27 protein-coding genes are annotated in these 51,622 nt (G+C 59.5%); 22 read left to right on the top strand and 5 right to left on the bottom strand.

Features of this window, described 5'->3' with window-relative positions; all coding sequences use genetic code 11:
* The first annotated feature begins 388 nt into the window (after positions 1-388).
* The 4 genes from JNN07_06620 (at position 389) to JNN07_06605 (ending at position 6,259) form a co-directional block, all read left to right on the top strand.
* On the top strand, positions 389-2,734 hold the full coding sequence (locus tag JNN07_06620; GenBank protein ID MBL9167398.1) for a VCBS repeat-containing protein: 2,346 nt from the start codon (positions 389-391) through the stop codon (positions 2,732-2,734).
* Positions 2,735-2,850: 116 nt separating this feature from the next.
* Positions 2,851-4,434: a sulfatase gene (locus tag JNN07_06615; protein MBL9167397.1), complete on the top strand. Its 1,584-nt coding sequence runs from the start codon at positions 2,851-2,853 to the stop codon at positions 4,432-4,434.
* A gap of 41 nt (positions 4,435-4,475) precedes the next feature.
* Positions 4,476-5,363 (top strand): homocysteine S-methyltransferase family protein, encoded by an 888-nt coding sequence (locus JNN07_06610; protein MBL9167396.1) that lies wholly within the window; start codon positions 4,476-4,478, stop codon positions 5,361-5,363.
* A 674-nt stretch (positions 5,364-6,037) separates the two neighbouring features.
* A complete protein-coding gene (locus tag JNN07_06605; GenBank protein ID MBL9167395.1) occupies positions 6,038-6,259 on the top strand; it encodes a hypothetical protein in 222 nt (73 codons plus the stop codon).
* Positions 6,260-6,428: 169 nt separating this feature from the next.
* Here JNN07_06605 and JNN07_06600 read toward each other — a convergent pair whose 3' ends face one another.
* The gene (locus JNN07_06600; protein ID MBL9167394.1) at positions 6,429-6,518 is read right to left on the bottom strand and encodes a sigma 54-interacting transcriptional regulator; all 90 of its coding nucleotides are present in this window, start codon (positions 6,516-6,518) and stop codon (positions 6,429-6,431) included.
* 282 nt (positions 6,519-6,800) lie between these two features.
* On the opposite strand from JNN07_06600, the gene JNN07_06595 reads away from it, so the two are divergent.
* From JNN07_06595 to JNN07_06570, 6 genes are all read left to right on the top strand, one after another.
* The gene (locus JNN07_06595) at positions 6,801-8,963 is read left to right on the top strand and encodes a penicillin acylase family protein (protein ID MBL9167393.1); all 2,163 of its coding nucleotides are present in this window, start codon (positions 6,801-6,803) and stop codon (positions 8,961-8,963) included.
* A gap of 232 nt (positions 8,964-9,195) precedes the next feature.
* Positions 9,196-10,683: a hypothetical protein gene (locus JNN07_06590; GenBank protein MBL9167392.1), complete on the top strand. Its 1,488-nt coding sequence runs from the start codon at positions 9,196-9,198 to the stop codon at positions 10,681-10,683.
* Between the two features lie 43 nt (positions 10,684-10,726).
* Positions 10,727-11,965: a M48 family metalloprotease gene (locus JNN07_06585; protein ID MBL9167391.1), complete on the top strand. Its 1,239-nt coding sequence runs from the start codon at positions 10,727-10,729 to the stop codon at positions 11,963-11,965.
* The gene (locus JNN07_06580; protein MBL9167390.1) at positions 11,962-17,499 is read left to right on the top strand and encodes a WGR domain-containing protein; all 5,538 of its coding nucleotides are present in this window, start codon (positions 11,962-11,964) and stop codon (positions 17,497-17,499) included. Before JNN07_06585 ends, JNN07_06580 begins: the two co-directional genes overlap by 4 nt.
* A gap of 205 nt (positions 17,500-17,704) precedes the next feature.
* Positions 17,705-18,928 (top strand): beta-galactosidase, encoded by a 1,224-nt coding sequence (locus JNN07_06575; protein ID MBL9167389.1) that lies wholly within the window; start codon positions 17,705-17,707, stop codon positions 18,926-18,928.
* Between the two features lie 185 nt (positions 18,929-19,113).
* Positions 19,114-19,740 carry a hypothetical protein gene (locus JNN07_06570; protein ID MBL9167388.1) on the top strand — a complete coding sequence of 209 codons (627 nt, stop codon included), beginning with the start codon at positions 19,114-19,116 and terminating at the stop codon, positions 19,738-19,740.
* A gap of 99 nt (positions 19,741-19,839) precedes the next feature.
* Here JNN07_06570 and JNN07_06565 read toward each other — a convergent pair whose 3' ends face one another.
* Together JNN07_06565 and JNN07_06560 are read right to left on the bottom strand one after the other, a co-directional pair.
* Positions 19,840-21,090: a hypothetical protein gene (locus tag JNN07_06565; protein MBL9167387.1), complete on the bottom strand. Its 1,251-nt coding sequence runs from the start codon at positions 21,088-21,090 to the stop codon at positions 19,840-19,842.
* A 273-nt stretch (positions 21,091-21,363) separates the two neighbouring features.
* Positions 21,364-21,603 (bottom strand): hypothetical protein, encoded by a 240-nt coding sequence (locus tag JNN07_06560; GenBank protein MBL9167386.1) that lies wholly within the window; start codon positions 21,601-21,603, stop codon positions 21,364-21,366.
* Positions 21,604-22,072: 469 nt separating this feature from the next.
* Between JNN07_06560 and JNN07_06555 the strand changes: the two genes are divergently transcribed.
* The 10 genes from JNN07_06555 to JNN07_06510 all read left to right on the top strand — a co-directional run bounded on the left by JNN07_06555 (position 22,073) and on the right by JNN07_06510 (position 44,963).
* On the top strand, positions 22,073-22,282 hold the full coding sequence (locus JNN07_06555) for a helix-turn-helix transcriptional regulator (GenBank protein MBL9167385.1): 210 nt from the start codon (positions 22,073-22,075) through the stop codon (positions 22,280-22,282).
* A complete protein-coding gene (locus JNN07_06550; protein MBL9167384.1) occupies positions 22,279-22,587 on the top strand; it encodes a HipA N-terminal domain-containing protein in 309 nt (102 codons plus the stop codon). The genes JNN07_06555 and JNN07_06550 overlap by 4 nt, the downstream gene beginning before the upstream one ends.
* A complete protein-coding gene (locus JNN07_06545) occupies positions 22,584-23,513 on the top strand; it encodes a HipA domain-containing protein (GenBank protein MBL9167383.1) in 930 nt (309 codons plus the stop codon). The genes JNN07_06550 and JNN07_06545 overlap by 4 nt, the downstream gene beginning before the upstream one ends.
* A 258-nt stretch (positions 23,514-23,771) precedes the next feature.
* Positions 23,772-26,234, top strand: a complete 2,463-nt coding sequence (locus JNN07_06540; protein ID MBL9167382.1) for a glycogen/starch/alpha-glucan phosphorylase — start codon at positions 23,772-23,774, stop codon at positions 26,232-26,234.
* 241 nt (positions 26,235-26,475) lie between these two features.
* On the top strand, positions 26,476-27,210 hold the full coding sequence (locus tag JNN07_06535; protein ID MBL9167381.1) for a sigma-70 family RNA polymerase sigma factor: 735 nt from the start codon (positions 26,476-26,478) through the stop codon (positions 27,208-27,210).
* Positions 27,211-27,325: 115 nt separating this feature from the next.
* Positions 27,326-30,490: a protein kinase gene (locus tag JNN07_06530; protein ID MBL9167380.1), complete on the top strand. Its 3,165-nt coding sequence runs from the start codon at positions 27,326-27,328 to the stop codon at positions 30,488-30,490.
* A 380-nt stretch (positions 30,491-30,870) separates the two neighbouring features.
* On the top strand, positions 30,871-31,875 hold the full coding sequence (locus JNN07_06525) for a peptidyl-prolyl cis-trans isomerase (GenBank protein MBL9167379.1): 1,005 nt from the start codon (positions 30,871-30,873) through the stop codon (positions 31,873-31,875).
* Between the two features lie 18 nt (positions 31,876-31,893).
* Positions 31,894-33,705 (top strand): hypothetical protein, encoded by a 1,812-nt coding sequence (locus JNN07_06520; GenBank protein ID MBL9167378.1) that lies wholly within the window; start codon positions 31,894-31,896, stop codon positions 33,703-33,705.
* Between the two features lie 18 nt (positions 33,706-33,723).
* The gene (locus JNN07_06515; protein MBL9167377.1) at positions 33,724-44,073 is read left to right on the top strand and encodes a proprotein convertase P-domain-containing protein; all 10,350 of its coding nucleotides are present in this window, start codon (positions 33,724-33,726) and stop codon (positions 44,071-44,073) included.
* Between the two features lie 47 nt (positions 44,074-44,120).
* Positions 44,121-44,963 (top strand): hypothetical protein, encoded by an 843-nt coding sequence (locus JNN07_06510; GenBank protein MBL9167376.1) that lies wholly within the window; start codon positions 44,121-44,123, stop codon positions 44,961-44,963.
* A 252-nt stretch (positions 44,964-45,215) separates the two neighbouring features.
* On the opposite strand, the gene JNN07_06505 is transcribed toward JNN07_06510, so the two are convergent.
* Positions 45,216-45,359 (bottom strand): hypothetical protein, encoded by a 144-nt coding sequence (locus tag JNN07_06505; GenBank protein MBL9167375.1) that lies wholly within the window; start codon positions 45,357-45,359, stop codon positions 45,216-45,218.
* A gap of 214 nt (positions 45,360-45,573) precedes the next feature.
* Here JNN07_06505 and JNN07_06500 point away from each other — a divergent pair, with 214 nt between their 5' ends.
* On the top strand, positions 45,574-49,134 hold the full coding sequence (locus JNN07_06500; GenBank protein ID MBL9167374.1) for a hypothetical protein: 3,561 nt from the start codon (positions 45,574-45,576) through the stop codon (positions 49,132-49,134).
* A 331-nt stretch (positions 49,135-49,465) separates the two neighbouring features.
* Complete coding sequence (locus tag JNN07_06495; GenBank protein MBL9167373.1) at positions 49,466-49,672, top strand: hypothetical protein; 207 nt, start codon at positions 49,466-49,468, stop codon at positions 49,670-49,672.
* Positions 49,673-49,770: 98 nt separating this feature from the next.
* Here JNN07_06495 and JNN07_06490 read toward each other — a convergent pair whose 3' ends face one another.
* A complete protein-coding gene (locus JNN07_06490) occupies positions 49,771-51,222 on the bottom strand; it encodes a hypothetical protein (GenBank protein ID MBL9167372.1) in 1,452 nt (483 codons plus the stop codon).
* Positions 51,223-51,622: the final 400 nt, after the last annotated feature.

Here is a 51,622-nt window from a genome sequence, read left to right as displayed (position 1 = left end):
CGTTGTTCGTCGCTTACGTATTTCGCTCAATACGCTCGCTCCTCACGCCTCGGTTTTCGCAAAAACCTACTACGCAACCGCATGCCGCCCTACTGCATGGATTGGGCTTTAGGAGGTGCGGTGCTCAGAGTCACGACCGTGCCGCCTCCGCTTGAAAGCGGAACTGCGTACGGGGGAGCATTATCCAAACGAATTCTTTCGATCAACAGGCACGCACGGTCAATCTTCTTCGTCATGAACACCGTGACGTGCTGATTTGCCTAGCAGTGAAACAAAGGTGCGGACCGAAACGCCGACGGAACGATGGATGCAACCTAACAAAAAATGAGCTTTCCAGACTTGGAATTACCAAGACAATTTCGGCATGCCAACTAGGTGCGGGAATCAGATGGGGACCACAAATGGTTTTTCTGCCAGCCATGCTGGCGGTTATGCACGGGCAGGGAGGGTGCGGCCGCTGAGTCTATGGATGGTGGCGATCGGGGTTTTATGGATCGTCCTCGATGGTCATGAGACTGCGACCGCCAGCACGGTGCAGGGCCGGGTGGTGGATGTGAACGGGGTGGGGGTGTCGGGAGTGACGATCGAGATCGTGCAGGTGGGGGGCGAGTTGCCGCCTTGGAATGTCGTTACGGGGGAGGACGGCCGCTATCAGATGGATGATGCGCTGATCTTTGGGAACTTGGACATAACCGCTTCCAAGAGGGGGTTCGTGTTCTTGCCGCGGGTCAAGAGTGTCTTTGATCCAGGGAATAGCGTCGTGACCGCGGATTTCGGCGGTTTTACCGAATCTCCGGTCGAATCGTTGGATCCTCAGTTTGATCGATTGGGAATCGTGCTGAATGGAACCGTGAATCCGATCGGCTTGGCGACGGGGGCATTCTTTGAGTATGGAAGCGCCAATGGATTGGTTCAAAGAACCGAAACCATCCTGCTTGGCGGTGGAGCAGATCAACCCATCAGTGTGCGGCTGTCGTCATTCGTGAGTAACGGACAGGGGGATCGGTTTTTCGCAAGATTGGTCGCCACGAACCTGCTGGGACGGAGCCAGAGCAGCATTCGCGAGGTGTCGTTACCGACCTTCCTGCCGCGCTTCACAGCGCGTGCGACGGATGCTTTGGTCGGACCGAACGTGCTCGTCGGAGACGCGAACGGCGCAGGTTCGATGGACTTCTTTCTCTTCGACCAGGACTCCTCCGACGGGCGGCCTCTCTGGCGTTCTTCGGACTTGTTTTCCTGGAATGCGCAATTGTTCTGTCTCGGATGTGGCGTGAGCTCTTTTATCGATGGACAGGTCATGGGGGCCGCATGGACGGACGTCAACTATGACAACCGTCCGGATATGCTAGTGGCGGCAAGCCCAACGGGCCGAGTCTTGCAAAACACGGATGGGGGACTCGTTCCGACGGGTCGCTTCGAGGTGGGATTTCAGAACGGATCCACCATGCGGGTATTGGATCTCAATGCCGATGGTCTGCAGGACTGGGTTATGTCGGGGACTGAGATCATCACCTCGATCCAAGCTGCTGATGGTTCGTTCAAAACCGATACACTGGCTCGACTGCCCGGAGAGGTAAGCCATTTAGTCGCGGGAGACGTTGATGCTGATGGCTGGCCTGATCTCGTGGCGGCCTTAAATTTTTCAACGGAGAGCCCAGCCCTCGTCTTACTTCGCGGTTCAAAAACAAATGGGTTCAATTTCGATCCTGTTTCGGGCGCGCTCTTGCCGGCCAATGAAGAGTTCGACGCGGAAATGGGATTGGCTTTAGCCGATCTCGATGGCGACGGAGCCTTGGACATTGTTTCCGCAACCCGGGATCGGGACGGAGCTGTGGTTTTCCAGATCCTGTGGAACGATGGGACGGGGCAGTTCAACGATCGCCATTTCCGAAAAGTGCAGAACGACCGCATTTTCGGTTTCACCCGACCTGAGGTGGTCACTGGTGATTTCGACAATGACGGGTTGGAAGAAGTGTTGCTCTCGGGTAACCCGGCCTATCGCGTGAGCGCACGAGGCCGACAGGTGAAGGTGGAGGTGGAGCGTGAGTTGAGTCCCGACGTCGGGCAGATGGAGCGGATGGATGCCGATGCGGATGGGAGATTGGATCTACTGCTGGTGTCCTCGCGGTCGGGTCAATCGGCCGAGGCGACCGTCATGCGCAATCATGAAGTGGCGACGAACCAGCCACCCAAAGCTCCGACCGGACTACGGATGGAACGCAGCGCAGACCATCTCGTGTTGAGATGGGAGGTAGGACAGGGGGACGACCACACTCCGCCAGGCACCCTCACCTGGAATGTGAGGGTGGGCACCACGGCTGGTGGGACGGAGGTGCTGTCGCCCCTTTCGGATCTCCCGACTGGCCGTCGGAAGATATTGGAGTCCGGCAATGCGGGCATCAACCGGTTCTTGAACCTGAAGTTGGGTGCTGGAGTGAGACGGTTTTATTGGGCGGTGCAGGCAGTGGACGCTGGGTATCTGGGTGGGGAATGGTCGGCCGAGCGCGAGGAAATCCTGGATCAAAACTTCAGGCTTATTGAGGTGGTGCTCGAAGCCGATGGCTCCGTGAGAGTGGTCGGGGCAGGGGCTGGGGGTTTAGGAGCTGTGCTGAATGTATCCGAAGATCTGGTGACTTGGACGCCCCTGTTGCCTTTCGTGAGAGTGGGAGATCGATTCGAAGCCCGCGATACTCGAGCGAGGGCAGCAGGGGGCCGATTCTATCAGGCGCGATAGCGTGAAAATCGCGTCTCGAGACCTGAGCCCCGATCGGGATCCGATTCGGGTGGGCAGCAGGATGGAACTTTCCATGCTCCGTTGCCTCGTGTAACAAGGGTGGAAACGCCTAACCCATGAAACGCCTGTTCATCGTTCTCGCGCTCCTCGCCTGTGCCTCCGCGCCCGCGGCGGACAAGCCTAACATCATTTTCATCTTCTCAGACGATCACGCGCAGCACGCCATCTCCGCGTACGGGTCGAAGGTCAACCACACGCCTCACATCGACCGGCTCGCGAAAGAAGGCGCGCGTTTCACACGATCCTTCTGCATCAATTCCATTTGCACACCCAGCCGCGCCACCCTGCTCACCGGGCAGTACTCGCACGTCAACGGCGTGCCCGTCTTCAACCGCTTCGATGGCGGGCGCGATCACGTCGCGAAACATCTTCAAAAGGGCGGCTATCACACCGGCATGATCGGCAAGTGGCATCTTGGCAGCGACCCCACTGGCTTCGACCGGTGGCTGGTGCTGCCCGGCCAGGGCGCTTACTGGAACCCCGTCTTCCTGGCGCCGGGACGCAAGCTCACCCTCGAAGGCCACTGCACGGACATCACCACGGAGTTGGGTCTGGAATTCATCAGGACCCGACCCCAGGACAAGCCATTCTTCCTCATGCTCCATCAAAAGGCGCCCCATCGCGCGTGGCAGCCAACCCAGCGCCATATTGAGATGTTCAAGGATAGGGCCATTCCCGAGCCGGCGACCCTCTTCGATGACTACGCCACGCGCCCGACCGCGCTGCTCACCAACGAGCAGACCATCGCGCGCGACCTCACACGCCGCGACCTCAAGCTCACCCCGCCCGCCGACTTAAAAGACTCAGATCTGAACAAGTGGCTGGATACGAGTCCCACCGAGCTGGAAATCGACGGCAAGACGCTGACCGGACGCGAACTGGTGCAGTGGAAGTACCAGAAGTACATGCGCGACTACCTCGGCTGCGTGCAGGGCGTGGATGACAGCGTGGGCCAGGTGCTCGATTACCTCGACACGACCGGTCTGGCGAGGAACACCATCGTCATCTACTCCTCCGACAACGGCTGGTTCCTCGGCGATCTCGGTCTCTACGACAAGCGTTTCATGTATGAGCCGGGCCTCAATGTCCCGCTCTTGGCCCGCGGTCCGGGCATCAAGGTCGGGGCCACCCCGGCGCAATTCGTTTCCAACCTCGACCTTGCGCCCACGTTTCTCGACCTCGCCGGGCTGCCCGTGCCGGAGTTCATGCAAGGCCGCTCGCTTGCGCCGCTGCTCCGCGGCGAAGCGCCGAAGGACTGGCGCACGTCGGTTTACTACCGCTATTACCATTCGCCGGGCCACCACAACACCGTCGCCCACCTCGGCGTCCGCACGGCCACGCACAAGCTCATCCACTACTGGAAGCCGGATGTGTACGAGCTGTTCGACCTCACGAAAGACCCCACCGAGCAGCGGAATCTCCTCCACTCCGCTTCCGACGCAACGCGCCCGGAAGTCGCCGCCCAGTTTGCCGAGTTGAAAGCCGAGATCGTCCGCCTGCAAAAACAGTTCAACGACGACGGACGCTACGCCGACCCCGCGACGTGGCCTAAAGGACCCGTGGACGGCCCCTTTGACGATAAACCGTCCAGCGGGAGAAAGACCGTTGCCGAAGCCATCGCTCTCTCCGTCTCTGAGTGAAACGATTGGGTTCCTTCTGATGCTGAATTGGAGAATGAAGAATGGTGAATAGTGGACTACTCTTGCTTGATGGGGCAACTGGCACGGAGCTGAACCGGCGCGGGGTGGACACCGACCTGCCAATGTGGTCGGCGAATGCGCTCACCACGGATGCCGGTGTGGATGTGTTGCGCCAGATCCATCTGGACTATCTGAACGCGGGCGCGGATATCCTGACCGCCAACACCTTTCGAACGCATCGCCGCGCACTGATTGGCCAAGGGCACGCCGCGCGCGAACTGACCAGGCGAGCTGTGGCGACCGCCCAGGAAGCTGTCGTTCAATCGGGTCTGCCTGCACAAGTGGCGGGGTCGGTGGCTCCGCTGGAAGATTGTTATCGTCCCGACCTGGTTCCGCCTGATGACGAATGCTGCGCCGAGCATTCCGAGCGCATCCGTGATCTCGTGGATGCGGGCGTTGATCTCCTGTTGATCGAGACGATGAATTCGATTCGGGAGGCCGTCATCGCGGCCCAAGTGGCGACGATGACTGGCCGGCCGACCTTCGTCAGTTTTGTGTGCGACCGCGACGGTCGAATCCTGTCTGGCGAGTCGCTGGCGGCTGCCGCTGGCCTGTTGTTACCGCTGGGGGTGAAGGCCCTGGGCGTCAACTGCGGTGCGGCTCACACGCTGGCCAAGCCGCTGGCCGAGTTGCGGGCGGCCTGTGGCCCTGATTTTCCGCTGATCGCCTATGGCAACATTGGCTATGCCGACGAGGCGCAAGGCTGGATCAACACGGATGCCGTCAACCCGGATAGTTACTGGCAATGTGCTCAGACGTGGCCGGCGCAAATTGTGGGCGGGTGTTGTGGCACCACACCGGAGCATATTCGCCAGCTAAGGGAGCGAGCGAAAATAACTTCGGCTTTTGGCGGGAGCGCTGCGTCTTAAATCGCGACGCTGGGACGCAAGGTCGTGGAGAGTGGACACCTCCGAAAGGCGGACGTGAATCCAGGCGATGAACCTGGCCGGGCTCCGCTGTTGCGGAGGACTCCTGACGTTCCGCCGTCGCCGAGGCTATGGTGGGACGAGCGTCCCCTACAGTCCGAAGTGTAGGAGCCGAGGTTGACGAGGCTTGGCTCATGGAGGGTAGCTGGCTGTGATCGGGCTGATCTGCACGATCCGTCGGTTCTCACTGATTGATTGCTCCTCCGCGTTTTCCGCGCCTCCGCGAGAAAAGATCCCTCCCCTGACTCCATAGGACTGCCGGAATCTCTCGCGGAGGCGCGGAGAGCGCGGAGAGGAAAGAGTTCATGGAGAGACCGGGGGTTCAAGAGCCCGCTGACGGCCATGTCCACCCGACCCGGCGTCGCTACTTCCGGACGATCCTCCACTGACCGGGTCGACGCCGAGCAGGGAGAAGGAAGGACGTGATTTCATCTTAATGATTATGGATTTGTGCGTCATGGTGGAAGGTAGGACGTTTAAAACTTATCCCCGTTCTCCTCCCTACAGAAAGACTCACGAACCCAAGGTGCAGAATATTTCAACTTTTTTCCTGAGCTGACGAAAACACTATTGGCGTCGTGCTGATTTCGCAGGCGTGGCAATCCCGAGATGCAATCATGAACCGTTACTTAGTCTTTACCTATTACGTTGGCCGCTCCTGTGGGGGTATGAAGGATTTGTTGGATTCATTTCCTTCGGTGGCTGAGGCACTGGAAAACCTGCTTCCAGAACCAACCCGGTATTTCCAGATCGTGGACAGGAACACTCTAAAGATCGTCAAAGAAGGTCTGACGGCCTTCAAAGACTGCGATCCGAAGTATTTCTCGATGGAAGGATGAATCCTCGGAACCGCCTCTCTTGTAGGTGAGCATCTGGCGGCCTGCGGCCCTGATTTTCCGCTTATTGGCTATGGCAACATCGGCTATGCCGACGAGGCGCGAGGCTGGCTCTACACCGAGGCCGTCAACCCGGATAGTTACTGGTAGGAGCCTTGCGTCATAACTTTGATCAACGCTCGATCTCTGCGCGGGCGATGAGTTCCTTGCCCTTGCCACTCTCGCCCGTGACAAGCACAGCGGCGTCCGTCGGCGCGACGATTCATCCGTATCCGACGTACGCTGAAAGCATCCCAACAGCAACACTTTTCTGAGCAGTTCCGGGAGGCCTAAAACGACACCGGGAGTGGCTTTGTTGGACACCCTCAAAATGATGGCTTGTGCTGTAACCTTTACGCCGTAGCATTCCGGAATTCAGCACGTAACCCACGCCCGAAGAGGAGAAAGGACGAGCATGGCATTTGGGACCGCACTGAGAATATTGGGAGTTGCAGCTTTTTTGGGGCTAAACGCCAAAGCGGCTCACGCAGACAAACCCCGGACTTTGGATTCCAACGCCGTTCAAATCGCGCGCTCCGTTACCATTTACCGCGATACTTATGGTGTTCCCCACGTTTTCGGACCCACCGATGCAAGCTGCGTCTTCGGTTACGCCTATGCGCAGGCTGAAGACAATTTCTGGCAGGTGGAGGACAACTATATTCGATCCATTGGACGTTCCTCGGAGGTGTACGGAGACCGAACGTTGGCAGATGATCTTTTAAACCACGCCCTGGAAATTCCAAAACTCTCGCAGCGGGAGTATGAGCAGGCCACTCCGCGTGTGCGTGAAATCTGCCAGGCTGTGGCTGAGGGTTTCAACTACTACCTTTCCCGAAACGCGACTGTTAAACCGCGGTTGCTCCAGCGATTCGAGCCGTGGCATGTGTTGGCCCTTTATCGGTTCACCGTTTACCAGCTTTGGGCTTTTGAGCTGACGGGTGTGAAAGCGGCGGAGATTCTAACCGCTGTCTCGGAACTCGCCACAGATGGCAAGACGATCAAGAGGGCTTCCTCGAAGTCCGAGAAGATCGACCCCAAAGAGCGCCAGGACCATCCGGAGCCGGTCATTGGATCGAATATGTGGACCGTCGGCCCGACCCGGAGCGTTTCTGCGCACGCAATGTTGTTCATCAATCCTCACCCACACTTTTTCGGGCCAAATCAGTATCACGAAGGACACCTACACAGCGACGAGGGATGGAATTTAAGCGGCGCGTCAACCTTCGGGGTCGCTTTTCCGGTCCTGGGTCACAACGACGCCATAGGCTGGAGCCATACGGTCAACTATCCGGACATCTCCGACCTTTACACCGAATCTTTCGATGATCCGAACGATGCGCTTGCCTACAGTTACGGTGACTCCCATCGCCGGGCTACGCAATGGACGAACTCGATACGCATTATGACCGCAAAGGGGGAGGAAACTAGAACGTTCCGATTCCGCAAGACCCATCACGGGCCGATCGTGGCGGAGCGCGAAGGCAAGCCCGTGGCTCTCAGAATGGCTCGGCTCGCGGGTGGCGGAATATTGGATCAATGGTATTCGATGGGCAAAGCACGAACACTGGAGGGCTTCAAGGCTGCGATGTCCCGCGTATCGATCCCCATGTTCAATACCATGTATGCAGACCGTGCAGGCAATATCTTTTACGTCTGTAACGCGGCTACGCCTCGGCGTTCGATCAAGTTCGACTGGACGAAACCGGTGGACGGCAGCGATCCCGCAACCGAATGGCAAGGATTTCATGCCTTTCAAGACCTGCCCCAAATGCTCAATCCGAAGACTGGATTCATGCAGAATTGCAATTCGACTCCAATGACAACGACTTCAGAAGGAAACCTCCTGAAAGAAAATTTTCCGTCCTACATGACCGCAGACGAACGGGACAATCGGCGCGCGACGATTTCCAGGAGAATTCTTACATCCCGCGCGAAGTTTTCGTTTGAGGAATGGGCAAAGGCGGCGTGGGATACCCAGGTGCTTGAAGCCGAAACTCGTGTTCCTGAAATCGTCGCCGAATGGGCGATACTCCATCAAACGGACCCCGCTCGAGCCGGAAAGATCAAAGAAATGATCGATGATTTCGGGAAATGGGACAAGGTCAGTTCGATAGAGTCCACTCAAATGACGCTTTTCGCTCCTTTGGTGGAGAAGATGTGGGAAACAAAACCCGCCAACGCGGACGATCGATGGCCGAACATTCGAGTGCTTGAAGGAATCAAGGAAGAGCTGGAGCGAGATTGGGGCACCTGGCGCGTCGCTTGGGGCGATATGAACCGCCTTCAACGTATTCAATCGGAACTTGAGCCTTTCGACGATGCCAAACCAAGCCTCCCTATCGCGGGAGCACCGGGCTTTTTGGGCATCGTCAATAATTTCTACACCAGACCTGAGAAAGGACAAAAGCGACGCTACGGATTTGGTGGCGCGTATTATGTGAGCATCGTGGAATTTGGACCGACCGTTCGGGCTAAATCCGTCGTGGCTTTCGGTCAGAGCGGAAATCCTGCCTCACCGCATTTCTTAGACCAAGCGAAGCTTTACGCAAGGGGCGAGTTCAAACCAGCCTGGTTTACCTTGGCTGACATCAAAGCCAACGCCGAAAGCTTTTATCATCCAGGACAACCCATCAACAGTCGACGAAATCGCCCTTTCACCAAGTAAGTGCTTAGTTGGGGGGGGGAAATGTATCGGACCGGAAGCCGCAGACGTTCGAGCGTGTAAAGTGGTGTGGTAGGCTGACTTGAGTGTCCGAGGTTTCGTGGGTTCTCCCTTCACCATCATTCTGGATGGCACTTCGGAGCCCGTTGAAATGCTTACTCCAGCCCCTTTGACAAAGTCCTTGACGGTATCTTGGTGACGACGTCGGTAGGCCTGTTAGTATTGTAGAAAGCTTATGAAATGTTTGGCTTCCCGACTCATCGTCGGCATCTGGACAACACTGTTGGGGTTGAGTCCGCTTCAGGCGCATACATTCAACCTTCTGCATAGCTTTGATGCTCCTGGTGGAGGACGCAACCCGCAGGCTGGATTGGTGGCTGCGGGTAATACCCTCTACGGTGCCTCGGACTCTGGTGGTTCTGGGCGCAGGGGGACTTTCTTCAAACTCAACAAGGATGGCACCGGGTTCTCCACACTGCATGAGTTTGCGCCGCTCATCAACGAAACCAATTCCGACGGTGCCTATCCCGACAGTACCCCGATTCTTGTTGGCAACACCCTCTACGGCACTGCCTACGACGGCGGCCTCCATGGCTTCGGAACGGTCTTCAAACTGAGCACCGATGGCAGTGGTTTTTCGGTGCTGCATCACTTCGGACCGATGGTGCCCAACCCATCCGGTAATTCCACCAATGCGGAAGGAGCGAATCCGGAGTCGGGTCTCGTCGTTGGTGGCGACTTCGTTTACGGCACAGCCGAGAACGGGGGGACTTCAGGTCTCGGCGTGGTGTTTCGAGTTGGAGTCAACGGCGGCGGCTTCACGAATCTGCACAGTTTTACGTCAGGCGAAGGCGATACCCCTGAGCCGTTGGTTTTGGCGGGGAATCAACTGTATGGCACTGCTGCGGGCCTGAAGTCTGGCCGAGGCTCTGTGTTCAGACTGAATACCGATGGCAGCGGATTCACGATCCTGCACACCTTCGTAGCAACCAACTATGTTCCGCCTTCGGAAGGACCTGGATTCGAACCGGCTTATAAAAACGTCGATGGCGTTTTGCCTGCCAGCCTTCTGGTTCATGGAACGACGCTGTACGGAACAACCTACTGGGGCGGCGCCAACGGAAATGGCACCGTCTTCCGGCTAGAAAGTGATGGCTCCAACTTTGCGGTGCTTCACAACTTCGGTGCAACGAGGACAAATCCCAGCGGGGTCTACACCAACAGTGGCGGGGCGCATCCCATCCAATTCTCCGGCCTGACACTGTGGGGCAAGACTCTATTCGGCACCACTTTCCTGGGAGGCGAATCCGGAAACGGTACTGTCTTCGCCCTACTCACCAACGGAACCGGATTCACCGTCTTGCATCACTTCAGCGCCACCAGTGGTCCAAATTCGAGTAACAGTGACGGAGTCAACCCGTACGCGGGTCTCCTGCTTTCCGATGACACGCTGTTCGGCACCGCTCGCGCCGGCGGAACATCCGGCAATGGCACGGTCTTCAGAATCACCATACTACCGCAACTTTCCATCGCTCACTCTGGCGACAATACGATTCTAACCTGGCCGCAAAGCGCCATCGGTTTCGCACTTCAGTCAGCGACCAACCTGAATCCCCCCGTCAATTGGGGTGTCGTTACTCCGGCTCCGATTATTGTGAATGGGTTCAACACCGTGATCAATCCCTCCACCTCGGAACAACGGTTCTACCGGTTGAGTCAGTAATCGCGACGATCAGCGGTCCGGATCCGTTGCGGGTTCTGATGCTTTGACCTGGTTGGCGGGTTTCGATTTAATCGGCCGCGTGGACGAACCGGAGCACATTCTGGATCCGTTGCCCTATCATGTCGAATTGAGGGACTACCTCAAATCGCAGGAGCGCGAGCTCTGGAATTGGTTTGCGTCGGCACGGGCGCAGGCCGATTACACCGAGAACCTGCGCTTGGAGTTGCTCAAGTCCACGTATCGGCTCGATGCCGAAAGTCATCCGGAACTCTACCAAGGAGTTGAAGTTGCCAAGTCTAGGTTGAAACTCGACATTCCGGTTACAGTTTATCAGGCGCAGAACAGCCCCCAGCCCAACGCGGCACTCTATTTCATGCCGGGTGAGGGTCATGTCGTGTTCTCCGGGCCTTTGCTAGGTCTCTTGAATGCCGAGGAAATCAAATCGGTGGTCGGGCATGAACTGGCGCACTACTGCCTCTGGCAATGGGAACATGGCGACCTGCACATCGCGGATCGCTTGATTCAGGCGGTGGCTTGCGACCCGCGCGCGGCGGAAACTCACGAAGAGACGGCGCGGCGATTCCAACTGTACACCGAAATCTTTGCGGATCGCGGATCGCTGTGCGTGACCGGTGACATCCATCCGGTCATCGCCGGATTGGTCAAAGTCCAGACTGGACTCTCGCAAATCAGCGCTCCCGCTTACTTGAAGCAGGCAGACGAGATCTTTTCGCGAGACAACGCCACCACGGAGGGTTTGTCGCATCCGGAAGCATTCATCCGGGCTCGCGCGTTGTCACTGTGGCAGGCGCAAGGGCAAGAAGCGCATCCGCATTTGTGCCAGATGATCGAGGGCACGGAGACGCTCGACCGCCTTGATCTGCTGGGTCAGATGCGGATGGCGAAACGCACCCGTCGGGTGCTGGAGTGGTTTCTGCAGCCGAAGTGGTTTCAAACACCGGCCGTGATGGGTCATGCGAAACTGTTTTTCGACGATCTCCAACCCGCGAAGGCAAAGGACAACTCTGCGCTTGATGAGTTCAAGTCGACCGATACCAAGACACGAGAGTATCTCAGCTACGTGCTGCTCGATTTCGTGACTGCGGATCCAGACCTCGATGAAATGCCACTCGCGGCAGCCTTGGAGTTGAGCCGGCGGCTGGAATTCGATGCGCACTTCGAAAAGCTCGCCGCCAAGGAACTGAAACTCAAGGTGCGCGACGTCCGCAAGCTCAAGGACCAGGCCGCTGAGATGCTGTCAAAGGCGGAGGCGTCCGAATGAGCGACCCCACGCCACTGCCGTTTTTGAAGCTTCTGGAAGCGGGCGTCGCGCGAGGCGGTTTTGAAACCGACGATGTGTTGGCGGCGATTCTCCCGCTGATGAAACAGGTGCTGGCCGCCCACGAGGCGGGCCTGGTCGCACCACTCAACGGCATCCAGGAAGTGACCCTCACCGAGGGCGGACAGTTGCTGTTCGCGTCGGGCAAGGCCACTCCGCCGGAAAGGAACACCAGCAAGGTGGAGTCCTTGCAGTTGTCCGTCAGCAGCGCGGTCGAGGTGGTGGGCGAATCCCGGCGCGTCGCCGACGTAGACCGGTCCACGCTAACCGTTTCCGACCTCAGCGTGGACGCTAGCGCTGCGGGAATCACGAAGCCCGTCTTTTTGCCAGATTATCGCGGCTGGGAACAAGCTGTCGGCCATCACGATGAGCTGACCGACATTTTCTCGCTGGGGTTGCTGCTCGCGAGCCTTGCCTGCGGTTTGGATTTCACCGATGCGGGCGAGCTGGAACTGTTCTCCGTCCATCGCACCAATCTCTTCAGCCTGAATCCCCGGCTCAACCCAGTGCTGGCCTCGACCATCGTCCACATGACGGAGTTGAACCGGCACAAACGTGCGCAGGACTTGGGACAGATGATCGCGCGGCTCGAGAATTACCGCGAGCAGACGGTGGACTTTGATACCAATGTTTTCACCAAGAAGGAGTTCAAGGAGTCACCGATCGCCGGTAAGCGGCGGTTGATCCAGTCCCACCTGCGCGACCGGCTCTTTGAAATCTCGCGGCGCAATCGACTCATCTATTTCAAGCCAACCCTCCAGACGCTGAATCTCACCATCGCCTCCGTGCCGGTGTTGCTGGACTACCGCACCATCAAGTTGGAGCAACTGTTCGTGTGGCATCGGGAGATGGCCGAGACGGTAACCGAAGGTGCGCCGATGTCGCTGGGCAAGTATCTGCGGTTCGAGGATGCACCCTACATACCTGGCGTGCTCGATAAAATCATTGGCGAGGCCCGCCGAGATCGGGCGGAGTATGGCTTTGCGCAGCTTCGGCTCGTCCTGTGTTTCCTGCGCTGGAACAACCTCAAAGAGGAAAAGCACGAGCGCATCCACTCCCCGCTGCTGTTGCTGCCCGTCGAGGTGGCCAAAAAGAAAGGCGTGCGCGACAATTACGTTCTCGATCCGACAACCAGCGAGGCTGAAGTCAATCCGGCGCTGCGCCACCATCTCAAAGAACTCTACAACTTGAGCCTGCCCGAGTTTGTGGATTTGAAGGAGTCGTCGCTCGATCAATTCTACGATGCGCTGAAGGCGCAGATTCAGGCCAGCGAGCCGGGCGTGGCGCTCAACAAGATTGACCGACCACAGATTGAACTCATCCACGAAAAAGCCCGCCAGCGCGTGGACCAGTATCGGCGACGTCAGAAACTCCAGGCGCGCAAGGCGCGCGTCGCCCGGAAAGCTGATTACAGTTACGACCGTGACAACCTCAGGCCGCTCGGCTTGCAGCTCTTTCTGGAGAAAGTTCGTCCCACGCCGATGCCGCTCCGTGAGGTTGCTGGCGCACCGCCGCAATCAAGGCTGCCCCATATGGTTGATCCGAGCGCCCCAGCGGACGAGGGCAAGGTGCTGGAGACCGAGCGCGAGATGTTCGCGTTGCGCGACGGCGACAATCAGAACCCGTATTCCTGGGATTACGATCTGTGCAGCCTGACGCTGGGCAACTTCAATTACCGGAAGATGACGCTGGTGCGCGACTACGCGAAGCTCATCGAAACAGACATGGCCAGCGAGGCATTCGACCGGGTGTTCTCGCTCAAGCCAAGACCGCCGGAGGAAGCGGATGGCCCGGCCCTCGATCTGGCCGAGCAGCATCTCATCATTTCTTGCGACGCCACCCAGGCGTCGGCGATTGCGCGGGCGCGCACGGGCGCGAGCTATATCATCCAGGGTCCGCCCGGAACGGGGAAGTCGCAGACCATCACCAATCTCATCGCCGACTATGTCGCACGCGGCAAACGTGTGCTGTTCGTGTGCGAGAAGCGCGCGGCGATTGATGTGGTGTTCCATCGGTTGCGGCAGCAGGGCCTGGACGAGCTTTGCTGTCTGATCCACGATTCGCAGACCGATAAGAAGGCCTTCATCCACAATCTCAAGCAGACCTACGAGAAATTCCTGAGTCAGGTCGATTTGGATCCGGAAGCGGAATCGTTGCGTGCCAAGACGCTGAAGGCGATGGAACAGGATCTTGTCACCCTCCGGCGTTTCTCAGACGTCATGCGACGGGCGGGCACCCACACCGGCATCGCGGTTCGCTCGTTGCTGCTTCGGTTGGTCGAGTTGCGGGGGCGGGCCACCGAACTGCCGCCGGAAGTTGAAGAGTTGCTGCCCGAGTATCCGCTCTGGCAGTTGCACGGCGACGTCATCAGCCGGTTGCAGTCCGCCCTGAGCGATCTGGGCGAGGAGCTTTGTTTCGCCAAGCATCCGCTGCGCTGGCTTGGCAAAGGGGTGTTGCAGGCGGACCGCCCGCTGGAGGCGTTGGCGAAGCAGCTGGATCAGGCAAAAGATCTGTTGGATGTGATCGAGAACGCGCTCGAATTGTCGGGTCTACCCGGGGAGTTGTGGGACACGTTTGCCGAGATTCGAACCATCCTCGAGTTTGCGGTTCGCGTGCGCTTACTGGCGGAGCGCAAGCTGATCGGCGTGCTCACGCATGGACCGGCGGAGGATTCTTTCAGCGCCTTGGCCGCTGACCTCGACGCGAAGGCGAAGGCACTGGAAAAGGCGCAGGCGAAAACGGCCGGCTGGCGTGAGCCATTGTCTCCCGACGACACCGATAGCGCTCTCGCGCAGGCGCAGGCGTTCGAGAAATCAGTCTTCCGTTTCCTTCAACCCTCCTTCTATCGGCTCAAGAAGACGCTCCAGGCTCGTTACGACTTTTCGCAGCACGCTGTTTCGCCAGCGTGGAGCAAGATTTTGGGCGACCTGTCGGCCCGGCACAGTGCCCAGGCCGATTGGCAGGGCGCCCATCAGCAGGCCGCGGCCGAATGGCGGGTTCAGGACGTGGAAGCCTTCCGAGCACAGGTGGCCGAGCTGAAGAAGGATCCGCAGCTCGATCACCCCTCCATCAAGGCGCTATTGAAGCTGCTTGGAGCTTCAGAGGACCCGGCCACACTTGTTGCCAATCTCACCGGCATCCATGACCACTTTACGAGCTTGGCTGAAACCCTGGCTGCTGTCCTGGCGGAATACGAGCAGTTCGAATTCCGTGAACTGGCCGATGTTCTTGGAAAAGTGCGTGAGCAAACCGGAACGCTGGCCGAGTTGTGTCCCATTTTGGCCGAGGTCGCCGATTTGCCCGAGGCCGTGACCCACGCGTTGCGTCACGCGCCCATTTCGTTGACTGAGTTCGAGGCGGCCGTCGGGCACAAGAGCGTCAACCGCGTGTATCGCGAGGACCGGACGGTGAGCCGATTCGATGGTCGCACACTGGTGCGCAACATGGAGCGGTTGGAGCAACGGTATCGTGAATGGCTGGGCCTGAACGCCCGCTGTCTCCGCAGCGGCGTGCGGCAGACATTTCTGGAGCACGTGAAGGTTTCGTCCTTGCCCGCCGCGCAGCTGAGCCAGGAACAGAAGGCCTTCAAGAAGTCCTACGCGGCGGGCCGGCGCGATTTGGAGCACGAGTTCGGCAAGTCGATGCGCTACAAGTCCATTCGCGACCTCGCAGCGGGTGACACAGGGCAGGTTATCCAGGATTTAAAGCCCATCTGGCTGATGAGCCCGCTCAGCGTCTCGGACACCTTGCCGCTCGATCCGGAATTGTTCGATGTGGTCATCTTTGATGAAGCGAGCCAGATCCCGATGGAGGAGGCGATCCCCGCAGTTTACCGCTCGCATCAAACGATTGTGGTTGGTGACGAGATGCAATTGCCGCCGACCACCTTCTTTGCCAGCGCCCGGACCGAGGATGAGACCGTCGTTGTGGAGGAAGAGGGTGAGCGAATCGAAGTGGATCTGGATTCGGACAGCTTTCTGACCCAGTCCGCACAGAATCTGCCGTCCACGTTGCTGGCCTGGCACTATCGCAGCCGTTACGAATCGCTCATCAGCTTTTCCAACGCGGCGTTCTACAGCGGCAACCTCTACACCATCCCAGATCGTCAGCTCGCCATTGTCGGGCGGCCCGAGTTGATCGTGACCGCCGTGGAACAAGGCAGCACCAACGTCGACGCCTTGCTCGCCCGCAGCATCAGTTTCCACTGGATGGAGAACGGTGTTTACGAAGAACGCCGGAATCCAAACGAGGCCGCCTATATCGCGCAGATGGTTCGCAGTATCCTGCAACGCGACACCAAGCTCAGCATCGGTCTGGTGGCCTTTTCGGAAGCCCAGCAGGCTGAGCTGGAAAGCGCCCTCAGTCGGTTGGCGGAGGAGGACACGGCATTCGCCGCGCTCCTGGAGATCGAGACTGTGCGGGAGGAGAACGACGTCTTCTGCGGCCTGTTTGTGAAGAATCTGGAGAATGTCCAGGGCGATGAACGCGACATCATCATCATGAGCGTCTGTTACGGGCACGATGCGAACGGCCGCATGCTGATGAACTTCGGCCCGATCAATCAGCGCGGTGGCGAGAAGCGGTTGAATGTCATCTTCTCCCGCGCCAAGCATCACATGGCGATTGTGAGTTCCATTCGCCATCACGCCATCACGAACGACTACAACGACGGCGCGAACAGCCTGAAGAACTTTCTGCAGTACGCCGAGGCGGTTTCGAAGGGGGATGAGGCCACCGCGAGGCGGGTGTTGGAAAACTTGAATCCACTCAGCCGCAAAGCGCTCGCGCCGTTGAACAAAGGTGACGCGGTGGTGGAGCAGCTGGCAGCGGCGCTTCGCCAACGGGGTCATGCGGTGGACCTGAACATCGGGCAGTCGAAGTTTCGCTGTGATCTCGCCGTGCGCGGCAGCGTCGACAGCATGTATCATCTCGGAATTCTGGTGGACACGGACGGGCACTACGCGAACCCCAATCTGCTCGACCGCTACCTGATGCAGCCAGGCATTCTCAAGGCCTTCGGCTGGCGCTTTGCCTGGGTGCTGACCAAGGACTGGTATCACGCTCCCGAGGATGTATTGGCCCGGTTGGAGAAGCTCCTGCGGGGGCTAGAAGCGGCCGCCGAGGTGGAGCCGGAAGATGAGGAGATGGTTGACACGGGGCCAACGTCTGAGGCGGACAGCAGTCCGGCACCGTCCGCACCCGCACCCGAGGCAGCACCGGTGGCTCAGCCACCCAGCCTGCCGACTGTGCCGGCCCTGGGTAACCCGGTCCGGCACTTTGAATTTGTCGGTGGCTCATCACACAAATTCTGGGAGATTGCCGTCGCGGACCATCGCATAACCGTTCGCTTTGGAAGAATCGGGACGACCGGCCAGTCGCAAACGAAAACGTTTGCCGATCCGGAAAGGGCACAGCGCGAAGCGGACAAACTGATTGCCGAGAAAGTGAAGAAGGGCTACGCGGAACAACGCACCTGAAGCGGGGCGAAGGAAGGTTTTTTGGCGACGGAGGTATTCGGGCTCCTATTTATTGGGTTGCATCTGCTGTCGTGTGGCGTTGAACTCGTGAACATCGTCCTGTCCGTCTTCGTCCACCACTCTGAACCTGTACAAATCGCGACGAAAAATCATGATTCACTATCTCTTCCCCGGTTGGACTCCTGTCGTTTCATCCGCTCGCCCTATGCTCCGGTGGCTTTGGCTGGACGCCGTTCTGACGCTCGGCGCGGTGCTCTTGAGCTGCCCTTGGGTTGCGGTGGCGGCGGAGCCTCGGTTCGTTCAGGACCGTTTTGGCATTGGCTTTTGGGTTGCCCCCAGGACGGATGAGGATCTCGAGGGACGGTACGCGGAGATCGCCGAAGCGAACTTCACGTTCGTGATTGGACTGTGTGGCGATCGGAATCCCCCACCCGCCGAAGAGCAGTTGAGGCTCTGCCAGAAGTATGGGCTTAAGGCGTTGATCCAGCTCGGTGCGCCGCCGTATGAGCAATTGCCGGATGGACCAGCCTGTTGGGGTTACTCGGTTATGGATGAACCGAATGCGAGCCAGTTTGCCGCGTTGCGCAAGACGGTGGATGCGCTGCGTGCCGCGCGTCCCGAGAAGCTCGCTTACATGAATCTGTTCCCCAACTACGCGTCGCCTCAGCAGCTGGGCACCCCGACCTACGATGAACACATCGCTAGGTTCATGAACGAGGTGAACCCCGATGTGTTGAGCATGGACCACTATCCGATCTTCAAGCCGGATGCGGATGGACGCGAGAATTACTGTCGCAACTTGGAGGTGATGCGACGCGAATCGTTGAAGGGCGGGATTCCGTTCTGGAATTTCTTCAACACGATGCCGTATGGCCCGCACACCGATCCCACCGAGGCCCAGCTGAGGTGGCAGATCTTCACTTCGCTTGCCTATGGCGCGAAGGGCGTGATGTACTTTTGCTATTGGACGCCGCGCGGAGACGAGTTTCCAAAAGGTGGCGCGATTCTCACGGCGGACGGTCGGCGAACACGGCATTACGATGAAGCGAAGCGCATCAATGCCGGGCTGAAGAATTTAGGACCGACGCTGATGAAGCTGTTCAGCACGGGGGTGCATCGCATCCAACCCAAAGGGGCCGCTCCCGATTCGCTCAAGGGAACACCCCTTCGTCAGATCAGCGATGGGGATTATCTCGTAGGCGTCTATCGGCACGCGGATGGCCGTCGGGCGGTCTTGATCAACAACTATCACTTCGCCTACAGCGCATGGCCGACAGTGGAGTTCGACGTGGATGTGAACAAAGTCGTCGAAGTGAACCCGAAGACCGGTCGGGAAGAATCTATCCGAGATGACAGTCCGGACATGCCCGGCCTCCAGATCTCCCTCGACGCCGGTGAAGGGCGGCTCTACCTGCTGCCCGCGCGGTGAGGGGGCCTCGGGGGAAACATTCACGAGCAACAATCTCATGGTGCTATTCTGCCGACGTCGGGATCTCACTGAGATCCCTTGCGGGTCGGCCCATGAGAGGCGAATGAAAGAATTCGTCTGAGCTGAAAGTCCGGGAGCAAACTTATAGACTGGACGAAGCCGTTTGATTTTCCAATGGTGCGGATATGCCACTACCTCCCCTTGACGATCTATTCGGACCGAGCCGCGACGTGATCTGGCGGAAACTGGCGAGCGAACTCAACGCGGAGTATGTGGAGGGCGATTTTTGGACCCGAGGCAAGATCGAGGCCTCCCATGCTGGTTGGTTCATCACTCTGGATGAACACGGCAAGTATCACCGCACTCGTATGCGTGCGCCCTATTGGAATTGCGACCGCTTTCGTTTCACCGTCTATCGCAAGGGAGTGTTCAGCGAGTTCGGCAAGTGCCTCGGGATGCAGGACGTGTTGGTGGGTTATCCGGAATTCGACCAGGAATTCATCATTCAAGGCACCGACGATACGAGGCTGCGACAGATTTTTGCCAATCAGCGAATTCGGGATATGATCGCCGCACAGCCTCGGATCCATTTTGGGACCAAAGACGCCCACGGTTTTTTCACCCGGAATTCTGCAGCTGAAACACCGACAGCAACTCTCGATGTGCTTGAGTTTATGGTTGAGGACCGTCCTTCCATCCAAACCATCGAGCAGTTTCGATTTTTGTTCGATCTCTTCGCCGAAACACTTGATGAGCTTTGCCGGCGGGGAACCGCCAGGAAGGCGTCAATCGACCAACTGGGTGCGCCCTGATCTAAATCGTGAATTGCTAGAGCGCCGCTGCCCACCATCAAGTCGCTCGTGAAGTGATACGAAGCGCACTGGGTGCGCAAAGAGTCTTCGAAGTGGCGCTTAGTAATGCTCCAACGACACCTTCTGCAGTTCTTGCCAGTCCAGTGCCCCGGGGTTGATGGGGGTGTCGGTTCCCAGGAAGAGATTCGGGTGCTGCTGGCTGTTATAGACGTGTTTGTAGCCGTCCTCGACTTTGACCTGCTGCCCCGTGGTGGGATTCACGTATTTGGACTCACCGCGGATGGTATCGACGCGGATGCGCTGCTCGCGATCCATGTTGTCCATGCGCTGGTTGAAGCGCGCGGTGTTGGCTTCGCCGAATTGCCGGATGGCATCCATTCGTTGCTGGTGGCCGCGGGTCATGGCCTCGGTGTTGGCGCGAATCTGCGCCATGGTGGCCTCGTGTTGCTGCCGGCTGGCATCTTGGTTCGCCTGGTAGCCGCGCGCTTGCGCCTCCTGCTCGATCTTCACCCAGGCAGGATTCTGCACGATGGAGTCCTGCGCGATGCGCGTGTGGGCATGGATGGCTTCGAGATCGCCTGTGCTCGTCTGGGTAATCGACGCGACGACGCTCCAGCTATGGTAGGTATCGGTGCCCATCTGCCGTGAGGAATGCCAAATACGGGCCTCGATGCGCGCCCGATTGCCATTGGGCAGCTTACCATCAAGGGAGCCACGAGTTTGGACCTGTCCATTCTCGCCGCGAGTCTGCGGTGCGGTTTTCTCATTTCCGAGGTCCTGCAAGGTCATGCCGCTCTGCGCCAGAGTGGGGAGAAAAACTTCTCGGAGATATTGAACGGGAGGCATCGGCGCAAGTTCATTGGGCGAAGCCTGTTCAGGCAAGCCGAAGGATCTTTTTTGGGCGCGCAAGTTGGCGGTCATCGGGCCTTCCGAGTAAAGGTATTGTGTGGAGGGGAAGTAGACGATCTGGGAACGGCCATCCGGCGCACTCAAGGTGATGCCGATCTGCGGCAATCCTACTGCGCCTTCCCATTTGCGATGGAACTCCTGTTTCGCCACCCAATCACTCGGGACCTTCAAGGCGAAGGCCACCATGCGCTCGCGGTCGGGGTCGAGAATGCCGAGCAACCGGTAAGGGCTGGTGCGAGCTGGAGCCGGGGGTGGAGCTTTGGCGGCGGAGGTAGGGGGGGGTGCTTTGACCGTCCGGGGCTCGCTGGCCACTTCTCCCGGCCCAGGACTTGCGGCGGCCGGCTGTCCATCGCTCAACGGACGAATTTCCGCCGTGGACGACTCGCTGCATGCCACTAAGGCCAATGCGGGCACTAATGCAAAAAGAGACAGGAAGCGCATTCCATAATATTTAGAGGTCGATCTTCGCAGGACAAGCTTTTCTTTGGTGACGTCCAGCCGTCGGCGGTGAGACTTTTTGCAATCCGCCATCGTGATTGCCCTCAGAGTCGCCGTTGCCCTGGGCCGACGATAAAGGCACTCAAGGTGGTCAAAAGATCAACGGCACTTACCGTTTTACCGATGTGTTGGTCCGCCGCGGCGGCGAATGGAAGGCCGCATCGACCCAGTCCACTCAGATTTCACCGTGACTAGCCGCGACGCCCTGGCCGGTCCCTAATTGCCGGAAAGCCAAGCGGAGAGAATCAGGGCCAGGTGAGCGAGTGCCACGAGCGGGAAGGTTCGCTTCCGTGGTTCATCCCAGAAGCGAGTCGCCGAAGTGCTGGCGAGCGACCGCCTGGTCGCCGCCCCAACACCGGTGCTTGTGTCAACGCGGTCCTGTGCCCCGCTGGCGCGACGGTTGTTGCATCCACCGAGTGTCTCAACCGCCATCCAGGTTAAGGAGAGAGAAGTCATTAATGTTTTCATTCACTCTCTTCCTCCGCCATTCGCGGTCGGACCTTACAGGGTTTTTGTAAGGTTTTTCAGAGAAGAGCGAACCGCCGCCCAGGCCGACGGCCTTCGCCATGACGGTTGTCGAACGGCGAGTGCCGCCAACAAACCAACGCCAGAACCCACCTTGTGCGTGGCTAAGCGGTGCCTAGTTCTGAGCATTACCCACAAGTTCGGAGGGCTTCCTCCCTATCCCAACGGGATTCTAACATTTGGTCGAAGAACTTGTGGATAATGCTTAGGCCTAGTTACCGCCAAAGCGGTAATAAGTAGCCAAAAAGCGTTGTTCCAACTCAGATCTCTCCATCAACTAGCGAAAATAACCGCTCAAGCGGTAAATAGGGGTTGAAATTATATCTCGAGAAGCCAAATTGATCACGTATAGAGAATATTACCGGCATTGCGGTATATGGAACCTGATTTGAGGAAGATAGTGCGTGACCATCGCAAGCTGAGTGGCCTCAGCCAGGCGGAGCTGGCCAAGCTCGCGGGCGTCGGAAAAACCGTTATCTTCGACATTGAACACGGGAAGGAATCCGTGCGATTCGACACCTTGAAGAAGGTGCTTGTGGCCTTGAATATCACGCTCGTCCTCCAAAGTCCGGTGCTGGAACGACAGCAAGACCAAGCCAACTCCACATGAGGAAGGCCGAAGTTTATCAGCAAGGAACGCTCGCTGGCGTTCTCGAGGAGCTTGAGCAGCACCATTACCGCCTCACCTATGTTCCAGGCTATCGTGGCGAGCGGATCTCTCTCGCACTGCCGGTCCGCGAAGCTCCTTTTGAGTTTGATCACTTTCCGGCCGTTTTTGAAGGGCTGCTCCCGGAGGGACTGGTGCTCGAGGCAATGCTCCGGCAGTACAAAATCGACAGGAAGGATCTCTTTAAGCAATTGATAACCGTGGGCGAAGATGTCGTGGGCTCGCTGACGATCAAGGAAGTGCCATGAACCGTTGCCCGATCACCTACGAGCTTTTGCCCGATGGCTCAACCTACTCGCGGGCAGGTTTGCGGTTGCTGAATCGGAATCTGGCGTCCTTAGCGCCCCTCGAATTCACCGCGGAGCAGCAACGGCAGGAGGCGATTCATCGTGCCGGCAAAATGTCGATCCAGGGTTTGCAGCTGAAGCTCAGCGTCGTTCTGCGAATCACCGAAGGACGATTCGAAGTGGTGAATCGGGGGGGGCGATACATCCTGAAACCTCAAAGCCTGGACTTCCGCGAACTGCCGGAAAACGAGGATGTCACCATGCGGATGGCGGCCGTGGTGGGCATTAAGGTGCCGGTCCATGGTTTGGTGAGTTCGGTCGATGGTTCCTTCACCTATTTTATCAAACGCTTCGACCGCGAGGGCCGCGATCGTTTGCCGGTTGAAGATTTTGCACAGCTCAGCGGGGCGAGCCGTGAGACCAAGTATGAGTCCTCCATGGAGAAAGTCGCCGGGGTTATCGATCAGTATTGCACATTTCCAGCGCTTGAGCGGGTGAAATTGTTCGAGCGTACTCTGTTCAGTTTTCTGGTCGGGAACGAAGATATGCACCTCAAGAACTTTTCATTGCTGAGTCGCAACGGGAAGGTGGAGCTTGCTCCGGCCTACGATTTCCTAAATACGACGATCGCTCTCGGAGCAGCCAAGGAAGAACTGGCGCTTCCGGTGAGAGGAAAAAAATCGAGGCTCACTCACCACGATGTCTTTGACTACTTCGCTCGCGAACGGCTCCAAATCAACGAAAAAGTGTTGAGCGATGTCGTATCCCGATTCGCCAAGGCAATACCCTCCTGGCGGGAACTGGTGAACGAGAGCTTTCTATCAGCAGGCATGAAAGAGAACTATGCCGCGCTTTTGACCGAACGGGGACAGCGGATGCAGCTGTGAGATCGAACGGGGTTCCCCTAGGAGCTTCATTTGTCGGACCGATGTCGGCTGAATCCCTTGGGTGGGGCGGCAGCGAAGTCGAAATCTGAGCAACCTGGTCAAATCGCCGCAGGGCCCTCGTCGGCCGGTTGTGGATTTTCGATGTAATCTTGCCTTGGCAGCAACAATGCTGCTTCTCTTGGCTCCGTGAGCGCAAGCGAGCCCTAGGCATTGCTCGCCGCATGGGTCCATCAACTCTAAGCCAACACAACGAACCGCATGTCTGAAACTGCCACCTTCAAGTCCGGCGTGGACAAATCGGCGAACGGCCTCAAGTCCCTCATCCAGTCGCATCTGAAATTCGGTCTCGCCCGGGATGCGGGAACCGCGAGCAGGCGGGAGTGGTGGTTGTCGGCCTCCAAAGCCGTGCACCACATCATCCTGGAGCGGATGATCGCGACGCAGGCGGTGCATCATGGGAAGAACGTCAAGCGATTGTATTACTTCTCGCTGGAGTTCCTGATGGGACGCCTGTTCTCGAACAGTCTCCACAGCGCCGGTGTTTTCGAGGAAATGGAGCACGCGCTGCATGAACTGGGTCTCGAGACCGACGTCCTGCGCCGTGAAGAATATGACATGGGCCTGGGCAATGGCGGCCTAGGCCGTCTTGCCGCGTGCTTCCTCGATTCGCTGGCCACACTGGATCTCCCGGCCATCGGTTACGGCATCCACTACCAGTATGGGCTGTTCAAGCAGGAGTTTCGCAATGGACATCAGGTCGAGCTGCCGGACGCCTGGCAGCATTTCGGCACTCCTTGGGAAATTGTGCGCCCGGAACACTCGGTGGAGATCCCGATCTATGGCGAAGTCGAGAATGTGTTCGACGATCGTGGGAACTACCTACCCCGGTGGAGGAACGTGAAGAAGATCGTGGGTGTGCCCTATGACATTCCGATTCCGGGCTTTGGCACGAACACGGTCAACTTCCTGCGTCTTTGGGAATCGAAAGCACCCGAGGAGTTCGATTTCGAGGCGTTCAACCGCGGCGGTTACGAGGAGGCCGTGCGCGAGAAGAACATGGGGGAGACCGTTTCCAAAGTCCTTTACCCCAACGACAAAACCGAAAACGGCAAGGAGCTGCGACTGGTGCAGCAGTATTTCTTTGTTGCTTGCTCGCTACGCGACATCTTCCGCCGGTTCCGGAAAGGCAATGAAGACTATGACGACTTTCCGGAGAAGGTGGCCATCCAGCTGAACGACACGCACCCCGCGGTGGCGATTGTCGAGTTGATGAGGATTTTCCACGACGACTACAAGATGCCCTGGGAGAAGGCCTGGGGTCTGGTCACGCGCACCTTCGCCTACACGAACCACACCCTGCTGCCCGAGGCGCTGGAAAAGTGGAGCGTGGGGCTTTTCCACAAGGTGCTGCCGCGCCACCTGCAGATCATCTTCGAGATCAACAAACGATTTCTGGACGAGGTGGAGTCCAAGTGGCCTGGTGACGTGAACCGGAAGCGCGTGCTTTCGATCATTGAGGAAGGCCATCACCAGATGGTGCGGATGGCGCACTTGTCGGTGGTGGGCTGCCATTCGGTAAACGGGGTGGCCGCGCTGCACACCAAGCTGATCAAGAGCGATCTGTTTCCGGAGTTCGATGCCATGTATCCGGGTAAGTTCAACAACAAGACGAACGGCATCACGCCCCGTCGTTGGCTGCTCGCGTGCAACCCGCGGTTGAGCGAACTGATCACCCGCAAGATCGGTCACGGGTGGGAACGCAATCTGGACCAGTTGCGGGGGCTCGAGAAATTTGCGGACGACGCGGAGTTTCAGCGCGAGTTCATGGCCATCAAGCACGCCAACAAGGTCGACCTGGCGCGGATCATCAAGCGGGAGTGCGGCGTGGAGGTGAATCCTTCGGCCCTCTTCGACGTGCAGATCAAGCGACTTCACGAATACAAGCGCCAGCATCTCAATCTGCTCCACATTCTCGCCCTCTACCGTCGCATGTTGCAGAATCCGGAGCAGGAGGTGATTCCGCGCGTCTTCATCTTCGCGGCCAAGGCCGCCCCCGGTTACGACATGGCGAAGTGCATTATCAAGGCGATCAATGCGGTCGGAGCCAAAATCAACGCCGATCCTCGGATCAACGGCATGCTGAAGGTCGTGTTTCTGCCGAACTACCGCGTTTCCCTCGCGCAGCGCATTGTTCCCGCGGCCGATCTCTCGGAGCAGATTTCGACGGCGGGCAAAGAAGCTTCCGGCACCGGCAACATGAAACTCTCGCTGAATGGTGCCCTCACCATCGGGACGCTCGACGGCGCCAATGTCGAGATTGCCGAAGAGGTGGGCGACGAGAACATTTTCATTTTCGGACTGCGGGTGGAGGAGGTCGCCGCCCTGTGGAAGAAAGGCTACAAGCCGCAGGAGTACCTCGACGCGAACGAAGAGCTTCGAGCGGTGGTGGATTGGGTTGGGTCGAACTATTTCACTCCGGACGAACCCGGCTGCCTGAACATGCTCCGCGACAGCCTCGTTCACCATGATCCGTTTTTGTGCTTGCCCGACTTTGAGTCCTACAGCGAGAGCCACAAGAAAATCGAGGCTGTCTTCCGCGACCCGGCTCGCTGGGCAAGGATGGCGATTCTGAACACCGCCCGGATGGGAAAATTCTCGAGCGACCGGACCATCTCAGAATACGCCCGGGACATCTGGAAGCTGGATCCGGTGAGGGTGTAGGGGGCTACCGGAATTGGGTGAACCACGGATTGCGCGGATGACATGGATCCATGAGGGGTTGCCACCGATGAGGGCCTCTCAGCGTCGATTATCGATTAACACGGAGCGCTTCTCGCCGCGGCTCCCTCCACCCTTCCAACCAATGGGCATTCATGGGCTCAACGGAGTTTCGCCCTACCTCGTCACGCGTCAGTTGCATCTCGACCTCGCGCCCCCAAAATGGTAATGCTCGTGCGTGTTGTTGAGTTCTCAAAATCAGCCATCGCCTGACCAAAATCCTGTCTTCCAGACGACGCATTGGTCGGTGGTTTTGCAAGCGGCGGGCGGCGGCGATTCGACTGCAGCCTTGGAGCATCTGTGTCGTGTCTATTGGTATCCGCTCTACGCCTACGTGCGCCGACAGGGCCACGACCCGCATGACGCACAGGATCTAACCCAGGGATTCTTTGAGCTGTTCCTGGCCAAGCATTATCTCAAGGACGTGGACCGTGAGAAAGGGCGCTTCCGCTCCTTCCTGCTCGCGTCGATCAAGCACTTTCTCGCCAATGAATGGAAGAAATCAAACCGCCAGAAACGCGGCGGCTTGATGCGCGCGATCTCGTTCGATGCAATGGCCGCCGAGGAGCGTTATCGCCACGAGCCTGCCGAGGCATCCTCCGCCGAATTGGGTTTTGACCGGCGCTGGGCGAAGGCGATTCTCGACACGGTCCTGCGGAGGCTACGCGAGGAATTCGCCCAGGCCGGGAAGGGGGATCGCTTCGACGAGTTGAGCGCGCTGTTGTTTCGAGAGCCCCCGCCTGGAGAATACACCCGTCTTGCCGCGTTGTGGAAGGTGACGGAGAGCGGCGTACGTTCGAGCGTGCAAAGGATCCGACAACGTTATGCTGCACTCTTTCGCGAGGAGATCGCCAGCACGGTGAATGATCCGCGCGATGTCGATGGCGAAATTGCTCATCTGGTGGCCGTGTTGGAATAATCCTGAGGAAGAAAGTGAGACAGTGCGGGGGGAATGTTTCTGTAAGCGTTGGCGGATGACACCGCCGGGCCATGACCGGCGCTTCAACGCTAGGAGCGGCCTGGGCGTAGACTGAATGGAAAACGAACGAAAATGTAGCGATTGTGGTGGGACACTGGCGACGGCAGACGTCCAGCCCGTCTGTCCTGCATGCATCTTTCGGCGTCTTTCCAACACCAGCTCCACGGTTTATCCTGCCCAGAGTGCGGATACCACGCCTCGGAGCGGCACCGTTCCAGAGGGTGATTCGGATACTGATTTCTACGCCGAGTACGAGCTGCTGGGGGAGATTGGCCGCGGTGGTATGGGCGTGATCTACAAGGCGCACCAGCCGGGGCTCAACCGGACGGTGGCGGTGAAGGCCATTCACGCGGCGGGACTGGTGGGAGACGTGGCGCGACGGCGGTTCCAGGCGGAGGTGCAGATGGCGGGTCGTCTGAACCACCCCAATATCGTACCTGTGTACGACGTGGGTGTGATGGACGGCTGCCCGTGCTTTAGCATGGAATATTTTCCAGGTGGTAGCCTCGCTGACCGGTTGGGCCGGTCAGTTCTGCGGATCGAGGATGGCGTGGCTTTGCTCACCAAGGTGGCGCGCGCGGTATACTTCGCACACCAACATGGAGTGCTTCATCGCGATCTCAAACCCGCCAACATTCTGTTCGATTCGGTGGGTGAACCTCACGTGGCTGACTTCGGTCTCGCCAAGGAGCTCGGCTCCGGTAGCGATCTCACCCGCAGCGGCGCGGTTCTCGGATCACCCAGCTACATGTCGCCTGAGCAGGCGGCGGGCAGGTCGGCGTCGCTATCGGTGGCTACGGATATCTACAGCCTTGGCGGAATTTTGTACGAACTTCTGACAGGTCGTCCGCCGTTTCTCGGGGCGACGCCATTGGAGACGCTGCGGCTGGTCGTGGAGGAGGAGCCTCAACGACCCAGCATGGTTGCTGGCCCCGGTGATCGCGATCTCGAAACGATCTGCCTCAAGTGTCTGGAGAAGGAGCCCTCGCGCCGGTACGCGACCGCCGGCGATTTGGCTGCGGATCTGGAACGCTGGCTTCGCCATGAGCCGATCCACGCCCGGCCGGTCAGCAGTGGGGAAAGGTTTTTCAAGTGGGCGCGGCGACATCCCGCGCTGGCCGGTGTCAGCGCGCTATTGCTCGTTGTCCTTCTTGCAGGAATGAGCGGTGTCACCTGGCAGTGGCGGAAGGCCGAAGAGGCACGTCGGAGCGAAACGCAACAGTTGCGCCGAGCTGAGGCGGCGCTAGCACGCTCGGCGATCGCGCTCGCGGAGTCCTCGCTGCGCGAAGGCAATGGCCCGGCCACTCAAGCTGCGCTCGACACGGTGCCCGTTGAGCTTCGCGATGCGACCTGGGCTTACTTGCTCGGTGAATCGGACACATCGCGATTTCTCCAGCCTATGGGCGATGGGAAGATGGACGATCTCGTGCCACACCCGACCAGGCCCTCGGTGTTCGCGACGTCCTGTCGCGGAGGGGGAATCGTGATCTTCGACGTGAGGGATGGGACGCGGTTGCTTGAGTTTGCTCCAGGATTCGAGCAGATCGCCACGAATGCCGCATTGCGGCTCGCTTTCTCGAGGGCCGGCGATCGCTTGGCCATCGGCCGCACCGGCCCTGGCGGCATCGTGGTTCACGACGCGGCGGATGGTAGAAAGCTGGTCGAGTGGAAGGCTCCACGCTCGGGGCGGCTGGAATTCAGCCCTGATGGCACCATGCTCTTGCAGACCAGCGCGGACCGTCGGCGCCTGGAAATGTGGGATTCCATCGACGGGACTCATCGCTGGGAACACAAGGACTCGTATCAGGCGGCGCGTTTCCTAGGCGACGGACAGCGCTTGGCGAGTTACTGCTGGGTGGAGGGGCTTCGTCTGGTGCAGTCCGTGGATGGATCCAATGTGATGAGACTGCCCGGTGACTATTTTCAGGAGTTTGCGCCGCAGCAAGGCGGCAACCTGTTGGTGGCGGTGAACCCCATGGGCTTTGTGCGTGGCTTTGAATTGGCGGACGGGCGACTACGCTTCGAGATTCAGCCGCACGAGAGTGACATTCGCCGTGTGGCCTTCCTTCCCGGAGGCGAACGGTTTATCACGGCGGCGACGCTTCCAGACGGACGTCAGGCTTTGCAATGCTGGGATGCCGGCACCGGGCGAGCGTGCCAGAACTTGAACGGTGGCAGTGGCGAGATCCGAAACTTCTCCCTGCATCCTCTCTCCGGCGAAGTCATCGTCGGCGGGCGCGACCTCCGGGTGTGGGATACGGCGAGTGTGCTGCCGCTGCGAGTCATTCGGGGCAACAACGCTCACCCCAGCGCGGTATTCTGGGGTTCGAACGACGATCTGTTTGCTCCCTCGACCCATGGTTTCATGGGTGCCGAACTTCAATCCATCTCTGGCACCGAACCCACGGTTCGGTGGACTCCCCCAGACAACGATTACGGGCAACCCAGCGTCAGTGCGGATGGTCGCCGTGTGGCGATCGGCAGGTATAATTCGTCAGCAATAATCAAGGTGCTGGAAAGGGCGGGGCAAGAGCTCAAGCCTATCGCGTCATTGAGGCCCAAGGGTCTTATCGCGCATGTTCGGATTGCCCCCGGAGGAGATCGCGTGGCGGTGCTGCGATCGGATTTCACAGGGCTCGAAATTCTGAATGTCGTCCGTGGCAAACCCGCAGTGGCGCTGGAAGTGGCGGACATCAGGCGCTTCACCGATGTCGTCTGGCTCAATTCCGGGGACCATCTCGCCGGACTGGTCACCACCCACGCGCCCCGCAGATCTCCTGGTTCGGTCGAGCAGATTGTCCTGTGGGACATGGCCACGGGAGGAATCGTGCGCCGCCTGACCAACGCCAGTATCACGAGCGTGGCCTGCCCGGCGCCGGACGGACGCCGCTTCGTGGAGGCGGGTGCGGATCGTAACGTTCGCCTCCGTGACGGCACGACGCTTGAAGTGGTGCGTGAGTTTCGCGTCCACAATGCCCCCCTCACCGCGTTGGCGTGGCACCCCACCCGGCCGATCCTCGCCACGGCCTCTGAAGATCTGGGTATCCGCCTGTGGAATCTCGACGATGGCACGCGCCTCGAAGAGCTTCGAGGTCCGCTCTCACCGCCGAGCGTGCTCTCCTTCAGCCCGGACGGGACCCGCCTGGCCACCGCATCCCGAGACCGGGTAGCCCGCATCTGGGAACCGCGTTCGCTGGCTAAAGCGATCGTCCGAAAGTAAGCCACTGCCGATGAGCCAACATCCGGGAATGGACTCACCACGGATTTCACGGATGACACGGATTAAGAAAGTGTTGCGGCAATCTTGAGCACGAGTTCGCACTCCTTCTCAGAGTGATATGGGTCGTCCTTCCAGGTCGTTGCAGATCCGTGTCATCCCTGAAATCCGTGGTTTCCATCCTCCTTCCTAGGTTCAAGAAGAGTCGTGATTTCGCCAGCTATTCCGTTGGTTTTCTGTGGGATGCACGTTTTGCTCCGAAGCTGCCAAGAAAAGTTCAACTTTCGTGAGACAAGGCCAAGGAAACGTTTCTGTAAGAGTTCGAACAAGCTTTCAGTCCGATGAAAACCGAACCCAACAGATTCCACCAGACGTGCCGGCGAATGGCTATCCTCGTTGTGTCGATCCCGCTTTTGAAGGCTCGTTCGATTTTCTTTCCCTCCTTGTTTATCGCCGTCGGGATCGCATTGATCGGCTGTGGCGGGGAAAAGCCGGCCGCTCAGCTATCGGTCTCGCCCGAGGTGGTCGCCAAGGTCGGGGAACTCACCATTGCCGCTGAGGATCTCTCAGAAGCTCTCGCCAAACGCGCCAAGTCGCTCGGCGGGGAAGCAGGGCCGACGCTGCGTCAACAGGTCCTGGATGAACTGATTCGCGAGAAGGTTCTCCTGAACAAAGCCAGGGCGGCGGCCGTGGACCGTGATCCGGAACTCGTCCGGCGTTGGGAACGGATGGTCGTGGCGAAATACGAGACTGCGCACAAGCCCGACGTCGAGAAACAACCGGCTCCGACAACGGCCGAGGTGGAGGAGTTTTATCGGGAGAACGCCGCTGAGTATCAGCGCCCGGAGCGAATCCGGGTGGCGTTGATTCAGGTCAAGGGCTCTGCGAAGGCCACGGTGGAGAAACGCGCTGAGCTGCGCGCTCGTGCGGAAAAGGTTCGGCGCCTCGCTCAGGAGCCGAACGCGAACTTTTCTGAAGTCACGCGATTGCATTCCGAGGATCGTGCGACGCGATACTCTGGAGGCGAGGTGGGCTGGCTGGAGCGCGGGCAGACGCCGCCGTCTTGGCCGAAGGAGCTGGTGGACGCGGCGTTCAGCTTGGAAACAGCTGGCGTCATCGCCCCACTGGTCGAAGCGGGCGGAGGTTTCTATGTCCTCAAACTGATCGAGCGTCAGGCAGGAGGCCTTCGTCCCCTGGCCGAGGTGCGCGAACAGCTTGTTCACCAACTCAAGGAGCGGCAGCGACTCGCGAACGCGGAACGATTCTACGCCGAGCAGCGTGTTGGCGTAACCGTGGAGATTAATCAGTCCGCTCTCCAGGCTGTTCCGCTTCCTGCATCCGTCGTGGCCAAAGCCCCGACAGCACCACCTTCTCTCCCTTCGAATTGATTCTCCGTGTTACGTACCATGAAACCATCAACGCTACTGAACCACTGCCGGATTGCGGTGGCCGCCCTCGGCCTGCTGCTGGCCATGTTGCCCGCGCACGCCGCGTTCACCATGAACCAGACTTTTAATCTGCGCGCCGGCTGGAACGCCATCTGGCTCGAAGTCGAACCCGCGAACGAGGACATCAACGTCGTCTTCCAAGGCGTCCCGGTGGAGAGCGTCTGGACGTTCGCCTCGGTCGTTTCCGCCGTGGATTTCATCCAGGACCCGTCGGAGACAGTCTGGAATCGTGACCGTTGGCTGGTGCATCTGCCGACCAATCGAGTCGCGTCGCTGAACAACAATCTCTTCAAGATACTCGGCAATCGCGCCTACCTCGTGAAGGTCAGCGCGCCAGCCACGCTCACTGTTGCCGGCGAGCCGAAGCTGCGATTCCCGAAGTGGGCACCGGACGCCTACAACTTCCGCGGATTCCCGGTGGATCCCAACGCGCCGCCGACCTTCGCCAACTTCTTCCGATTCTCGCCCGCCCATTACAACAACACGCAACAGCAGCTACAGAAAATCTATCAGCTCAACAGCGCGGGGGAGTGGACTTTGGTGAACCAGTTCGATCGCATGAAACATGGGGAGGCCTACTGGGTGTACACGGCGGGGGTTTCGGATTTTAACGGGCCGCTCGGGGTTTCCCTAGAGTCCGGCAACGGCCTTCAATTCAGCTCTGCCGTTACGGACTCGACGCTGCACCTGCAGAACGTCGGCAGCATCGTCCGAACCGTCACGGTCTCGGACATCGGTCCGGGCGGTTCGCTGTCGTATCAACTCAATACCACCCCGCCGAGTTGGGCCCCGCTACCGCGGCCGTTGACGCAGATACTGGGTGCGAACAGCTCCTACAACCTGCTGCTGGCGGCAAACTTCTCAAGCACCAGCGCCACGCTCTACGAAACGATCGTTCGCGTGACTGATGGTCAGGGAACGATGTTCAATATTCCCGTGGACATCGGCCGCACGCCGCTAGGGGTCACCGGAACTCCCGCGCAACGCGAAGCCGCCGGGCGCGCGGGATTGTGGGTCGGGACCGCGACGATCAATGGAGTCAGCGAAGTTCACGCCGGATCGCTGGTGACAAACATCGCCACGAATGCCGTCACTGGCGCCATCACTCGCGAGGTCACGCGACAAGGCGCGGGCAACAATCCGACCCCAACGCGTTCGGAATTCAGCTTGCGCTTGCTGCTGCACGTGGATACGAACGGCACCGTGCGCCTGCTCAAGGACGTGGTGCAAATGTGGCAGGAAGCGACCTACGATTTCGACCAGCTTGGCCGACGCGTGCAGCAAACGCCGGGGCGTTACGTGCTGCTGACGGATGAGCGGCTTATTCCGCAGTACAAGGGCGCAGTGCTGCGTGATGGCGAGATGGTGGGCCGACGCCTGAGCACGGCGGACTTCCCGTTCACGAGCACACCGGCCAACAACTTCCTGCCGCTGACCGGCACGTTCGCCGTCAACAACACCGTGGCCGGCTCCTACACCCTGGGTGCGAACGACGCGGTGAATCCGTTCAAGCACAAGTATCATCCGGACCACGACAACCTCGACGCCACGTTCACGAGCTTCCGGGGCGAGGCGTATGAGTTCTCACGTTCGTTCCAGATGACCTTCACACCGACCAACACCGTCGGCGTGACTCCATCCGACTACGGCTACACCAGCCTGAGCGGGACCTACGTCGAGACGCTGCGTGGTCTTCATCGGACCGACATCGTGGCCAGCGGGCCGTTTCAACTGCGTCGCGTGATCAGCACGCCGGTGCTCAATCAATAATTTTTCAAGTGGACGTTTATGAATTCCATCCGAAACACTGCTAGTTTCCCTCGGACAACGGTTCGCCACGGAATTGTCGCCGGACTTCTTTTGTTGGCCGCAACGCTGCAGACCTTCGCGCAACAGGTGTTTCCGACCTTTTCCGGACGCGTCGTCAGCGGCCCCGATGATACCGGCCTGGCGGGCGTGAGGGTATCGTGGACGCTCAGTCCAAACAATGGTGGAGCCAGTGGCGGGGGCGGAGTCACTACGACCGACGCCAACGGCAATTACTCCGGAACATTCAGCGCTGCGACAGCTGGCTCAGGCTTCGAGTGGCGGTTCACTTTCACCAAGGCTAACCACACCATTAATGGTTTCGATCGTCGGGTGATCGGTTTCAGCGGCAATTCCGTGATGCCGGACCCCTCAGTTCGCTACGGCCCGCTTACGGGACAGGTCAGGTCAGGCACCTTCGGTGTGCCCGGAGTGATGATTTTTCCCGGGGACTTCCCGACTGTAACCAGTACGCCGAGGCCCCCTACCGGCAACATTCCTGACAATTCAGGCGCCGGCATCGAATTCACCCAAAACAGAGATGAACCCGGCTTCATCACCGGCATTGCCGTCACGCCCACCATCAGCCATCCGCGCGCTGGCGACCTGGAGATCACTTTGATTCACCCCGACGGCACTACCGTCGATCTCCGCAAGGCCAACTCGGATGCCTTCGCCTACAACAACCCGACCTACAGCGAATTTGTCAGTTCTTTTGAATCGCCGGCCAAATTGTTCGGCAAATCCGTAAGCGGCGCGTGGAAGCTGCGCGTTAGGGATTTGGTAGGGGGCAATGTAGGAACACTCGTGAGTTGGAGCATGGTCGTGACGACTGGTCCGGTGGTCACGGATGCCAATGGTAATTTCGATGCGGGCATCGCCAAGAATCATCGTTCGCTTCCATCTCATCCGCTCGTGACCAGCTTCACTGCGACTTTCACCGACATTCCAGCAGGTGTACCAACCGCCCTCTACGTGCAGACAGGAACCATCGTCGGTAGCGTCTTCCCTACGACCGCGAACACCCTGCTCCGTCAGCAGATACTCTCAAGCATCAGACTCCGCGCTCCACAGGCACCGTTGAATGACCAAAGGGGGGCGGTCGTCTCCCAGACTCTTGGTACGTATGATCTTTCCCAGCGGACCGGTGACGGAACGATCTTTGCCAACGTGCCTGTCATGGGGAATGTCAACGCCGTGATTACTCCCAGCGGACGCGGCATGACATTCTCGCCGGCGAGCATCACGTCGTATGCAGGCGCGACCAACGTGAACTTCACCATCACCGCCTCACCGCCTGCCATCGGCCTCCCGTCCAGCGTCACGATGAACGAGGACGAGACCTTCTACGGCTTCGCCACGGTCGCCGATCTCGAACAATCTGCGGCGTCGCTGACCGTGGTCTCACGGTACTCAAACAATCCGCAGCTGATCAGCTCCGAAGGCATCCTCGTGGGCGGACCGCTTGCCGAACCTTCATCGCGGCCGTTGGTGCTGACGCCGATTCCGAACCAATTCGGCACGGCCACGGTGTCCGTAGTCATCAGCGACGGCGCGCTCTTGACGACCAATTCCCTCCAGCTCGTCGTGAATCCAGTGGAGGACACGCCAACCGCGGGCATGGCGGGCGCGCTGAGTTTGAACGGCGTGGACGGTTACGTGGCCGTTTCGCCCGGCTCGGTGATTCCGACCTCTGGTGATTTCACGGTGGAAGCGTGGGCTTACCTGAATCCGGGCACTACCGGAAACCGTGAGATTCTTTCGCAAGGCACCAGCGGCAACGCGTTCTACATCGGCATGGGCAACGGAATCGTGCGCGCGGGAGACACTTGGCAGAACCCGAATAACGTTCCGTTCCCGATCGGCGTCTGGACGCACTTCGCGGTTGTGAAATCCGGTAGTAGCGCATTCCTCTACACCAACGGCGTGCTGGTCGCATCCATCGGCTCCGGTGTTGTCAACCCCGCCGCCAGTGAGTTCCGCATCGGCCGCCAATACGGCGGCTTTGGCGAAAACTGGGCCGGTCGCATCGACGAAGTCCGCGTGTGGACCACCGCGCGCACCGCGAGCGACATCCGCCGCACGATGACTGTACCGCTGGCCGGCAACGAACCGAGCCTGCGCGCTTACTACCGCTTCGAGGAAGCCTCGGGAGTCATCGCCTACGACTCCGCATCGAACGTCGGCACGCAGGGCGGTCCGGAGGACGGCTACCTGACAGGAGGCGCCTCCTGGGGCAACAACAACGGCATCAACGGCCGTCAGGGCATCCATCGCTACACGGTTGATGAGGACACCGCGACGCCACTTTACCTCGTCGGCCAGGACGTGGACGGCCGCCCAATCAACACCAATCTCACTTACACCCTCGATGCGCCTCCCCAGCACGGCACCGTGAGCCGCAGCAGCGGGTTGATAGGCGTCAGCGGCGAGAACCCGATCATCTACCTCCCGGCGACGAATTACATCGGGCCGGACATCATCAAATACACCGTTACCGACAGCACCGGGCTGAGGCGGGGCGCGACCCTAGAAATCAACGTCGCCAACATCAACGACGTCCCGACCATCAGCGCGATTCCCGACCAGCTCATCATCGAGGACACGACCAACACGATCGCATTCGTCGTCAATGATTCGGACGCCAACCAGGTGAAAGCCGACCTCGCGGTCAGCGTCGTCTTCGAGTCCGGCGGCACGGTGCCGATCCTGACGAATTGGGTCACCACGGCCAACGGCACCAATCGCACGCTTCGCATCGTCCCGGTCCCGGGCGAGATCGGCAATGTCATCGTCACTGTTACCGTGCGCGATACGCCGGGCGACTCCGCGAGCCGAACGTTCGAGCTCGCGGTGCTTCCGAAGCCCGCCTACGCCGTGCGCGACATCGGCACGCTCCCAGGCTGGTCCACCAGCTTCGGCATGGCCATCAATGATCAAGGTCAGGTCGCCGGCTACGCGGGCCGCAATTCCAGCGCGGAGGGACGTGCCTTCCGTTTTAACGGGATTCTCGATGGCGGCACGCTGACCGATCTCGGTGCGCCCGCCGGAAGCACCAGCTACGCCCACGGCATGAATGGGAACGGGGAGATCACCGGCTCGGTGATAGAAGGGGGCGTGCTGCCGCAGGCGTTCGTCTATCGTACTGGTGGCTTTATCAAGCTCGGTTTCGCGGGGGTCGGCAATCGCTCCGAAGGCCGCGCCATCAATGGGCCGGGCCAGGTGATCGGCTTCGGCAACCTCACCGCAAATGCTGGCAACCGCGGGGTCATCTACACCAACGGCGTGTGGGGCGTGCTCCCTTCGTTGATTGAAACCGAGGTGTCGGAAGCCTTCGGGATCAATGACGGCGGACAGATTGCCGGTCGCGCTGTCATCAACAACGCCCTCCGCGCCGTGCTTTACACTGAGGGCGGCCGGCTTGTAGTTCCGCTTACTGGCGGTGCGACGAACAATTACGCCCATGCGATCAACAGCGCAGGCGCCCTGGCCGGCGCCATGACCATCAACGGCACGGCTCGGGCCTTCCGGTGGGAGGAGGGACGGGACCCGGTGCTGCTTGGCGGATTGACAGGCAACGGCACCAGTGTCGCCTTTGGCATCAATAACTTCCGGCAGAGCGTTGGAACTGCCCACAACGGTTCCGGCACTGCCCGCGCCTTCCTGCACAGTGCCGACCAGATGTATGATATGAACGATCTGCTCCCGCCCGATTCGCAGTGGCAGCTCGACGAAGCCCGTGCCATCAACAGCGAGGGTTGGATCACCGGCACCGGTCGCACCAACGGCCAGACGCGCGCGTTCATCGCCATCCCGGCGTGGGTCATCGGACGCAAAATTGCCCGACCGCTGGGTGCCACGGCGCTCGTTGCCCCCGAGATTGAGCTTCTCGAGCGCGGCAGCACGTTCGACACCGAACAAAATGCATTCTACTGGAGCCAAGCCGAAGGCCGCCTCTACGCCATTCGTCCGGTCACGGCCCGGTTACGCTGGCGGCTCGATTCCAATCCGGGCAACACCAACCGTGTCGTTTCGGTTGGCCAGAACATCTGGCCGCGCACGCCGACCGTTCACGTCGCGAACACGCCGAGTGAAGTGCAGCCGCAGGGCGTCGAGCTGCCACACAGTTACCGTGAGCTCCAATACACCACCGCGACGGGTGCGGGGGTGGATCCGAGCGCAGCGATCTTCAACGCCTCGGGCATCGGTTACTCGGTGTTGCGCTACGTGAAGTCCGACGGCCAGCAACCCAACGAAGCGATTCATTTCCCGGCGTTCGATGTCGTCCGCACCGTGCTGTGGGACGACACGCGTTACCTCGATGACAACAAGTCGGTCTTTGTCGGCGACACGCTCGAGTACCCCGGGCACTTCGATTACCTCGATCGTCAGGGCCATGTCTTCTTCCCTAACGCATTCTACGACGGCTCCGGCGCCGACCGTGCCTACGATCGCCCCACGCGTTTCGGCTCGATCATCCCGGTGAACGTCCCCAACGCCACCACTGCGGCACCGACGAATCAGCTCGTGGTCGTCTGGTATCGCACGAACCGTCTCGGCGTGGCGTGGTCTGGTCTGCCGGTGCGTTACGCCGTCGAATGGCCCGTAAACACCACCCACCTCGTCAGCATCGCCAATGGCCTCGGTTCCGGCCCTCTTGAGGACGCGCTGCATCCGAATAAGAAGGTGTACGTCCAACCGGAACCGCATCTCCCCGGTTACAACCCGAACGAGGAACACGCGCTCATAGGTCCATCGTCCTCCGGCGAAGCGCTCTACGCGTTACGCAACGACCTCAACGCCGGACTGAACGTCTCCGAGCCTTATGCACTGCTGAAGTTCCGCAACCCCGGCAACGGCAAATGGGCGATGCGCACCTACAAGGTCATCTTCGAGGGCGACCCGACCTTCGAGGGCGTCGCGGGCAACGCCGTTCAACCGCCGCTGCCCATCAGCCTGATGATGCCGCAGTGCGACAACTCGCGAATCCTCAAAGGACCTGGTTGGAAGAATCATCTGGGCACGATCTACGCCAAGTCCGCTGGCCCCTACGGCGAGCATGCCGAGATCACCATTCAGTGGTGGTATCAACTCCAGCCCGGCTTCTACTATCCGGTGAATGGTCGCCGCGAAGGCAACTGCGTCGACTGGATCACCGTGGTGGATGGACGTTCCCGTCCGATCGATGCCAGTTACGACATCCGTTGGCCGGACGATCCGCCGATCCTCAACATTGGCGAAAGCCTGCTGACGCCGAAGCGCGGCCTGCCCGGCGTCAAGGACTGGGCGCATGCGAGCATCATTTACGACGACATCGATCCCGGAGACACCAACAGAATCTACGCGCTTGCGCGTTTCTACGATCCGCTGTCACCACGCACGATTACGAACGTCGCGAATTACACTCTCCCGCCTGAGATCAAACAGGAGCTGATCGTCGACAAGGTCTACTTCCCTGAGCTTCCGTATCACCTCAAGCAGCGGTTCACGTACAATCCGCAGACTCGCGAACTCACCTTCGCGGGTGTTTACGACACCGGAGCCGAATTCGGCGGAGCGGATAATCCTTTGTTACTCCCGAACGTCATGAGTCCGCGGGATTGGGAGCGCATTCAGCAACTCTCCCGAACGGGAATTTGGCGCGACGCGATCAAGCGTCTCTATTACTTCACCCGCAATCCGAACGGCGTCGACTTGTCGCCGCAGAACGGCCGGCCCGACGATGAACTGCGTCTCGGCCTTACCATGAGCGGCACCAATGTGGTGCTGGAGAAGTTCGGCGCCGGGCCGAAGGCACTCACCGCCGGCCTCGGTGGCATCCCACCTGCCGAACCCAGGCCCGGGAAGGCCCTCAGCTTCAACGGGGTCTTTGATCCCATCACGCTGGGCAACTTCGGCGCCCTCGTCGGGGATTTCACCATCTCCACCTGGGCGAAAGTCTCCGCCGCCAACAACAACGGTGCGTTCTTTGTCACGTCGTCCGGTTTCGAGTTCAGTCCGCAGCCAGGCGCGAATCGCTTCGTGATCAGCGATCGTGCCGGGCTCGACCTCCCCGGAATTGTGTCGCATGTCTTCGACGCGGACTGGCACCACTACGCGCTCGTTCGCGAGACGACGAACCTCACTGTGTTCGTGGATGGGGTCCGCATCGGCAGCGCGCTGGCCTCCGGCCTGCAGGAGACCTCCGGCTTTGCGATCGGCCAGGGCTTCAACGGCCAGCTCGATGAGTTTCAGATCTGGAACGTCGCCCTCAGTTCCTCCGATCTCAAACGTCGGATGCGCAAGCAGCTCAACGGGCGCGAAGAGGGGCTCATCGCCTACTTCCACTTCGACGAAGGTGCCGGGACCACGATTGCGTCCGCGACCGTCAGCGGGCTGCCCGGGAGCTTCGGGGGAGCATCGACTCGGTGGGTGGATTCCACGGCGCCCGCCGCCATACCGCCGCGCTTCATCACGCTCGCCGAGAACAACGACGCGAACCGACCCGAACTCCCGACCACACTTTACGTCGTGCGCATCGACGAAGGGCCGACGCTTGGCGACGTGAAAGTGTTACCGTCCGACAACGTTTTCGATGAACGCATCACGATGCGCCACAGCGCGGACTTCGGTGGCGCACCGGAGCTGATGGAGTTTGAGTGGTATTACCATCCGGACACGGGCGGCGAAGTGGCTACGGACCTGCCCGTGGTGGATGGCTCGGGCAATATCATCGATCCACGTGGCTGGTTTATCTATTCGACCGAGGACGCCGGCCAGGGCTTCAACGACATCACCCTTGGCGAAGGACCGCGCAATGGGCTGCTCACGATGTCCGACAACTGGTTCATCTGCCGGTATCGCGGCTACAACATCGACGGTGTCACGAAGTGGAGCGACTGGGTTGGCCAACCGGGCGGTGGGCGGGCCCAACTCGCAGAAGGCTGGATCAAACGGGTCATCGACGGCCTCAATCCCTTCGAGCAACGTTCCGACAGCTTCCATTCCACCGAGGCGTCAACCCTGGTCAACATGCTCACGCAGGCGGGGCGCCGTTACGAGGGGCCGGTCGCCTTTAATCCCGATCCGAGCTACCTCAACACTGTCGGTCTCATCGAGGCTTACACCACCGTGTTCGAGCGCGGCAAGTCTCTCAGCATCGAAGGCACGCCGCCCGTGAACTACGAGCCGGCCAACACCTCGCTTCTGCTCGTCGGTGGTCGCATCGCGGACTTCTACATGATGCTCGGCAACGAGGCGTACGCCGACTCTACCGATCCGACGATCGGCTTCGCCACGGATGGCACGGGTGGGACGGACTATGGCGTGTTCGCCTCTTCCGTCTTCGCTTTCCAGAACCAGCTCGACTCCCTGCTCGAGGAGGAACTCGTGCTTCTGCGGGGCCGCGATGCCTCGTCGGCGAGCGTCCGCATCGGTCCGGTCTACAACCGCCTCTTCTGGAACCTCACGCGTGGCGATGGCGAGCTCGCCTACGCGCAGAGCTACAACATCATCGACGTCAACTTCGACGGCTTCGTGAACATCGACGACGCCTCCGCGATGTTCCCCCAAGGTCACGGCGACGCGTGGGGCCATTTCCTCACCGCGACCAAGGCCTACTACGACCTCCTTCGCAACACGAACTACACCTGGGTGCCGCGCGCGGAGTCCGTCCGGCTCGGTGGGGCGGTTGTGGCGGTGGACTACCTTGACGAACGCAAGTTCGCTCGCGCCGCCGCCGCGAAGGCGAAGGTCGGTGCCGAGACTGTGAACCTCACCTACCGCCAGACCTATGTGGACGATCCAGCCGGCCAGTTCCAGGGCTACAAGGACACCGACGCCGAACGCGCGTGGGGCCTCTTCGAGTGGGCTCAGCGCACGCGCCAGGCCGCCTATGTGGATTGGCTGATGGCCAACACGATTCTCCCGGCTCAAGATCCGGACCCGACGCATTCGGGCATCACCCGGATCGATCGAACCACCGTCACCGAGATCGGCGAGATCGCGGCCAACGCGGACGAAATCCAAGCGCAGCTCGACAAGGCGGATCGCGGGCTGAACCCGCTCGGCCTCGGCAAGGGCGTGGTGCCGTTCGACGTCGATCCCTTTTTCCTGGACATCGGTTCCGGCACGCAAAGCCGGACGCACTTCGACCAGATTTACGAGCGCGCGGAGACGGCGATGAACAACGCGATGAACGCGTTCAACAATGCCAGTCAGCTCACCACTGCCCTGCGTCGCCAGCAGGATTCCGACACGGATTTTGCACGAAACATCCAGGAGCAGGAACGCGATTACAAGAGCCGGCTGATCGAGATCTTTGGCTACCCATACTCCGGCGACATTGGGCCGGGCAAAACGTATCCATCGGATTATGATGGACCGGACCTGTATCACTACATGTATGCCAACGCGACGGAGCTCATCTCGTCGACCACCGCCACCACCCGAAGCTTTACGAGGGTCCTTAGCTCCGTAGAGACGGACTACGGTAGCTTCGGGTTCTACTTCCCGGGCGACACCAGCAGCCGGGCGCTGCAGAATAGTGTGCTCCGCGTGACGTATCCCCAGACCGCCGCGAGCTATAGTCTGCTCGCCCCGGCTTCGTGGGGCCAACGTCGCGCGCCCGGCGAATTGCAGCTCGCGGTCTCCGACCTATTGCAAGCCGACGCGTCGCTGCGCATCAGCCTCGCGAACTACGACGCGTTGATCAACCAGATCGAAGACGCAGTGGATTTGCTCGATGCGCAATATGCGCTGAGCAATGTCGTTGTGACGGCGTTGGGTGATCAGCAGAGCGAGGTCGAATCCATCAACAGCCTGATCACCAACTACCGGATCGTGAGTGGAGTTTTCCGCCGAGCGGGATCGATCGCCCGCGACGTGGCCGAGGTCGCCGCGATCACCATCGATAATCCTCTGGACCTCGGCTCGGTCGGTGCGTCCGCCGTGGCTACCTACGCGCTCGCTGCTGCCGAAATAGCGGAGTCGATTGCGGACGGAACGGACGGAGCCATCGCCACTGAGGAGCAGTCGAAGGAGGAACTCGAACTGACGACGGGGCTCACCATCGAGACCGCCAGCCAGAGCTTCGAGGTTCAACAGCGTGTCAAGGAAGTGCAGCAACTCATCCGCAGCGAGCCCGCCGCGCGCATCGAGGCCTATCAGCTTGCGGAGACGGTACGTCAGGCCGCGACCCGCTACCAAGCTGCACTGGCGGGTGGCCAGCGTCTGATGCAGGAGCGCCTCGCTTTCCGCCGCTACACCGCGGGCGACATCCAGGACAGCCGCTATCAGGACATGACGTTTCGCGTCTTCCGCAATGATGCGGTGCAGAAGTATCGAGCGCAGTTTGATCTCGCGGCGCGTTACGTCTATCTCGCGGCCATCGCCTACGATTATGAGACGCAGATGCTCGGCACGCAGAATGGTTCTGGCCGCGACTTCCTCACCCAGATCGTCCGCGACCGCAGCCTCGGTGTGATGCAGGACGGCATTCCAGTCGTCGGTCAGCCGGGTCTATCCGATTCGCTTGGTCGTCTGAAGCAGAACTTCAATGTGCTGAAGGGGCAGCTCGGTCTCACCGTCCCGGCCCTGGAGGGCAACAAGTTCTCCCTGCGCTCTCAAATGATGCGCATCTCGCCAGACGAAGGCGGCGAGGAGGCGTGGCGCAATGAATTGAAGAAGGCACGGGTGGCGGACCTCTGGCAGGTTCCCGAGTTTCGACGCTACTGCCGGCCGTTCGCCCCGGAGTCCGCCGGAGCGCAGCCTGGGCTCGTCCTCCGCTTCGGAACCACCGTCACGTTTGGGTTGAACTACTTCGGCTGGCCATTGGGCGGCGGGGACAGCTCGTACGACCCGACCTACTTTGCCACCAAGATTCGCTCGGCGGGCGTGTGGTTCGACAGCTACGACGGCTCCGGCCTCTCTCGAACCCCGCGTGTTTACCTGGTGCCTGCAGGAATCGACGTGCTGCGGTCGCCCACAGGCTCCTCTCTCGCCACGCGCGAATGGAAGGTGCTGGACCAGCAAATCCCGCCGCCCTTCAAGCTCGGTAAGACGACGCTCCGGAATCCGAGCTACATTCCCATCCACGACTCCCTCAGCAGCGTGTTCGGCGATGTGCGGAAGTTCTCCAGCCTCCGCGCCTACCACGATGGCGGGGAGTTCGACGAAAGCGAGGCCGCGACGGATACACGCTTGGTAGGCCGGAGCGTCTGGAACACGGAATGGCTGCTGATCATTCCCGGTGGCACCCTGTTATCCAATCCGAACCAGGGCCTCGATACATTCATCAACTCTGTGGGAGACATTCGCATGTTTTTCCAGAGCTACTCCTACTCGGGCAACTAAGCCACGTCAGGACCTTTGACATTCTGCACATGAACTTGGAACGTCGTATGAAACACACCTCGCTCACCCTGGGTACATGGTTCCTTGGCCTGGCCGCGCTCACGGGCCTTCTGCAGGCCGAGATCCCTGAACCCGACAACATCATCTATGGCGTCATCACCCGGAACGGTCTGCCGGTGCGCGCGGCCGACACCGACGTGGTCGTCGAAGCTCGACGGAACTCCGACGGCACCATTGTCGCCAGCTACCGCATGGGCGACAGCACCCGTTCGGGCGACAACTTTACCCTGCGGGTGCCGCTCGAAGCTTTCGCCCCGGTTTTTGATCCGTGGTCGTCGGTTACCGGCACCGCGTTGACCCTCGTGGTCAGCGATCGGAGCGGCAGTTTCGCGGAAGTGCCGCTCACGGTGGGCGGACGCGGTCAGTTCCATGAACTGAACATCAATGAAAGCCAAGGGTTTGATTCCGACAATGACGGGCTCGTGGACGAGTGGGAGATCGCGTGGTTCGGAAATCTCCTTCAAAGTGCGACCACCGACAAAGACGGCGACGGTTTGACCGACCTCGAGGAGTATCTCGCTGGAACCGATCCCAACAACTCGAATAGCCGATTCCGGCTCGGCATCCGATCCAGCGAATCGGCGGGGAAGGAAGTCTTCTTTGTTGCCCAGGCGCAAGGGGGCAGCGGATATCAAGGCAAGATCCGTAGGTATACCTTGGAATGGACGACCGACTTGGATAACAACCTCTGGACACCGCTCACGGGGTATATCGGAGTGTTGGGTGCAGGCCAGACCGTGCGCTACCCGATCCCAGCGGAAGGACCACAGAGCGTCTTCTACCGTGTCGTGATCCAGCTCGAAGACGTTGGACCGCCGCTTCCCCGATGATGCGGGCTTCCGACCCTATGGAATGAGCGGGGACATATTGCCCACGGAACACGCGGACCACACGGAGTCGGAGGGGATTCAGAAGAGCAGTAACATCAGTCGGCCAGGCCCCTGCAAGTCCTCTTCAGATCCGTGTGATCCGCGTGTTCCGTGGGCCAAATTTCCCCTTGGAATGAGTCCCTTTCTTCCCTTCAAGCCCTGTAGGAGCCGAGGTTACGAGGCTTGGTTCATGGAGAGAGCCTATCGGAACTATCATTGCCGGGTTGGAGACGGCGCAGCCGATTTAGCGGGCATGGCGGGGGTTGGCGTATCGCCCATGAGTTCCGCCACCTTGGGCTCGATCGCCGCTGCCCAGACGCGATGTCCCTCCTCGTTGGGGTGTTCGAAGTCCGGCATGAGGGATGCCGGGATGCTGCCATCCGGTCTCAGTAGTGCTCCTACATGGGAGTTCCGTCCGACATCCAGCTGCGGACGATCGAGTCTCCGATGTAAATGAGATCGACCTGACCCTGCTTCGCCCGGGCATTGATCGCTCCCTTCAAAGCAACTTAACCCAAAACATACGCCAAGCTCTTGACAGTGTTCCACTGAGGCCTACAAAGGCGGATGCATGAAGCCTCTCAACCCACTTCTCTTCTGCGCAGCGTTGGTGGCCTTGATTCCCTCCGACATCCTCGCCCAAACGCCGTATACCCAGATCATCCTCAACGATGAACCTCTCTTGTATTGGAACTTCGACGAGGCGGACGGACCTGCCTTGCAACTGGCGCCCTTGTCGGTAAAGCCGATCACGACGGAGAATGACTTAGTTCCCCTTTCGGGCGCATCGCGTGTTAACCACAGCGAAACGGGTGGCTTCGCGAAATTGGGCCGTGCAGCCGAGTTGAACGGGAGCAATGCGTTTCAGGCTCAGGCCCTGCGCGCTCCGTTGACTGCCTTGCAGCCTCCTTGGGCCGTCGAATTCTGGATGCAGGTCAGCGGTGCCAACGATTCCGAGCGGCAGGACTACCTGCTGAATTTTGGATCGGCCCCTGACAATGCTCCAGCTTTCATTTACGACTTTAAGCCAGATCAGCTGGAAGCCTACCAGGGTGCTCGGACTGATAACGGTCCAGGGGTGAGCGACGTGTCCTGGAAACACGTCTTGTGGGTCTACTATGGCGACGGAGCGAACGGTGTGGCGGATCGGATGGACATCTGGGTCAACGGCGAGAATTCGGGAAATGTCCGCAACACGTTTGCCCGGCCCCTTCAGTTGAATGAACGTCTGCTCGTCGGAGCAGCGACGCCGGTGGGTGTCAACGGGTTCGAGGGCCGGTTGGATGAAATCGCCGTGTACGATCTGTCGGCTCTGGGCGACGAAGGCGGGGTCGAACTCAAGGCGGCCGAGTTGGCCACCCATTACGCGGCCGCGAATGATTCTACCGTGCCCAGCTACAGCGATCTGATCCTGGCCGCCGGACCGTTGCTGTATTGGAATTTTGACGAGGTTGATGGAAATGCTCTGCAGCGGGTACCGCTGGTGTTGCCGGAACCCAACAATGAGATGAACCATCTGCAGCAGGAGAGCGCGCTGCGAGTCGCCCATGGGGATATTTCCAGTGGACTGGACTTGGGGAACGCGGCGGATTTGTCGGGAGTCAATTTTTTCCGGACCGATGACCTCGATGTTGGGATGGAGAGTCTCGCCGCTCCTTGGGCGGTGGAGTTTTGGATGCAGGTCTTGGGAGAGAATGCCGACTTGCGGCAGGATTATCTGATCAACTTCGGCACCTCCCCCGACAACTCGCCCGCCTTCATTTATGACTACAAGCCCGACCAGCTAGAAATCTTTCACGGACCTCGCACCGATAACGGGCCGCGTATTTCCGACCAGCAGTGGCATCACGTTTTGTGGGTCTTTTATGGCGACGGGACGGTGGGGGTGAGCAACCGGGTCGAAGCGTTCGTCGACGGAGTGCCTTTAGGCCTGAATGCGAGGAATGACTTTTCGCGCTCGATCAAACTGACGGAGCGGCTTCTGGTGGGGGCGGCGTTGGTCAGCGGCGTGGGCGGATTTGAGGGCCGGCTGGACGAAGTGGCGGTTTACGATCTCAGAGGCTTTACCGATGCCTCGTTGCTCGCGGCCAGAGTGGCCCGGATGGCTTCCAATCATTACGCCGCCGCCTATGGAGAAGCCGGCAATGCGCGCCTGACGATTACCCAGCAGCCCCGCGACATTGAAGCATCGCGAGGGAGCACCGCCACCTTCGACGTGACGGCAACGGTCAGTGCAGCTCCTCCGAATTCCATTACCTATCAATGGCGGCGCAATGGGGTCCCCATTGCCGGTGCCGTCGAACGGACATACACCACACCCGTGCTGACACTCTCGGATGTAGGGACCAACCGATATTCGGTCCGCATCGCGACGATTGGCGGTGTGTTCCTCGTGAGCGAGGAGGCCGACCTCACCGTGGCGGTTCCCCCGGAGCAGGTGACATATTACTCCCAGCAGGTGATTTCGGACGCACCATTTTTATATTGGAACTTTGACGAGTCGATTGGAGAGGTCCGCCAGCGCGCAGCTCTCGGCACGCTCGATCCGGCGGGGTTGAGCAGTCTGCGGCCGGTCAACGACGCTAGCCGATTCACCCATTCGGCCGAGGGTGGCTTGCCCAAACTGGGCAGAGCGGCCGAGCTTAATGGCCTGAATTTCTTCCAGGCGGACGCGTTGCGGGCGGGGCGGGATGTTCTCAATCCCCCGTGGGCGGTGGAATTCTGGATGCAGGTGTCAGGCGAAAATGCCTCCGAGCGGCAGGACTATCTGCTCAACTTTGGAACGACGCCCGATAATTCACCCGCCTTCATCTTTGATTTCAAGCCGGATGAGCTTGAGGTGTTCCACGGAGCGCGCACCGATCGGGGGCCCGTGATCCGCGACGGTGACTGGCATCATGTGGTTTGGGTGTTTTATGGGGATGGTTCCACGGGAGTCGCCAACCGGATGGAGGCGTGGGTGGACGGGGTCAGTTCCGGGAACGTGCGTGCCACCTACAGCCGGTCGCTGAAACTGAACGAGCGCCTTATCGTGGGCGCTGCGCTTCCCAATGCCGTGAATGCCTTCGAAGGCCGGCTGGATGAAGTTGCGATTTATGACCTGAGCGGAGCTGCGAGCGAAGCCGAGGTGGCGTCCCGAGTCGCTGGACTGGCGAGTCGCCATCGGACGGCCGCGACCCAAGCCGGCGGTCCCTCCTACGCGGAGACGGTTTTGGGGGATCAGCCGCTTCTCTATTGGAACTTTGACGAAGCCGAAGGTGACGCGCTGCAATTGGCGACCAATACAGGCCATTTGCTGAACAACGCGAAGAACGCGCTGGTGTCACAAAATGGAGCCTCTCGCGTGGAGCACTTGGCCATCGCGAGCGGAATGGCCTTGGGAAATGCCGCTGATTTCTCGGGCGCGAATTGGTTCCAGGCCCTGACCCTGGAGGCGACCCAAACCAGCCTGCCACCGCCGTGGGCCGTCGAGTTCTGGATGCAAGTCCGGGGCGTCAACGAGAGTGAGCGTCAAGACTACTTGGTGAACTTTGGCACCGCCCCCGACAATTCACCTGCCTTTATCTACGATTATAAACCTGACCAGCTTGAGGTCTTTCACGGAGCTCGAACCGACAACGGACCCACGGTGTCGGATGATGCCTGGCATCATGTGGTTTGGGTGCATTACGGTGACGGGACTGCTGGGGTTGCGGATCGCATGGACGTTTGGTTCGACGGCAACAATCTCGGCAACGTGCGAAACAATTTCTCGCGCGACATTAAGGTCAACGAGAGGCTTCTGGTCGGTGCAGCGTTGCCTGGCGGCGTAGGAGGCTTCGAAGGCCGACTCGATGAACTGGCGGTGTATTCCCTAGGAAATGTGGGTGACGAGGCCGGGGTCGACGCTTATGTCGCTGACCTGGTTGCCCGGCATTTGGATGCAGCCATGAATCCGCCCCCGCTGCTGACATTCGCCAAAAATGGCCAGCAGCTGCTACTGACCTGGGAAGCGATGGGATTCGTGCTCGAACAGAATGCCGAGTTAAGCAATGCGGCAGGATGGACTCCCGTTCCCCAAGGCGGGACCAGTCCTGTCACGGTGTCGCTAACCTCCTCCGCTCATCAGTTCTATCGTTTGCGGAGACCCTGATCAGGGTCCAGACGTTTTCACTATTGTAGTGTCGCTCCAAGGCAAAACGTGACATGAGGTCGCTTGGCTTAGATGGGCTCCTGTGCCAGATTCGGGAATGGGTCAGCACAGGCCTAACGGGTAACTCGTCTGAGTTCACGAAGGGTTCACGGCCTAACCCCGGTCGGATAGGCCTCGTTCCATATCGGCTCGATGAACAATGGCAGTTTGCATGGTTTAAACCGCGCCGTGCGGAATGCAATGTAAGAGGTCGTCTCATCACCTGAAAAGCCTCGCAAATGCGGCCATCCCCTCCGTGGCACCTGGCCTGCTCTCCATGGAGGGAATACCTATGAAGACTAATATGAAGGCAGTGAAGTCGATGATGTGGGCGCTGGCCGTGGTGGCCGTGACGACGGGCTGTGATCGCACCATCTCCAAATCAGAGAGCGAGAAGATCAAGAGCGACGGCACGGTTGAAAAGAGCGAAAAGAGTGTGACGCAATCTCCGGACGGGACCATTAAGAAGGAGGAAAAGTCGTCCACCGAGAAGCCCTAGCGGTTTAGGGTTTGTCAGACCTCTCGCAGGGTACAGGTGGTTGAACCTTCACGCACGTATCCTGAGAAGCCAAAAGTCGCTGAGCGGGGCGAACTCGATCATCGTCGTTTCAATCGAAGCGCGATGTCTGGGTAGTATGTGGGCACCTCGATCGCCCGCACACCGTCGCCCGCGATGTGAGCGCGCCCCACGATCCTTCCGCTCTGGGGATGGATCCATTCGGCTTGCCAGCGTCCCGCACCGAGTTCGATTTGGAGCGCTGTAGCGACGGAAGGAGTAGCGTACTTGTCGTTAGCCTCTTTCTCTTTTCCAGGAGGGGGGACTGGCTGACGAAGGTAGATCCCTATGGCTCTCCCCGGCTGTACCAGCGCCCGGGCGGTCGCTTGTTGGGGAATGCCACCCTTGATCACTGAACTGTCCGGTCGCATCTGGAGGAAGTCAAAGGAGGTCAGGAAATCGCGCAGGATGCGGAGTTCCTTGCGGAAGGCGGTGCTCCCGCCGCCTGGCTGGGTGGCGGGATAGACGAACGTGCCATCCTCGTGGCCGGCTACGAACGAGTAATCCAAGTGATTGAACAGACCGCCGCCGGCGAGCATAAAGTCCCAGGCCTCGGCACGGTAGGGAAAGTTGTTGGTGCCGTGAAAACCGGTCTCGTTGTCGCCAATGACTTTGTTCAAGCCATAATTCATCGCGACGGCATCGGGCGGGCTCGCGTAGTGGAAATTGAATACGGATACGGCTGGGTGAGGGTTCTCGATGCGAGCGCTTTTGTTCGCGATGTTCTGCGTGATAAGATGCTTCTTGGGCAAGGAGCGCTCGGTGGCGACGATCAGGTCGGCAATATGATGCTGCCACGCCAGAGTGACTCCTCCAAAGTAGGGCTCGTTGCAGATCTCGAACATGAGATTGTCGAAGTCGTTCAGTTCGGCCACCAGCTTTCGGGTGAGTGCTTCCTGCACCGCCAACAGGCCGCCGTTTCGGTCCAGCGTGTGGACGTCGTCGCGTCCAATAGCTCCGAGTGCATTGATGTTGTTGCGAGCATTCATCGGGCTCAGCAGCCACTGTTTATCCTCATACATCGGGCAGAACAGGGTGAACTCGACAATGATCCCTTTGCGTTCGGCCTGCCGGACAAACTGCTTGAGGCGTTGGAAGTAGGCTGGGTCCCATCGAGTGAGATCGAAGCGGTTACCGCCGCCGGCATAGCCAGGTTGGTCGCTGCGCGCCCAGGGAGAGATGAACCGTCCGGACGAAGGCGCCAAAGTGTTTCGTGCAATGTTGAACGCCCCTAGGGGTTCCACGTAAGCCCCGCTGAACGTGCGCGTTCCGTTCATGCCCTCCGCGGCCAGCGTGGCGAGGTAAGTCTTGAAATCGAAATCAAGATTCAGCACGGCTCCGTAGTGTTCGCCCGAAGTAATGATCGCCGTAGGGCGGCCTCGCCACTGGAAGTAGTGCGGGTTGGCGGGGTGAAGAGCGATCGGGGCGGCGGACACCGCGGAAACGATTCCGATGCCGATCAGGGCGGCGATCCAACGAGACCAAAGGCGCATGGGATTCATGTGATGGGAATCATGGTGAGCGGGTAGCTCCCTGGAAGGCAATGGAGAATTGAGAGGCTCGATGAAGCTGATCCTCTCTGCGAGCATTCCCGTCTCTGTGGTGCAACTCGGGTCGGCTTAGGTTGCACGGATATACGGAAGGGTTTGAGCTGGCGTGAAGGAAAGGCGGTGTCGTGCCCTCATCTTTACCTCCAAAAATGGGGACTAGACAAGCTGGGCAACGCCGGCTTTTCTCACTTTGTCCTCAAGGCCGAACCCGCAGGGTTCAAAGAAATTTAGCCGGGGGTGCTCGCACCCCCGGAACTGTTAAAAGTACGGAGCATCGCGCAGCGATGCCACTGGCTTCTGAGACTTGCGTCAACCGCTTCAAGGAACCTAATCAGTTCGTCAG

The organism is Verrucomicrobiales bacterium (genome assembly GCA_016793885.1).
GTDB lineage: Bacteria > Verrucomicrobiota > Verrucomicrobiia > Limisphaerales > UBA11320 > UBA11320.
Note: the sequence above shows the minus strand (reverse complement) of the source record. Positions and strands in the feature narration are given on the sequence as shown.

Excerpts from the sequence above, each read along its gene's own strand:
- JNN07_06620 (MBL9167398.1), top strand. The coding sequence starts at position 389 with ATGGGGACCACAAATGGTTTTTCTGCCAGCCATGCTGGCGGTTATGCA.
- JNN07_06615 (MBL9167397.1), top strand. The coding sequence starts at position 2,851 with ATGAAACGCCTGTTCATCGTTCTCGCGCTCCTCGCCTGTGCCTCCGCG.
- JNN07_06610 (MBL9167396.1), top strand. The coding sequence starts at position 4,476 with ATGGTGAATAGTGGACTACTCTTGCTTGATGGGGCAACTGGCACGGAG.
- JNN07_06605 (MBL9167395.1), top strand. The coding sequence starts at position 6,038 with ATGAACCGTTACTTAGTCTTTACCTATTACGTTGGCCGCTCCTGTGGG.
- JNN07_06590 (MBL9167392.1), top strand. The coding sequence starts at position 9,196 with ATGAAATGTTTGGCTTCCCGACTCATCGTCGGCATCTGGACAACACTG.
- JNN07_06580 (MBL9167390.1), top strand. The coding sequence starts at position 11,962 with ATGAGCGACCCCACGCCACTGCCGTTTTTGAAGCTTCTGGAAGCGGGC.
- JNN07_06575 (MBL9167389.1), top strand. The coding sequence starts at position 17,705 with ATGCTCCGGTGGCTTTGGCTGGACGCCGTTCTGACGCTCGGCGCGGTG.
- JNN07_06570 (MBL9167388.1), top strand. The coding sequence starts at position 19,114 with ATGCCACTACCTCCCCTTGACGATCTATTCGGACCGAGCCGCGACGTG.
- JNN07_06565 (MBL9167387.1), bottom strand. The coding sequence starts at position 21,090 with ATGCGCTTCCTGTCTCTTTTTGCATTAGTGCCCGCATTGGCCTTAGTG.
- JNN07_06560 (MBL9167386.1), bottom strand. The coding sequence starts at position 21,603 with ATGACTTCTCTCTCCTTAACCTGGATGGCGGTTGAGACACTCGGTGGA.
- JNN07_06550 (MBL9167384.1), top strand. The coding sequence starts at position 22,279 with ATGAGGAAGGCCGAAGTTTATCAGCAAGGAACGCTCGCTGGCGTTCTC.
- JNN07_06545 (MBL9167383.1), top strand. The coding sequence starts at position 22,584 with ATGAACCGTTGCCCGATCACCTACGAGCTTTTGCCCGATGGCTCAACC.
- JNN07_06540 (MBL9167382.1), top strand. The coding sequence starts at position 23,772 with ATGTCTGAAACTGCCACCTTCAAGTCCGGCGTGGACAAATCGGCGAAC.
- JNN07_06530 (MBL9167380.1), top strand. The coding sequence starts at position 27,326 with ATGGAAAACGAACGAAAATGTAGCGATTGTGGTGGGACACTGGCGACG.
- JNN07_06525 (MBL9167379.1), top strand. The coding sequence starts at position 30,871 with ATGGCTATCCTCGTTGTGTCGATCCCGCTTTTGAAGGCTCGTTCGATT.
- JNN07_06520 (MBL9167378.1), top strand. The coding sequence starts at position 31,894 with ATGAAACCATCAACGCTACTGAACCACTGCCGGATTGCGGTGGCCGCC.
- JNN07_06515 (MBL9167377.1), top strand. The coding sequence starts at position 33,724 with ATGAATTCCATCCGAAACACTGCTAGTTTCCCTCGGACAACGGTTCGC.
- JNN07_06510 (MBL9167376.1), top strand. The coding sequence starts at position 44,121 with ATGAAACACACCTCGCTCACCCTGGGTACATGGTTCCTTGGCCTGGCC.
- JNN07_06505 (MBL9167375.1), bottom strand. The coding sequence starts at position 45,359 with ATGCCGGACTTCGAACACCCCAACGAGGAGGGACATCGCGTCTGGGCA.
- JNN07_06500 (MBL9167374.1), top strand. The coding sequence starts at position 45,574 with ATGAAGCCTCTCAACCCACTTCTCTTCTGCGCAGCGTTGGTGGCCTTG.
- JNN07_06495 (MBL9167373.1), top strand. The coding sequence starts at position 49,466 with ATGAAGACTAATATGAAGGCAGTGAAGTCGATGATGTGGGCGCTGGCC.
- JNN07_06490 (MBL9167372.1), bottom strand. The coding sequence starts at position 51,222 with ATGCGCCTTTGGTCTCGTTGGATCGCCGCCCTGATCGGCATCGGAATC.